Below are 57671 nucleotides of genomic sequence, written 5' to 3'. Positions count from 1 at the left end.
GCAGCCCTGGCTGGCCAAGCATGGGCTGGACCATTTGCAGGGCCTATGGACCCGCATCCATGTCGAACAGGGTTGGGAAAACGCGCTGGAAGGCGCACTGCGTGAACGCCTGGGCGCGCTGGAAGTGTCGCGGCTGGACATGCTGCGCGCCTTTGCGGTGGATGCACCGCCGGCCAAGCTTGCGTTCTACAGCCCGCCCTTGGCCGCCGCGCCTGAGCGCGCCAGTGTTTTGCCGCGTTTATCAGACTTGCTGCGCGTGAACGAGGCCGGCCAAAAAGCCGTGCTGACGGACTGGCTGCAAGGCTGCTACACCGCCAGCAACTTTGAAGACGCCCTGGCCCAGCGCGAGAAGCTCCAGGCCGGCGAGAGCATCTATGTGAAGTCCGGCCATGTCGTCACAGCCCACAGCGTGAGCTTTTATGCGCAGGACAGCGAGCAGGCCGGTTTGCTGGCCCGCGCGCAGGAAATTGAAAACCTGGAAAAGCAGCTGCGTGCCCAGCAGCTCATTGCCGACGAATCCCGCGTGGCACTGACCCGTGCCGAAAGTGCCTACGCCGAGAGCGCCCAGCGCCTGGTGGGCGTGCGCCGTGAGGCCGCAGAAACCCAAAGCCGCGCGCACGAGCTGCAGGTGGAGACACTGCGCCTCTCCCAATTGCTGGAGCAAACCCGGGCCCGCAGCGCGCAGATCGAGGCCGATATGGCCGAGGTCGAAGCCCAACTGGACGACCTGCAGGAACGCCGCGTGGAAGCCGAAGGCCGCTTCGAGTCGCTGGACATGCAGCTGGCCGACAGCCAGGAGCGTCACGCCCAGCTGGAAGAGCGCGTGATCGAAGGTCAGCGCAAGCTGGTGCAGTGCCGTGAGCAGCAGCGCACGCTGGAGCGCCAGGCCCAAGAGGCTGTTTTTGCCCAACGCAGCCTGCAAGCCCGCAATGCCGAACTCTCCCGTGCTATCGAAACTGCAGCACAGCAAACGCAAAACATTCTTTCGGAAGAGCAGCGCGCGCAGGAAGAGCTCACGCGCCTGACCGATGCGGCCGCCCAGGCAGGCTTGCAAAACGCCCTGGCCCTGAAGTTGGAGCGCGAGCAGGCCCTGGGCGCCAAGCGCAGCGAGTACGACGACCTGACCGCCAAGCTGCGCGCCAGCGACGAACGCCGCATGCAGCTGGAGCGCGAGCTGGAGCCGCTGCGCCAGCGCATCACCGAATTCCAGCTCAAGGAACAGGCCGCGCGTTTGGGCTTTGAGCAGTTTGAAGCCCAGTTGCTGGACGCCCAGGCCGACTTGGAAGCCATTGAGCAAAGTATCAAGGACGGCAATGTACGCCTGTTCGGCATGCAGGGCGACATTGACCGTCTGCACCGCGAGATTGCCGCACTGGGCGCTGTCAACTTGGCCGCGCTGGATGAGTTGGCAGCTGCACGCGAACGCAAACAGTTTCTGGACATGCAAAACGTGGACCTGACCCAGGCCATGAACACGCTGGAAGACGCCATTCGCAAGATTGACGCTGAAACGCGCGAGCTGCTGTCTGGCACCTTCGACCAGGTGAACTCGCACTTCGGCCGCATGTTCCCGGAGCTGTTCGGTGGCGGCAATGCGCGCCTCGTCATCACGGGCGACGAAATTCTGGATTCGGGCGTACAGGTGATTGCCCAGCCGCCCGGCAAGAAGAACCAGACCATCCACCTGCTGTCGGGTGGCGAAAAGGCGCTGACCGCGATTGCGCTGGTGTTTGCGATCTTCCAGCTAAATCCCGCGCCGTTCTGCTTGCTGGACGAAGTGGATGCCCCGCTGGACGACGCCAACACCGAGCGCTATGCCAAGCTGGTCTCGAGCATGAGCAAGGGTACGCAGTTCCTGTTCATCAGCCACAACAAGATTGCCATGGAGATGGCCGAGCAGCTGATTGGCGTGACCATGCAGGAGCAGGGCGTGTCCCGTATCGTGGCCGTGGACATGGAGTCCGCCGTTACCCTGGCTGAACTGGCTTGAGCGCCGGAAACCCACACTAGATCCCTACGATGAGCAATCTACAACTCGGACTGGCAATTGCAGGCGGCATTGTGCTGGCCGGCGTGGTGGCGCACAGCGCCTGGACCTCGCGCCGCAATGCGCCAAGACAAGCCCAACCTGAGCCTGCTGGTGACGATGCGCCGCCCGCGGCCAACCGCGAACCCACGCTGTCGGACAGCGCGCTGGAAACCCCTGCCTTCACCTTGCCCCAGGCGCCCCGTCGCCCGGCGATGGACTCGCTGATCGACGTCATTGCCACCGTGGCGCTGGACCCGTCCGTGACCGCGGTATCGGGCGAAGCCGCACTGGCAGCCCTGCCCAGCACGCGCCGTGCAGGCACCAAGCCGTTCTCAGTAGAGGGTTACAACCTGTTCTGCCTAGTTTGGGAGACACCCGCCCTGGGTCAGCGCTACGGTGGCTTTCAGGCCGGCGTGCAGTTGGCCAATCGGTCCGGTGCGCTCAACGAGATCGAGTACTCCGAATTTGTGGTCAAAACCCAGGCCTTTGCCGATGCCATCAATGCCACGCCCGAGTTTCCCGAGATGCTGGACGAAGTGGCCCGTGCGCGTGAGCTGGACCAGTTTGCCAGCGCACACGATGCCCAACTGGGTTTCACCATCCGCGCGCGCAACGCATCGTGGAGCCCTGGCTACATCCAGCAAAATGCTGCGCGCCTGGGCTTTGTGCCGGGCGTGATTCCCGGCCGCATGGTGTTGCCATCGTCGGTGGACGGTCTGCCTCCGTTGCTGGTGCTGGGCTTTGATTCGCAGGCCGCGCTGGCCGAAGACCCGGCCCAATCCGCCATCCGCGACATCAGCCTGCATCTGGACGTGGCCCAGGTGGACCGCGCCGAACAACCCTTTGAACGCATGCGCGAGGCGGCTTCGGCCTTGGCCCAGGCCATGGAAGGTGTGGTCACCGATGACAATGGCCAGCCTCTGGCCGCGCAGACCATGGACGTCATCGGTACCGAGCTGCAAACCCTCTACGACACGCTGGAGCAGCGGGACCTGGCGGCGGGTTCGCCACTGGCACGGCGTTTGTTCAGCTAATTTTTCTGGGTCAGGTATGGCGACGCTGGACTTGTTTTCTTCCGAGCCGGCCACGCCGGACTACGTGCAATTGCAGGCGCTGCGTGCGCAACTGCACCACCATGCACACCAGTACTACGTGCTGGACGAACCGGCCATCCCCGATGCAGAGTACGACCGCCTGTTCCAGGCGCTGCAGACCCTCGAGGCCGCGCACCCCGAATGGGTGACGCCCGACTCGCCCACACAACGCGTAGGTGGCAAGCCGCTGGACGCCTTTGCCACCGTGCGCCATGTGGTCCCCATGCTCAGCATCCGCACCGAGACCGACACCGAATCCACTGGTGCCCAGGCCTTCGACGCCCGTGTGCGCAAAGAGCTGGGCCTGTCCGAAGCCGATGCGCCTGTGGAATACGTAGCAGAACTCAAGTTCGACGGCCTGGCCATGAGCCTGCGCTACGAGCAGGGCGTGCTGGTGCAGGCTGCCACACGCGGGGACGGCGAATATGGCGAGGATGTGACACAGAACATCCGCACCATTGGCCAAATCCCGCTGCGCCTGCCTGAAGGCGTGCCCGCCGTGCTGGAAGTGCGGGGCGAGGTGTATATGCGCCGCGATGACTTCGAGGCCATGAACGAGAAACAGCGCGAGAAGGGTGAGAAAACCTTTGTGAACCCGCGCAACGCCGCCGCTGGCGCCGTGCGCCAACTGGACCCCAACATTGCGGCCAAGCGGCCTCTGAGTTTCTTTGCCTATGGCCTGGGGGACGTGACGCCCGCAGAGCAGGGTGGCCCTGCATTTACCACCCACTACGCCATGCTGCAAACCTTGAAATCTTGGGGATTTCCGGTTGCAGCCCTCGTAGATATTGCGCGAGGCGCTCCTGAATTGGTAGCGTATCACCAGCGTATCGGTGCCTCGCGCGACCAGTTGCCCTACGACATTGACGGCGTGGTCTACAAGGTCAACAGCCTGGCGCTGCAACGCCAGCTGGGCTTTGTGACGCGCGAGCCGCGCTGGGCCGTGGCCCACAAATACCCGGCCCAGGAGCAGGTGACCAAGGTGCTGGGCATTGATGTGCAGGTGGGCCGCACCGGCAAGCTCACGCCCGTTGCGCGGCTCGATCCCGTATTCGTGGGCGGAACCACGGTGTCCAACGCCACGCTGCACAACCTTTTTGAGCTGCGGCGCAAGAAGGTGCGCGTGGGCGACAGCGCCATCGTGCGTCGCGCGGGTGATGTGATCCCGGAAGTGGTGGGTGTCGTGAGCACAGGTCCGCGTGCCACCTATGTGCCCAACTTCCGCATGCCCCGCACATGCCCGATCTGCGGCAGCGATGTGGCGCGGGAAAAAACCGAAATGAACCACCGCTGCAGTGGCGGTCTGTTCTGCCCGGCCCAGCGCAAACAGGCCATCCTGCACTACGCCCAGCGCCGTGCCGTGGAGGTGGAGGGCCTGGGCGAAAAACTGGTGGACCAACTGGTGGAGTCCAACACCATCCGAACGCTGCCCGATCTCTACAAACTGGGTCTGAGCACCCTGGCCGCGCTGGACCGCATGGCCGAGAAATCGGCACAAAACATCGTCGATGCACTGGAAAAATCCAAGCAGACCACGCTACCGCGCTTCCTCTATGGCTTGGGCATTCGCCACATTGGCGAGGCCACGGCCAAGGACTTGGCGCGCCATTTCGGCACACTGGATGCGATCATGAACGCCTCTGAGGAGCAACTGCTGGCTGTCAACGACGTGGGGCCCATCGTCGCCAAGAGCCTGCACACGTTCTTTGCCCAAGCCCACAACCGTGAGGTCGTGGAGCAACTGCGTGCCTGTGGCGTGGCTTGGGAAGAGGGCGAAGCCGCAGCGCAAACACCCAAGCCGCTGGCAGGCAAAACCTTTGTGCTGACCGGTACCTTCCCCACGCTTAGCCGAGACCAGGCCAAGGATTTGCTGGAAGCCGCAGGTGCCAAGGTCGCCGGCTCTGTCAGCAAGAAAACCAGCTACGTCGTGGCTGGCACAGAAGCCGGCAGCAAACTGGACAAGGCCCAGGAGCTGGGGGTGCCGGTGTTGGACGAAGCCGCCATGCTGGAGATGCTGAAATGACCGTACGTGACATTTTGAAGATGGGCGACCCGCGCCTGCTGCGCGTGGCGCAGCCGGTCACCGAGTTCGACACAGACGCCCTGCATTTGCTGATCACCGACATGCTGGACACCATGCGCGCCGTGAATGGCGCCGGCCTGGCTGCGCCACAAATTGGTGTGGATCTGCAGCTGGTCATCTTCGGCAGCAACGACCGCAACCCGCGCTACCCGGACCGGCCCATCGTACCTCCCACGGTACTGATCAATCCCGTGATCACACCACTGGGCGATGCCGAGGAGAGCGACTGGGAAGGCTGCTTGTCCGTGCCGGGCCTGCGCGGCGTGGTGCCGCGCTGGGCGCATATCCGCTACACGGGGTTTGACCAATACGGTGACGCCATCGACCGCACCGTGGACGGTTTCCATGCGCGCGTGGTGCAGCACGAGTGTGATCACCTGATTGGCAAGCTCTACCCGATGCGGGTAAGGGATTTCGCCCAATTCGGCTACACCGAGGTGCTATTCCCTGGCATTGCGGCCACCGAGGACGACTAAGCCTTTAGCGCGTCCAGCAGCTCGGTCTCAATCTCGATCTGCGCGCGGTTGTGCTGCAACTGGGGGCCGTGGATCAGGAAGGTGTCTTCCACCCGCTCGCCCAGCGTGGCCACCTTGGCCAGCTGCACTTCAATCTGGTGGCGCGCCAGCACCCGCGCCACGCTGTAGAGCAGCCCCAGGCGGTCGCTGGCCGAGATATTGAGCAACCAGCGCTGTGCTTTTTCATCGGGCTTGAGCGACACGCGCGGTGCAATGGGGAAGCTCTTGACCCGGCGCGACACCCGTCCGCGGCTGGGGGCGGGCAGGGGGCCAGCCTCGGCAATGGCCTGGGCCAGGCCACTCTCCAGCAGGCTGGTCATCTCGCGGTAGTGTTCGTCCATGTCCGCCGTGGTCACGATCTGAAAGGTGTCCAGCGCATAGCCTTTGTTGGTGGTGTGGATGCGCGCGTCCAGAATGCTGAAACCGCCTTGGTCAAAATAGCCGCAGATGCGGGCAAACAGGTCGGTTTGGTCTTGCGTGTAGACCAACACCTGCAGGCCTTCGCCCACGGGAGAGCGGCGCGCCCGCACAATGGGCTGGTCCGTCGCCACATGGCGGGACAACTGTTTGGTGTGCCAGGCAATGTCGGCCGCATCGTGGCGCATGAAGTAGCTCACGTCCAATGTGTCCCACAGCGGCTTGTGCGCCTCAAAGGGCATGGCGTACAGCGCCACCATGACCAGCGCTTCGCGCTTGCGGGCTTCCACCTCGGCGTCGGGATCGGGCGCACGGCCCCCCAAAGCGCGGGCCGTGTACTTGTAGAGGTCTTCCAGAAGCTTGCCCTTCCAGGCATTCCAGACCTTGGGACTGGTGCCGCGGATGTCGGCCACCGTCAGCAAATACAGTGCAGTCAGGTAGCGCTCATTGCCCACACGCTTGGCAAATTCGGTGATCACGGCAGGGTCAGACAGGTCTGACTTTTGCGCAATGCGGCTCATGGTCAGGTGCTCGCCCACCAGGAACTCGATGAGTCTGGAGTCTTCCGCGGCAATGCCATGCTGCTTGCAGAAGCGGCGGGCTTCCACAATGCCCAGCTCGGAGTGGTCGCCGCCGCGGCCCTTGGCAATGTCGTGGAACAGCGCGGCCACGTACAGAATCCAGGGCTTGTCCCAGCCGGAGGCCAGTTGTGAGCAGAAGGGGTACTCGTGCGCATGCTCCACCATGAAAAAGCGGCGTGCATTGCGCAGCACCATCAGGATGTGCTGGTCCACGGTGTAAACGTGGAACAGGTCGTGCTGCATCTGCCCCACGATCTTGCGGAACACCCACAGGTAGCGGCCCAGCACCGAGGTCTGGTTCATGAGCCGCATCGCATGGGTGATGCCTTCGGGCTGTTGCAGGATGCTCAGGAACGCTGCGCGGTTGACGGGGTCGCTGCGGAACTTGGCGTCCATGAGGTCACGTGCGTTGTACAGCGCGCGCAGCGTGCGGGCCGACAGGCCTTTGACGCCCACCGTAGTCTGGTAGACCAAAAAGGTCTCCAGGATGGCGTGTGGGTTGCGGCGGTACAGGTCGTCGCTGACCACATCGATCATGCCGGCCTTGTCGTTGAAATGGTCATTGATGCGGCGTGGCGCATGGGTGGAAGGGTTGAGCCGCTCCTCAATGTTCATCAACAGGATCTGGTTCAGTTGGGTCACGGCCTTGGCGGCCCAGTAGTAGCGACGCATCAGCGCTTCGCTGGCGCGCACAAAGCTGCGCTTGTCCGTTTCGGGTGGCGGGGCCGTGTAGCCAAACGATTCGGCCACCGCGTTTTGCATGTCAAATATGAGGCGGTCTTCGCGGCGGTTGGCAATCAGGTGCAGGCGTGCGCGAATCAGCAACAGCAGGGTCTCGTTGCGCTGGATCTGCTTGACCTCGAAATCGGTGGCCAGGCCACGCGCGGCCAGGGCCTGCCAGTTGTCGCCATAGCCTGCAGCTTTGGCTACCCACAGAATGACCTGCAGGTCGCGCAAGCCGCCGGGTGACTCCTTGCAATTGGGCTCCAGCGAGTAGGGCGTGTCTTCAAACTTGGTGTGGCGCTGGCGCATTTCCAGCGTCTTGGCCACATAAAAGGCCTTGGGGTCCATGGCGGCGAAGAACGCCTGCTGGAACTGCGCCACCAAGCCAGCATTGCCGGTAATCAGGCGGCATTCCAGCAGCGCGGTTTGCACCGTCACGTCCTTGGCGGCTTCGGCCAGGCAGTCGCTCAGCGTGCGAACGCTGGAGCCAATTTCCAGGCCCACATCCCAGCAGCTTCCGATAAAGGCTTCAATCTTCTTTTGCAGGGCAGGATCGAACTCGGGCGCCTGGCCATCGGGTAGCAGCACCAGCACATCCACATCGGAGTGCGGGAACAATTCGCCCCGGCCAAAACCGCCTACGGCCAGCAGGGCATAGGGCTCGCCCAGCCCCGCGTGCTGCCACAGCCGCACCAGCACGCTGTCGGTGAGCAGTGACATGCGCTGCAACACCTTGCGCACCGCGCGCCCGGTGGACTGGGGCGTTGCAATGGTTTGTAACAACTGCGCTTTGTGCGCACGGTACTCGGCGCGCAGGGCCTGCAGCTCGATCATGGGTGCTGGAATGGGGGGAAGGAAAAACTCAGGCGGCCACAAAGGCCGGCGTGGCCGGGCTGCCCGCCGACAGCGTCATCACCTCATAGCCTGTGGGGGTGACCAGCACCGTGTGCTCCCATTGGGCGGAGAGCGAACGGTCCTTGGTCACGATGCTCCAGCCGTCTTTTTCAGGGCCGTCCTTGATGTCCTTGCCACCGGCATTGATCATGGGCTCGATGGTGAAGGTCATGCCTTCGACCAGTTTTTCGAGCGTGCCGGGGCGGCCGTAGTGCAGCACTTGGGGCTCTTCGTGGAAGATGCGGCCAATGCCGTGGCCACAGAACTCGCGCACCACGCTGAAACCATGGCCTTCGGCAAATTTCTGGATCGCGTGGCCGATGTCACCCAGATGGATGCCGGGCTTGACCATGCGGATACCGTGCCACATGGCGTCATAGGTGATGGCGCACAGGCGTTTGGCAGCAATGGAGACATCGCCGACCATGAACATGCGGCTGGTGTCGCCGTGCCAGCCGTCCTTGATGACGGTCACGTCAATGTTGACGATGTCGCCCTTCTTGAGCTGCTTGTCATTCGGGATGCCGTGGCAGACCTGGTGGTTGACCGAAGTGCAGATCGACTTGGGGTAGGGGATGTTGCCTCCGCCCGTGTAGTTCAGCGGGGCGGGAATGCCGCCTTGCACCTGGGTGATGTAGTCGTGCGCCAGCTTGTCGAGCGCGTTGGTGGTGACGCCGGGTTGGACAAAGGGAGTGAGGTAGTCCAGAACCTCGGAAGCCAACCGGCCGGCGACGCGCATGCCTGCGATGCCGTCAGCGTCTTTGTAGGTGATAGTCATGGGGCCAGATTATCCCAGACACCATGCGTTTGCGTGCTCCATTGCCGTTAGCATCGCAGTTTTCAGGGAGAAGAAGATGAAACGTATTCTTGTGGCATCGCTCATCGCGGCGTGTTCCATGGTCTCGCAGGCAGCGCCCCCGACGCCGGAGTCCATAGAGCAACTGCTGAGCCTCATTCAGGCGGACAAGATCATGGAGGGCGTAAAACCCCAGCTTATGGCAGGCATGAAAGCCAGCATGGACCAGGCGCTGAAAAACCACAAACCCAGTCCAGAAGAGCAGAAAGTGATCGATGCCTACGTGGCCCGGTCCGCAAACATCATCACTGAATCGGTAACTGGCCAGAGCCTGAGGCCGCTGTACGTGCAACTCTATACCCAGCACTTCACGCAGGAAGAGGTCGACGCAATTCTGACGTTCTACCAAAGCCCCGCCGGCAAATCGATGATGAACAAAATGCCACAAATCATGCAATCCATCATGGCCGCAATGCCCTCATTGATGGCACCCGTCATGGAGAAGCTGAAGGCCTCCACTGACCAAATGATCCAAGAACTGGGCGCACTGCCGAAGAAGACGCCGAAGGTTCCCTAGTCCGTCTCTCGAGCCGGACCACTGCGTGGCTCAGCTGCCCAGCGGCGCGGGCATGGTCAGCGGCGTTTTGCGGCGTGGCACCAGGCCGTCGTCCAGCAGGCGCTCTATGCGCTCGAACACTTCCATGCGGGAGAAGGGCTTCTTCATGAAGTCGTCAGCGCCAATGGCGCTGCCGAAAAACTGTTCTGTGGCCTGCTCGTTGCCACTGATCATGATGACCGGGATGTTGCGCGTCAGCGGATTGCGGCGCAGCACGCGCAGGGCGGAGAAGCCATTCATCTTGGGCAGCACGATGTCCAGAAAGATCAGGTCCGGCGGGTCGGCCAGCACCATGTCCAGGCCCGCTTCAGCACTGGCGGCCACGCGCACGTCCAGGCCAATGGACTGCAGGATCTTACGCAGGGCGGCGCACACGGTGGCCGAGTCGTCCACCACCACGATGCGCAGGTCCGGCCGGGCGTTCAGGCGTGGGCGCAGCCGGCGCTCGGGCAACTGCCCCGTGGGGTCCACGATGGGCAGTGGTTCAGCCGTGGCGCCGGGCGCCGTAAAAATGCTGCGGAATTTGGAAAAAATCGCCACCAACGAAACTCCACTGTGTTTGTCGGGCCCGCTGGCCCTCTGACAAATTGTCCACTTTTTGTCGTGGACCGCGTGCCCGGGAGCGACCGTGCAGCCAGTTAAAATCACCGCTCACCCATCCAGCCCTTCGGGCGACGCTTCATCTTTCCTAGGCCACCACCGTGACCCTGCATATCACCTCTTTCGAAGGCGGCAACGCCCTGAGTAACTTTCGCGTTCAACAACTTTTGCCGCAATTGCAGGGCATACACGACAAAATTTCGGGCATTTCGGCCCGTTTTGTCCATTTGGTGGCCACCGAAACCGCTTTGGACCAGCCCCTGGCCGACAAACTGGCCGCGCTGCTGACCTATGGGGACCCGTACGCCGGCACTTCTGAAGGCGTGGCGATTGTGGTCAGCCCCCGTTTCGGCACCGTGAGCCCCTGGGCCTCCAAAGCGACAGACATTGCCCACAACTGCGGATTTACCGTCAAGCGCATCGAACGTCTGGTGGAGTACCGCCTCACACTCAAAAGTGGTCTGCTGTCCAAGGGAGCACTGAGCACCGAGCAACTGCAACAGGTTGCCGCGCTCCTGCACGACCGCATGACCGAAAGCGCCATGCTGGACCGCGCCCAGGCGCAGGAGCTGTTCAACGCGCTGCAGCCCGCGCCCATGGACCATGTGGATGTCTTGGGTGGTGGCAAAGATGCGCTGGTCAAGGCGAATACGCAGTTCGGCCTGGCCCTGGCCGCGGATGAGATCGACTACCTGGTCAACGCCTTCACCACGCTGGGCCGCAACCCCACTGACGTGGAGCTGATGATGTTCGCCCAAGCCAACAGCGAACACTGCCGCCACAAGATTTTCAACGCCCAGTTCACCATCGACGGCGTGGCGCAGGACAAGAGCATGTTCGGCATGATCCGCAACACGCACCAGCTGCACCCCCAGTACATGCTGGTGGCGTACTCGGACAATGCCTCCGTCATGGAAGGCGTGCAGGTCGAGCGCTTTGTAGCCAAATCGGCTTCTGGCCCCCGTGATATCAGCGCGGCCAGCTATGAAAAGCGTAGCGAAACCAACCACATCCTGATGAAGGTGGAGACGCACAATCACCCGACGGCGATCTCTCCCTTCCCCGGTGCCTCCACCGGCGCAGGCGGTGAAATCCGTGACGAGGGCGCGACTGGCCGCGGCTCCAAGCCCAAGGCGGGCCTGACCGGTTTCACCGTCTCCAAGCTCTGGGGCAGCATCCTGGGCAAGCCCGAACACATCGCCAGCCCCTTGCAGATCATGGTCGAAGGCCCACTGGGCGGCGCGGCATTCAACAACGAATTCGGTCGTCCCAACCTGTTGGGCTACTTCCGTGAATACGAGCAGACCGTGGCCAGCGATGTGGACACCGTGGCACGCGGCTACCACAAGCCCATCATGATCGCGGGCGGCTTGGGCATCATCGACGCGGGCCAGACGCACAAGATCGAATTCCCCGCCGGCAGCCTGCTGATCCAGTTGGGCGGACCCGGAATGCGCATCGGCATGGGCGGCAGCGCGGCGAGCTCAATGGCCACGGGCGCGAACGCGGCCGAACTGGACTTTGACTCCGTACAACGCGGCAACCCAGAAATCGAACGTCGTGCACAGGAAGTCATCAACCAGTGCTGGATGCAGGGCGACCAAAACCCCATCCTGGCGATCCACGACGTGGGCGCCGGTGGTCTGTCCAACGCCTTTCCTGAGCTTACCAATGACGCGGGTCGCGGTGCGCGCTTTGACCTGCGCGCCGTCAAGCTCGAAGAGTCCGGCATGGCGCCCAAGGAAATCTGGTGCAACGAGAGCCAGGAGCGCTATGTGATGGCGATTGCGCCTGAGTCGCTGGAACAGTTCACGGCGCTATGCGAACGTGAACGCTGCCCGTTTGCGGTGATTGGTGTCGCTACCGAAGAACGCCAGCTGCAACTGGTGGACGAGGGTGCCGAGTCGCCCGTGGACATGCCCATGAACGTGCTGTTGGGCAAGCCGCCCAAGATGCACCGCGATGTGAAGACCGTGGCGCGCACCTTCAAGCCGCTGGACCTGACCGGCGTGGACATCCAGAAAGCAGTCATCGACGTGCTGGCGCACCCGACCGTGGCGTCCAAGCGCTTCCTGATCACCATTGGCGATCGCACCGTCGGCGGCCTGACGCACCGCGACCAGATGGTTGGCCCGTGGCAGGTGCCGGTGGCCGACTGCGCAGTCACGCTGGCCGACTTCAAAGGTTTTGCCGGTGAAGCCATGTCCATGGGCGAGCGCACGCCGCTGGCCGCGCTGGACGCGCCGGCCTCCGGCCGCATGGCGGTGGCCGAGGCCATCACCAACCTGCTGGCTGCGCCCATCGAGCTGCCGCGCGTCAAGCTGTCGGCCAACTGGATGGCCGCCTGTGGCGAGCCCGGTGAAGACGCCGCTCTGTACGCCACGGTGAAGGCCGTGGGCATGGAGCTGTGCCCGGCACTCGGTATCTCCATCCCCGTGGGCAAGGACAGCCTGTCCATGCGCACGCAGTGGAAGGACGAAGGCAAGGACAAGAAGGTCACGTCTCCCGTCTCCCTGATCGTGAGCGGCTTTGCCACGCTGGCCGACGTGCGCGGCACGCTGACCCCGCAACTCAACGCGACCGACGACACCACGCTGGTGCTGGTGGACCTGGGCAAGGGCCTGCACCGCATGGCTGCCAGCATTCTGGCGCAAACGCTGGACCAGGTGGGCGACAAGGTGCCCGATCTGGACGATGCAAAGGACCTGGTGAACCTGGTCAACGCCGTGAACGCGTTGCGCGCCAAGGGCCAGGTGCTGGCCTACCACGACCGCGGCGACGGAGGCCTGCTGGCCACGGTGGCCGAAATGGCGTTTGCCGGCCGTGTGGGCGTGGCGCTCAATGTGGACATGCTGGTCACCGAAGGCGATGGCATTTCCGACAGCCGCATGGATGTGGGCGACAGCAAAAACTGGGCAGGGCAGGTGGGTGCCCGCCGGGACGAACTCACGCTCAAGGCCTTGTTCAGCGAGGAGCTGGGCGTGGTGCTGCAGGTGCGCACCTCTGAGCGCTCGGAGGTAATGGCCACCCTGCGCGAGCATGGCCTCTCCAAATTCAGCCATTTCATTGGCAAAACGCGCCCCGCCGCTGACGCCATCGCCGCCGGCAAGGGCGAGCTGCAGATCTGGCGCGACGCCAAGAGCATCTTCAGCGCCAAGCTGGTTGACTTGCACCAGGTGTGGGACGCCGTGAGCTGGAAGATTGCCCAGCAGCGCGACAACCCCGTGTGTGCCGATGCCGAGCACGCCGCGGCAGGCGCAGAGAACGACCCGGGCCTGCACGTTTACTTGCCAAACAAGGCGCTAGCCCTCGTGGAATCTGCGCGAGCAGCTACGAAAAACGTAGCACCGGCGATCCTGAAAAACCGACCAAAGGTGGCGGTGCTGCGCGAGCAGGGCGTCAACTCGCATGTGGAAATGGCCTACGCCTTCACCGAAGCCGGCTTTGAGGCCTACGACGTGCACATGACCGACCTGCAAACCGGCCGCGCCAAGCTGGAGAACTTCCAGGGTGTGGTGGCCTGCGGTGGTTTCAGCTACGGCGACACCTTGGGCGCCGGCATTGGCTGGGCCCGCTCCATCACCTTCAACGACGGCCTGTCCGACCAGTTCAAGGCCTTCTTCGCGCGCCAGGACACGTTCGGCCTGGGCGTGTGCAATGGCTGCCAGATGTTTGCCGAGCTGGCCGACATCATCCCGGGCGCACAAGACTGGCCGCGCTTCACCACCAACCAGAGCGAGCGCTTTGAGGCGCGTCTCTCGCTGGTGGAGGTGCTGGAGTCGCCCAGCCTCTTCTTCAAGGACCTGGCCGGCATGCGCCTCCCGATCGCCGTGGCCCACGGCGAAGGCTTTGCCAACTTCAAGTACCGCGGCAACGCGGACAAGGCGATTGCCGCCATGCGTTACGTGGACAACAGCGGCGCGGCCACCGAGGCCTACCCGTTCAACCCCAACGGCAGCCCCGGCGGTTTGACCGCGGTGACCACGGCGGACGGACGCTTCACCGCGATGATGCCGCACCCCGAGCGTGTGTTCCGCAATGTGCAAATGAGCTGGACCAGCCTGGACACGAGCGAGCACAGCCCGTGGATGCAGCTGTGGCACAACGCGCGCCGCTGGGTGGATTGACGCGGCTAACACATTTCGTGCGCCTTGGCTTGGCGCCGACAGAATGAGGGGAGCGGGCTCGGTGAATTCGGGCCCGCTCCCTTGTTATTTGGCAAAGCCGCCCAAAATACTTGCCATAGCAACTAATTTTGAGGTTTCTCCTGTGTCCGACCTGATCAACAAACTGCAATGGCGCTACGCCACCAAGAAGTTCAACCCCGCCAAAGTGGTGCCCCAAGACAAGGTGGACCGCATTCTGGAAGCCGTGCGCCTGACCGCCACCTCCAGCGGCCTGCAGCCCTATGAAGTGTTTGTGGTGACCAGCAAGTCCGTGCGCGAACAGATCAAGCCCATCGCCTGGAACCAGGAACAAATCACCGACGCATCGCACCTGCTGGTGTTCGCAGCCTGGGACAACTACACCGCCGAGCGCATCAACGCCATGTTTGACCTGGTGAACGCCGAGCGCGGCTTCAAGAACGAAGGCTGGGAAAACTACCGCCAGATGCTGCTGGGCAGCTACCCCAAGCGCGAAGCCGAAGTGAACTACCAGCACGCTGCCCGCCAGGCTTACATTGGCCTGGGCACCGCGCTGATTGCCGCGGCCGAAGAGCAAGTGGATGCCACGCCCATGGAAGGTTTTGACCCCAAAGCGCTGGACGAAATTCTGGGCCTGCAAGCCCGCGGCCTGCGCAGCGTGGCCATTCTGCCGCTGGGCTACCGCGCCGATGAAGGCGACTGGCTGGTGAACCTGAAGAAGGTGCGCCGCCCCCGCGAACAGTTCATCACCGAAGTGGCCTGATCGCCGCGGAACGTCGATCCCCCAAAGAAAAGGGCTGGTATTCACCAGCCCTTTTTTCATGCGCTTCGCCTGGGCGCTCGCGGTGGCGCAGTCAACTTTTTCACCTTTTCAAGGAATAAATTCGAGGCAGAAACAGATTGTTGCAATTCACGCCCATGGCTTTCCCAGTCCCCACGAGGCAGGTCGATAAGCTTGCGCGCGGCATGGCACCTGCTCGGGGGGCTGCCGTTTTTTAATCCGAAGCGCAAGGGAGAGAACATGACAACAAAGACAGCGGGCCAATGGGCCCTGGTGTGGGCGATGGGTGCGAGTCTGATGGGCGTGGCCCATGCGGCAGAGCCCGATGTGGGTGGCATTCGCCTGGGAATGGATGCACAGGAAGCACTAAAGATTGCCAACAATGACCTGCAAAACCAGGTGTATGTGAGCGCCGCCAAAATGACCCTGCGGCTGACCATCGATGGCAAGACCGGCTCGTTTGACAACTACACCTTCAACCCCAAGTTCAACAACCAGGCCAAGAACCTGAATTTCAGCATCTCGCCCTTGACCAACAAGGTCTGGGCGATTACCAAGAATGAATACCCCGCGGGTGACCGCCCGGCGCTCAAGGCCATTGCCGATGCAGCGTCCAAGTACGGCAAGCACGACCCCGCCAGCCTCAAAGCCACCGGTTACAGCCAGCATTGGATGTACGACAAGGCCGGCAAGGAAATCGAATGGGTCAACGTCTACGACAAGCCGCGCAACGGCAATTGCTTTGAATCGCTGAAGGACTACTTCGTCAGTGGCAATGGTGGTTTGACCGGTTACCTGTACTACCCGGTGGGCCCCACAGCGGCCTGCACCACGATTTACAGCGTGTCCGCCAAGTCCAGCAGGCAGGACGGTTTGGCCGACCAGTTTGCGTCATTTGCCATGGATGTGAGCGCATTCATGGACTGGTACAAGGTGCTGGACACCCAACGCAACAAGGCGTTGGAGGATGAAAAAAGCCGCGCAGCCAAACCTGCACTCTGAGGATCCCCCACCATGTTCCTTTCAGCCACACTGCGTGTGCGTCGTCCCTTGTTGACCATATTGGGCATGATGGCAGTGCTGCTCATGGCATTGCCCGCCCAGGCGGACATCAAAAGCGTGAGCGCGGAAGTTGCCAAGCTCTACAACAATGGGCGGGTTAGCGAGACCATCTTTCAGGACTTGTACCGCATCGATTTCGGCCCCAACTCGGCGCCTTTTTACGTGAGCGAGTCGGTGAGCCTGATTCTGGAGACCGATGGCCGGCAGATCACCCAGTGGACACAGCCGGTCAACAAGCCGGCCCCCATCAGCGCCGAAGAGAAGAGCGGCGTGCTCAACGCCATCCTGCACAACATCCGGTTTGACAAACTCATCGCCCTCAAGCGGGGCAAGGGCACCAACCGCATCCTGCTGTTGTCGGCGTACGACTGCCCGTACTGCATTCAGCTGGAGCGCATGCTGGAGAGTGCCGGTGACAAGGTGGACGCCACCTTCTATATCGTGCCGGCCACCCTGCGTCCCGCCGAGAGGGCCCGCCAAGACAATGTGCGCAACATCTGGTGCGCCACTGACAATGCTGCGACCTGGCACAAGGGGTTGCTGACAGCTGCCCAGCAATACCCCTCCGAAGCCAACAGCGCAGCGTGTACCTTGAGCGACCTGGACCGGCGGGACATGGGCATCGTGCTGCGCAGCATGGGTGTCAAGGAGATGGGCTACCCCTTCATGGTGCCGGACAATGGGCAACCCATGGTGGCAGAGCTGGAATTGACACCATTTCTCAAGCAGATCAAGACCGGGGCCGAGAAACAGTTCTGGGATCCCAAGAACCGCGCGGTGTTTCCCGCAACAGAGTACGCGCAGTTCCGGGCTGACAAGGCCGGTCCACGCGGCTGGTACAAATAGCCAGGGGTTCAGGTCACGGACAGCCGCTTGTTGACATCCAGCAGGCGGCTGGCCAGCACCGCGCCCAAGGCCTGGCTCAACGCCAGGGCCACCGAGGGGTGTTCGTGGGCCAGGGCCGCAAACCGTGTTTGCTCCATTTCCCACACCTTGCAGTCGCTATAAGCGGCCACCGAGGCACTGCGCGGCAGGCCTGAGAAAAAACCGCCTTCGCCGACCACGGTGCCCGGGCCCAGGATGGCGAGGTGCACCAAACCGGCGTCGGTCTTCATATCCACCTTCAGGTCACCAGATTCCAGAAAGTACAGGGACCGTTCGCGTGCGCCCTGGGCAATCAGCAGCTGCCCGCGCTGGAGTGCGGCAGGCCGCACATACAGGGTCAGCACACTCCAGCGGTAACCCTCCAGAAACTTGCCCAGCGTGCCTTCGCTCGCATTGCGGGCAATTGCCGCCACCAAAGCGGTGACGTCGTGGGGACTGTGCGCAGAACTGGACGTTGCCATGGCAGTTTCTCCTTGCAGGCGACAGGCGTCGCCGCATGCATAGGGTACCCAGTTATGTCCCGCGCTGTCCAGCGCTTCCCGCCGGGCGCGGGCCGCTGAAGCTTTCAGTGGCCAAACTCCTGCTTGGGCCGGGTTTTGTGGAAAGTCATGGGAATGCCGGCCTGGGCTTCCAGCAGTTCCTTGCGACTCTGGTTGGCCACACCTGTCTTCATCTTGCCCACCACATGCATTTCGCAGGGTTTGCAGTCAAAGCGCAGCGTGAGTTTTTCCTTGCCGTTGATGAGCTGCAGCGGCTCAGCCTTCACCTGGCCCTGCACGCCGGTGACGCCCTTGGCCTGCTTGGGGCAAAGGCTCAGCGAAAAGCGCACACAGTGTTTGGTGATCATGAGGCTGACCTCGCCCAGCTCTTCAATCGCCTCGTAGGCCGGGGCAATCACCTTCACGCCGTGCTTGGCATAGAACGCGTGCGCGGCCTGGTTGAACACATTGGCCAGGTAGCTCAGGGTGTCCTCGGGGTAGGGGGCAGGCGGCTCTACCGGTGCGGCGGGCAGCAGGCGCTGGAAGCCGGCGGCGCGGGCACGCTCCAGGGCCTCCACCGCCTCACGGCGCAGCGGGTTGAGCACCGATGCAGGCACAAAGAGGCCACTAGCCCCCGTCATATCTACGGAGATTGCTTCAAAAATCGTAGCACCCAACTTGCTGATCTGGGTGCGATTGCTGGCGTCGGCGGTATCTGGGTCTTTGGCGCGCTCGGCTGGCAGGTCGGTCCGGGCCGTGCCCACAAAGCCGTCTTCGTCAGTCAGGGTCAACGCCAAGCCCTGTGCGGTCTGGTTCAGCGTGGCCCACACGCCGATGCGCCGGTCGCTGCTCTTCTTGTCCAGCACGCGCACCCAGTTCACATCGCGGTTGCGGTTGACTTCCACGCCCTTGCGCAGATCCTTTAGACCGGCCAGCGCGTCCTTGGGGAACACGCGCCACAGGCCCTTGGCGGCATTGATCGCCTCGGCGCGATTGATGGCCAGACCCACCAGTTCCTTTTGCAAATCGTAGTAGCACAGACCGTCGCCATTGCTCAGGGCCTTGCGGGGGTCGTTCAACTCCAGGTCCACGCTGTCGGCGTTCACCCTGGTCACATAGCCAATGGCTTGGCCGGGGTTCTTGGGCGTGTCGAATGCGCCAATGTCCTCCTTGCGGCCCTGCACAAAGTAATCGGTGAACTCGCGGTTGAAGTTCTGGTTGGGGTCGGGCTCGAAGGTAAAGGTGGTGCTGCCGCTGCTGGAGCGTGACAGCGGTTGGTCCGAATACTGGCGGTCTTCGATCAGGCGGTCCAAGAGTTTGCGGTAGTGGGCGGTGATGTTTTTCACGTAGCCCATGTCCTTGTAGCGGCCCTCGATCTTGAAGCTGCGGATGCCGGCATCCACCAGCGCGGCCAGGTTTTCGCTCTGGTTGTTGTCCTTCATGGACAGCACATGCTTGTCGTGCGCCACAAAGCGGCCCTTGCTGTCCACCACCTGGTAGGGCAGGCGGCAGGCCTGGCTGCATTCGCCGCGGTTGGCGCTGCGCCCGGTATGGGCCGCGCTCACATAGCACTGGCCACTGTAGGCCACGCAGAGCGCGCCGTGGATGAAAAACTCCAGCGTGCAGCGCTCGGGGTCGGTGGCGGCGCGCACGGCGGCGATCTGGGGCAGGGTGAGCTCGCGCGCCAAGACGATCTGGCTTAGGCCCGCATCCTGAAGAAAGCGCGCTTTTTCGGGCGTGCGGATGTCGGTCTGGGTGCTGGCGTGCAGCTGGATGGGCGGCATGTCGATCTGGAGCAGGCCCATGTCCTGCACGATGAGCGCGTCCACGCCCGCCTCGTACAGCTGCCAGGCCTGTTTGCGCGCGGGCTCCAGCTCGTCATCCCGCAGGATGGTGTTCATGGTGACAAAGATGCGGCTGTTGAAGCGGTGGGCATGCTGCACCAGCTTCGCAATATCGGCCAGGCTGTTGTCGGCACTAGAGCGTGCGCCAAAGCCAGGGCCACCGATGTAGACCGCATCGGCGCCGTGGTTCACGGCTTCGATGCCGATGTCAGCGGTACGGGCAGGGGCCAACAGTTCGAGTTGGAAATCTTGCAAGGACATGGGGCCGCATTATCCCAGCCTGTACACTGCGGCGCTTCCCATGCCCAAAGCTCCCTCCACCCATTGGCCCAGCGTGATCACGCTGTGGCTGTGCGGCATTGTTGCCGCCATGCAGTTCTCGAAGGTCTCGCTGGCCTTCATGGCACTGCAGACCCACTACGCGGTGTCGGCCGCCAGCATGGGCTGGATACTGTCCACCGTGGGCGTGGTGGGCCTGGTCTGTGGCGTGACCATGGGCCTGTTTGCCCCCTTCATTGGCTACCGGCGCCTGCTGCTCACCGGTCTGGGCCTGGGCACCGTGCTGGCCCTGGTGCAGTCGTTATTGCTGCCTTTTCCCTTGTTTTGGGCCACGCGTGCGCTGGAAGGTGCCTCGCACTTGGCGGTTGTGGTGGCAGCGCCCACGCTGATGGCGGCCAGCGCCGGGCCCGCCCATCGCTCGGTGGCCATGGGGCTGTGGAGCACGTTTGTGGGGGCCGCGTTTGCCATTTCGGCGGCGGTGTTGCCCCTGGTGCTAGCGCAACTGGGTCTGAGCGCGGTGTTTTATCTGCATGCCACGGTGCTGGCCCTGGCCAGTGTGGCGGTGTGGCTGCTGGTGCCAGCCGATGAGGAGCGTATAGGAACCCATCCGCGCCCGGCCGTATCTGCGCTGCTGGCGCAGCATGTGGCCATCTACACCCACTGGACCACGGCGCTGCCGGGTTTGTGCTTCCTCTGCTATACCTTCATGGCCGTTGCCTTGCTGACCTTTGTGCCGACGCTGGCGGGGGCTGACCGCCTGTGGATGGCCGCGGTGCTGCCGCTGATGAGCGTGGCCGGCACCTTTTGCGCGGGCTGGTTGGCGCAGTATTGGCTCTCACCCTTGGTCTTGGTGCGCACGGCTTTCATGGTCGTGGCGGCCGTGGCGCTGACAACCGGGGCATGGGTTCTGCTTGGCTGGTGGTTGCCGCCCGTGGCGCTGCTGCTGATGTTCAGTGCCGGGGTGGCGGGGGGCAGTGCGTTTGCGCTGATTCCCTATCTGAATGACCAAAGCGCCCTGCAGGCCCGTGCCAATGGTGCGGTAGCCCAGTTGGGTAACCTGGGCTCCACGCTGGGGCCACCCACGTTTGCCCTCGCTGTGTCCATCTGGGGTGGCCCGGGTCTGGCCGGTGTAACCGCCTTGTGCGCCTGCCTGGGTACGGGCCTGGCGCTGTGGGGCAAGCGCCACTACGCGCGCATGCAGCCATGACTCCGCAACGCCTGGATGGTCTGGACGCGCTGCGGGGCTTGGCCCTGCTGTGGATGACGGCCTTCCACTTCTGCTTTGACCTGAACCAGGCCGGCTACATCCACCAGAACTTCTACAACGACCCGCTGTGGACCTGGCAGCGCACCTGCATCCTGAGCCTGTTCCTGCTGTGCGCCGGGGCAGGGCAGGCCTTGTCCCTGCACCAGGGCCAGAGTTGGGCGCGGTTTGGGCGGCGTTGGTTACAGATTGCGCTGTGCGCGCTGCTGGTGACAGCCGGGTCAGCGCTGATGTTTCCCAAGAGCTTTATTTACTTCGGCGTGCTGCACGGCATGGCGGTGATGCTGGTTATTGTGCGCCTCACTGCATCATGGGGCCGGTGGCTGTGGCCGCTGGGCGCGGTCGCTATTGCTATGCAATCGATAGCTGCTCGCGCAATAGATACGGGGGCTATGGGCACTTTCTTCAATGAAAAGTGGCTCAACTGGCTGGGTCTGGTCAATGTAAAACCCATCACCGAAGACTATGTGCCCATCTTCCCCTGGCTGGGCGTGATGTGGTGGGGCATGGCAGCCATGCAATGGTGGCTGCGCCGCCCGCGCGCCTTTCCGCCGCCACGGACATGGCTTCATCACCTGTCACCTGTAGGCAGGCTCGGGCGATGGAGCCTGAGCTACTACATGCTGCACCAGCCGGTGTTGCTGTCGGGGTTGTGGTTGGTGGCCTTCCTAAGCCTCTGAGACAGGGCTTGCGCACGGCGCAGCGCTTAGAATCTGCGCCATCCCACAGGGCGACATTTCTCATGACCATACTGCGCAAACGCGTTTCCATTGTTGTCCCGTTTTACAACGAAGAAGCAGGCGTCCAAGTTTTTTACGACACCCTGAACACGGTCATGGACACGGTCGATGGCGTGGACTTTGAGGTTGTCTGCGTGGACGACGGCAGCAAGGACGCCACGCTGCCCGCCTTGGTGGGCCTGAGCCATCGCGATCCACGCTACATCGTCATTGAGTTGTCGCGCAATTTCGGCAAAGAGGCGGCACTGACTGCAGGGCTGGACACATCAACTGGTGATGCTGTCATTCCCATGGACGCAGATCTGCAAGACCCGCCTGAACTGATCCGCGACATGGTGCGGGAGTGGCAGAGTGGGCATGATGTGGTCTTGGCCCGCCGGGTGGACCGCAGCAGCGATTCCTATTTGAAACGCAAAACTGCCGAGCTGTTCTACCGTGTGCACAACCGGTTTTCGAGCGTGAAGATTCCAGAAAACGTGGGCGATTTCCGGTTGATGGACCGCGTAGTCGTGGACACCCTCAAACAATTGCCTGAGCAGCAGCGCTTTATGAAGGGCTTGTTTGCCTGGGTGGGGTTCAAGGCAGTGACCATTGATTACGCGAGGAGTACGCGCGCTGCGGGGGAGACCAAATTCTCAGGCTGGAAGCTGTGGAACTTTGCACTCGAAGGCATTACCAGCTTCAGCTCTGCGCCCCTGAAGTTCTGGTCTTATGCCGGTGGAGTAGGGGCCTTGGTCAGCCTCACCTATGCCCTGTTCATTGTGATTCGGACGCTGGTGATGGGCATTGACTTGCCGGGCTATGCCTCGTTAATGGTAGCCATCATCTTCTTTGGCAGCGTGCAATTGGTTAGCGTGGGGATGCTTGGCGAATACATAGGGCGCATCTACATGGAGGCCAAGCGTCGTCCTCTCTACGTGGTGCGCAAGCGATATGGCGGGCAGTGAAGCCCGCCGCTCAGCAGTTGCTTGGTTGACGCCCGCGCTGCTGCGCAGGATGGTGCGGTTTTCCGTCTCTGGCGTGCTGGTCACGCTGGTGCACATTGCATCCGCGACGGCCTGGTTGCACTGGATCAATACGTCTTCAGGCTTGGCCAATGGCTTCGCGTTTGCGGTGGCCACCGCGTTTTCGTACTGCATCCATACGTTATGGAGCTTCTCTGCCCAGATGGAGCAGCGCGTGCTTGCCAAATTCATCGTAGTGGCTTTGGGGGGCCTGGGATTGTCTGCTGGCGTTGGCCATCTGGTGCAATGGCTGGGGTTCTCCTACCAGTACAGCATTGCAGCCGTGGTGCTGGTGATGCCGCCCTACAATTTTCTGGCCCACCATTTCTGGACCTACGCTAAGCCTGCGTCGCGCCTATCTACACACGACCCACTTTAAAAAAGGATATTCCCCGTGAGTGCACAAGAAAATACCGGTACCAGTTTTGTCACCAAGGTGGTGGTGGTTGCCGTGGCCATAGCGGCGGTGATTTCCTATTTAACGCCGAATACGGACGGTCTCACGCGGTTTGACACGGCGATCAACCGCATCTTCATCCTGTCTTTTGTACAAAACCCTGAGGGTCTGTACATGGCCAGTGAAGTCTGGGAAAGCGAAAAGCGGTATGACTTCGCCATCCGTGAGATGCGGCTGGCCATTGGTCTGCTGGAAATGCACAACGCCGACGCGGCTGTGATCAAACGCTACCGCGACCGGCTCACCATGCTGAGTGCCCAGAAGTAAGTTCAGGGCTTGCGTGCAGCGCTGGCAAAGCGCCAGGTGTTGAAATCCATGTTCACGTCGCACTGCGCTGCGCCCAGCGATTTGGACGTATAGCTGATGCGACTGCGTAGCACCTCGCTCAGGTAGCTGGACCAGTAGCGGTCATCACCAGAGACCTTTTCCGGCGAATTCTTCGCGCATATGCTGGTTGTGGAATCGGCAGGGTAGGCACGCTCCTGCAGGTGAGCGATGGCCTGGAACCAGAGCTGGCTGTCCCGGCGGTTGATCTCCGCGAGGTTGCTCCACCGCACATAGTTGTCGCAGGCAGAGCTGAAAAACAGAAATAGCACCGCGGCAAACAGGACCTTTTCGCGTTTTGCGCGCAGGCCTCCCACCTGCGTCAGCACCATGAGCGTCACCACCATGGCCAGAGCGAAGGAGCTCAGGTAATTGCCGACGTAGTGAGGATCTTCCGCAGCCCACTGGCGGTAGGCGGCCACCATGCCAAGCAAAACATTGGGGCAGAACACAAAGAACAGCAGCACGGTGATCGACGTCTTGCTATAGAGCCGCTGCGGATACGCCTCACCCTGCACACGTGGCAAGACCAGGAGCATGGCGAAGGCGATGCTGATCCCATATGCCAGCGCAAGCGCCAGGTTGTGCGGCTCGGACAACGTGGGCAGGTAGTTGTTCAGCGGTTTGAACTGGATGTGGAAGCCATTGATGGAAAACTTGTACACCGTGATGGCGATGTCCCACAGACTGCCACCGCTGTCCAAACCGCGGCCCGCGGTGGGCTGGAAATGCCGGTACCCGAAATAGCAGAGCACATAGGCCAACAACACCAAGGCCAGCGGGTAGTTGCGAACGGTGAATTGTCGAATCAGCTGCGCCCAATGGGCCAGTGACTGAGGCGCCGCCTGCCGCTGCAGATGTCGGTAGAGGAACAGGGCTGGATACGCGGCAGAGTAGAAAAACATGGGCTCGTAAGCCAGCATGGCAAAGGCGTAGAGCAGGAAGGGCGCAACGATGGGACCGGTTTTGTCCGGGCTGTCGAGCTGGCCCAGATACAGCGCAAAACTGGCAAACAGCACGGCAAACTGCAGGTTGAACATCATCAGGAAGCCGTGGAAAGGGCTGTAGTAGCCTGGGCTGACATCGATCAGCGCCAACCACACCAGGCCCATGAGCAGCCCCACCCATCGGTTGGTCAGACGCATACAGAAGACAACAAAGGTGATTAGCACCAGGCCGTTGACCAACATCTTGAGGGCGTTGGCAGCGCCCCAGCTGCCCAGCTTGTACGGCAGGCCCGCCATGAGGTTAATGGGAATCAGCCAAAACCGTCCCTGCGCTGACGCAGTTTCAAACACCTGTTCCAGCGAGGAGCGCGTGATCCAGGGGTCGTCCGAATTGGAGAGCATCATTCCCCAGTGCTGGACCAGCAGAAGTGCAAGCGCCAAGGCTGTAGCAAGAACTGCCAAGAAAAAAGGGCGACGCATGTGCATAAAGACCGTAACTCGGAAAAAGGCAATCGCCGATGTTAGCAAGCACCCAGGGGACCACACGTGGCGTGTGGCAGGCGAATTCAGTCGCGCTGCGCGCGACGGGGCCGCAGTAGCCGCTGGGACTGCTCGGCGTCCAGCATGTGGGCACGCAGGCCGGCGATGGCGCTGGCGTGGAGCTGGGAAACGCGGGCTTCGCTCAGGCCCATCTGATCGCCAATTTCGCGCATCTTGTGCTCGTCCACGTAGTACAGGTTCAACAGCTCCTGCGCTTGGGTACTAAGCGTCAGCAGGCTGCGGGCCAGGGCCTTGCGAAAGGCTGCGCGTTCCAGCAATGCCAGCGGGTCGGTGTCGTTGCCCGCACATTGCTCCAAATAGCTGTGCAAGTCGGAATTCGCCTCCAGATCATCCAACGACACCAAGTGGTAGCCATGGGCCTGCTGTAGCAGTCGCCGGTAGTCCTCCAGCGACATTTGCATGGCCTCGGCCACCTCGCGTTCCAGCGGTGTACGGCCCAGTTGGTGACCCAGCAGCTGAATGGTGGCCTCCACCTGGCGCATGGCCCGGCGCATCTGGCGCGTGGCGGGGTCCAGGGCGCGCAGGCCGTCCAGCATGGCGCCGCGAGCGCGCTGGGCCAGGTAATGTTCAAACTCGGCGCCCGAGGTCTCACGCGTGGTGCGGATGATGGCGTCAATCAAGCCCAGAATGCCGTCTTGCACCAGGTCATCGGTCAGCACATGGGCTGGCAGGCCATGGGCCATGGTGCGGGCAATCTTGCCCACCAAAGGCACGTGCTGCTGCACCAGCCGCTGTTGTGCGGGGTGGCTGATGTCGTGCTTGGTGGTCATAGGCCGTAGCCTAAAACAAAAAAACGCGGCCAAAGCCGCGTTTTATGCTGAGAAATCCCGCCTATTCAGGCTAAAGATTCCGTCACTCGATTTTGGCCTTGGCGCGCAAGTCTTCCTGGAACTTGCCCATTTTTTGCTGGGCCAGTTGTTGTGCGATCTGTGGCTTCACATCCTCAAACTTGGGCAACTGCGCGTCGCGCACGTCGTCCAGGCGAATGATGTGGTAACCGAACTGCGTCTTCACCGGGGTCTCGGTGATCTTGCCCTTGGACAGTGCCGTCAACGCTTCGGAGAACTCTTTCACGTAGTTGCTGGGGGCAGCCCAATCCAGGTCACCACCGTTGGCGCCAGAGCCGGGGTCCTTGGACTGCTTCTTGGCGATGTCTTCAAACTTCGCACCCTTTTTCAACTGGGCAATGATGGCCTTGGCCTGGTCTTCCTTGGCTACCAGGATATGACGGGCGCGGTATTCCTTGCCCGCATTGGCAGCGGCAAACTTGTCGTACTCGGCCTTGACCTCTTCGTCCGACACCGGGTTCTTCTTTTGGAAGTCAGTGAACAGCTCGCGAATGAGGATGGACTGGCGGGTCAGTTCCAACTGGTTCTTGTAGTCGTCAGTCGCATCGAGGCCACGGGCTTGGGCTTCCTGCACGAAGATTTCGCGGGCGATGATTTCTTCCTTCAGCTGGCCTTCCATGTCGGGCGTCACTGGACGGCCGGAGCGCTTGACCTGCTCGGCCAGCGCATCCACACGCGACTTGGGAACGGCCTTGCCATTCACGATGGCAATGTTCTGGGCCAGGGCGACCGACGACGCTGCCAACAGGGTGGCTGCGGCCAGAGCGGTCAAAATGTGCTTCTTCATACCGGTTCCTTCAGGGATACTTTTATCAAGTGGGAGTGCTGCCAGAGGGCGAGTCTTCGGCCTCAATGGCCAGGGCATGCAGGCCCTGATCAATGAAATCTTGCAGCGCATCATACACAAGGCGATGCCGTGCAACGCGGCTCTTGCCTGTAAACAATTGTGAAGCGATGCGCACCCGGAAATGGGTGCCAAGGCCCGTGTCGTTGGCCCCTGCATGGCCCGCGTGCTGGTAGCTTTCGTCCAGGACTTCCAGACGGGTAGGGGCCAGCCGTTCACGCAGACGCTGCGTCAGGTTGGCTGCGGTCAAGGCCAAAGAAGTGGTGCTCATGGAGAGGGACTGTCCTCGGAGGGCTCGTCGCTCTTCAGGTGCGGCGCGATGTACAGGCCTTGGCCGATCAAAAAGGCCAGCGGGAAGACATAGCCCCAGAGTTTGAAGTTGGCCCAGGCGTCTTCGCTGTAGTACATGGCCACATATCCGTTGCTGATGGCCATGAATGCGGTGTACACGACCCAAGCCACGTTCAGCTTGTGCCACACCGCATCCGGCAACTCCAGCTGGCTGCCCAGCATGGATTTGAGGAAATTGTTCTTCATGCCCCATATAGCCACAGCCAGCGCAATCGCCATGCCTGCGTAGAGCACGGTGGGCTTCCACATGATGAAGCGTTTGTCATGCAGGGCCAGGGTGATGCCGCCAAAGACCAGAATCATGCCCAGCGTGATCTTCTGCAGGGCTGTGAGCTTACGGTCGATCCAATAAATGATGGCCATTTGCGCCACCGTGGCAGCCATAAGCACCGGGGTGGCGAAGTAAATGGCCTCGTCCTTGCCGACGCCAAACCAGGCGTGCAGCTTGTAGGCCGCGAAGAACAGGAGGATGGGAATGAAGTCGAGAAGGGTTTTCATGCAGGCGTGAAGTGTAGCGAGGCCGAATTCATGCAGTAGCGCAGACCGGTCTCGGTGGGACCGTCGTCAAATACATGGCCCAGGTGCGCGCCGCACTGGCTGCAAACAGTTTCCACGCGCACCATGCCGTGGCTGCGGTCGGTGATCTCGGTAATGGCTCCGGGAACGGCCAGAGAAAAGCTGGGCCAGCCGCAGTGCGCGTCGAATTTGGTGTCCGAGCTGAACAGTGTGTTACCGCAGCAGATGCAATGGTAGCTGCCGTCGGCCCACTGGCGTTCGTACTTGCCGCTGAAGGGGCGCTCGGTGGCGGCATGGCGCGTGACCTGGAAGGCCACGGGCTCGGCGCCTTTCTCGGCCAACAGGGTCTTCCATTCGTCATCGGTCTTGGTTACGGGATAGGTCATGGGGTGTCCTTAAAAAGGGTGAACAGGGCAGGGGGTCAGGAGCTGCAGCTGATGGCGATACTGCCCGCCCAGTCGGGCGGGAAGTCGGCCCAGGCCGCATGCTCCTCGTGTTCGTCGAACGGGCGCTCCAAAACTTTCAGTAACTCAGCCACCACGGTGAAATCCTTGCGCTTGGCGGCTTGGATGGCTTCTTCACCCAAATGGTTCCGCAGCACATACTTGGGGTTGATCTTGAGCATCAAATCGGCCGCTATCCCCCGTGGAATCTGCGCAAGCAGCTCCGAATACGATAGCAACCAGAAATCGAAACCGGCGCGGTCCAGAAACAGATCGCGCACAGATGTATCGTCGGCGCGTTGTTCGCGCGCCCAGTGGCTTAGACGGCGCCAGAAGATGCTGAAGTCCACCTTGTCGGCCGCCAGCAGCTTCAAGATGCCCTCGATCAGCAGGCGGTGCGCTTCCTGTAGCTCGGCAAAGCCCAGCTTGGCCGCCATGCGCTGGGCAAATGCCAGCGGATAGATGGCCTTGAAGGTCTCCAGCGCTGCAATAGCCTGTTCCTGCTCGGCAATCAGCGGCATCAAGGCTTGGCCCAGGCAAAACAGGTTCCAGTACGCGACGTTGGGCTGCTTGTAGAACGCGTAGCGCCCCTGGTGGTCCGAATGGTTGCAGATGTGGCCCGGATCGTAGGCGTCCATGAACTGGAAGGGGCCGTAATCGATGGTCAGCCCCAAGATGCTCATGTTGTCGGTGTTCATCACGCCGTGGCAAAAGCCGACCGATTGCCACTGCGCCACCATCTGTGCGGTGCGTTCAGTCACCGCGGCCAGCAGCGCTACATAGGGGTTGCCGCCCCAACGGGCATCGTCACGACAGGCCGGGTAATGGTGGTCAATCACAAAATCTGCCAGTACCTTGAGCTGGTCATGGTGCCCATGGTGGCAAAAGTGCTCGAAATGGCCAAAACGGATAAAGCTGGGTGCCAGCCGCGTGACCACGGCCGCTGTTTCCACTTCCTCTCGCCGAACCGGGGCGTCCGAGCCTGTCACGCACAGAGCGCGGGAGGTGGGGATGCCCAGGCCGTGCATGGCTTCGCTGCCCAGAAATTCCCGGATGCTGCTGCGCAAGACCGCGCGCCCATCCCCCATACGGGAAAACGGGGTGAGCCCCGCGCCCTTGAGCTGCACCTCCCAGCCCGACGTTTCGCCCAGCAGGATGGCACGTCCATCGCCCAGTTGGCCCGCCCATTGGCCAAACTGGTGGCCGCTGTAAACGCTGGCCAGCGGCAGGCCGCCCGCCAGCGGCCGGTTGCCCGTAAAGGCCTGTAGCGCGTCGTCGGACTGCAGCCACTGCGAATCCAGACCCCAGACCTGCGCGGCGCTGGTGCTGCGGCCTACCCAATAGGGCGCTGGCAGCGGGGTGGGGGACAGTGCGGCGTAGAAGTCATCGCCCAGCGTGGCAAAGCGATTGACCCAGGACAGACCCACATCCAGCGGGTCGTCCAGATGTGACGAAATAGGCATGACTGAATTGTCCCGCATATGACTAATGCAGACATTTTTCGGGGGCTTGGCGGGATTACCATGCGTTCACGCGCGCACGAGCACCGGTCTTCCAAGGGGCAATGCCGCGATGTACTGTTTTTATACAAAGAGGTGACACATGTTGGGTTTGATGCAAAGTCAGCAGCTGCTGATTTCTTCGCTGATCGATTTCGCGGAACGCCACCATGGAGAGGGAGAAATCGTGTCCCGCCGGGTCGAAGGCGATATCCACCGCTACACCTACAAAGACGTCGCGGTACGTGCCCGCAAGGTCGCCAACGCGCTGGACCAAATGGACCTGGCCTTCAGCGACCGGGTGGCCACCCTGGCCTGGAACGGCTATCGCCATCTGGAACTGTACTTTGGAGTGAGCGGTTCCGGCCGCGTGCTGCATACCCTGAACCCGCGCCTGCACCCGGACCAGATCGTCTGGATTGCCAACCATGCTGAAGACCAGGTGCTGTGCTTTGACATGACCTTCCTGCCCATCGTCAAGGCCGTGCACAGCCGCTGCACCACCATCAAACATTTCATTGCCCTTTGCGACGCGGACAAGCTGCCTGCAGACACCGGCATCCCGGGACTGCAAAGCTACGAGGCGTGGATGGGCGGCCAGCCCGAGCAATACACCTGGCCCGAGTTTGACGAAAACTCGGCATCCAGCATGTGCTACACCAGCGGCACCACGGGCAACCCCAAGGCCGCGCTCTACAGCCACCGCTCCACCATCCTGCATGCGTTCTCGGGCGCGCTGCCCGACGCGCTGAACATGAGTGCACGTGACTCGGTGCTGCCCGTGGTACCCATGTTCCACGTCAATGCCTGGGGCCTGCCGTATTCGGCCGCGATGACTGGTGCCAAACTGGTGTTCCCCGGCCCGGCCATGGATGGCAAGTCGATTTTTGAACTCATCGAATCCGAGCGCGTGAGCTTCGCCGCTGGCGTGCCCACAGTGTGGCAAATGATGCTTGCGCACATGCAAGCCGGCAACCTGAAGTTCTCCACCCTGAAGCGCACGGTCATTGGAGGGTCGGCCTGCCCCCCCGCCATGATCACCGCCTTCAACGATGTGTATGGAGTTGAGGTGCTGCATGCCTGGGGCATGACCGAGATGTCGCCACTGGGCACCGTCTGCACGCTCAAAAACAAGCACCTGACGATGGACTCGGCCGAGAAGATGAAAGTGCGCCTGAAGCAGGGCCGCGGCATCTACGGTGTGGACATGAAGATTGTGGGGGACGATGGCAAGGAATTGCCCTGGGATGGCAAGGCCTATGGAGACCTGCTGGTCAAGGGCCCCTGGATCATCAGCGAGTACTTCAAAGGCGAGGGCGGCGCGCCACTGATCGATGGCTGGTTCCCCACCGGCGACGTGGCCACCATTGACTCCGACGGCTACATGCAGATCACCGACCGCAGCAAGGACGTGATCAAGTCCGGTGGTGAGTGGATCAGTTCCATTGACGTCGAAAACATCGCCATGGCGCACCCCGCGGTAGCCATGGCAGCCTGCATTGGCATGAAACATCCAAAGTGGGACGAACGCCCCATCATCGCGGTGGTCAAGAAGCCGGGCGCCGAGGTCACGCGCGATGAACTGATCGCGTTCTACGACGGCAAAACTGCCAAGTGGCAAGTGCCGGACGACGTGGTGTTTGTAGATGCCATTCCACTGGGCGGCACCGGAAAAATGCAGAAGACCAAGTTGCGCGAAATGCTCAAGGATTACCGCCTGCCTACGCTCTAAAACAGTGCGCGCAGTCGCATGGGTGATAGCTGTTGGTGGAAACCCTTGCGCTGCGCCGCACAAAAAAATGTACGCTGCAAAACTTAAGAATTACAGGAGACAAACGATGAAATTTGCTTTGAAAATCGCCGCTGCCGCCACCCTGGTGGCATGCGCCAGCGCTGCAATGGCCCAGAAGGGTGAAGTCGTCAAAATGGTTCGCATTGATGCCTTGACCGGCTTGATGGGACCCGTCGGAACGAACCAGTTGAAAAGCTATCAGTTTTTCGCTGAAAAATTCAGCGGTGCCGGCAACCCTGCGGGTGTGAAATTCGAAGTCACCGGCATTGACAACAAGCTCAGCCCTACCGAAAGCCTGAACGCACTCAAAGCCGCCATCGACCAGGGTGTGCGCTACATCGTCCAGGGCAACGGATCATCGGTGGCGTTGGCCCTGTCCGACGCAGTGACCAAGTACAACGAGCGCAACCCTGGCAAGGAAGTCATTTACCTGAACGACTCCGCCGTAGACCCCGACCTCACCAACAACAAGTGCAGCTACTGGCACTTCCGTTTTGATGCGGACACCTCCATGAAGATGGAAGCCATGTCCAGCTTCATGGAAAGCCAGAAGGACATCAAGAAGGTCTACATCTTGGGCCAGAACTACTCGCACGGCATCCAGGTTGCCAAGTACACCAAGGAAACCCTGGCCCGCAAGCGGCCCGATATCCAGATCGTGGGCGAAGACCTCCACCCCATCGCCCAAGTGCGCGACTTTGCCCCCTACATCGCCAAGATCAAGGCCTCCGGCGCCGACACGGTGGTGACCGGCAATTGGGGTTCTGACCTGTCCCTGCTCATCAAGGCGGCCAACGAAGGTGGCTATACCGGCAAGTTCTACACCTACTACGCTGGGGTGACTGGAACACCCACCGCCTTGGGTACGGGCGGCGCAGGCCGTGTGTACCAAGTCGCTTATTCCCACTACAACATGGGCGCGCCCATGGACAAGTGGATGACAGAGTTCAAGACCAAGTACGACGACGACTTCTACACCGGCTCCATCGTGCGCATCTATGAAATGCTGGGCGCAGCCATGGCGCAGGCCAAGTCGACCGACCCGGTCAAGGTCGCCGCTGCACTGGAGGGGCTCAAAGTCAAGAGCTTCAACGGCGAAGTGGAGATGCGCAAGACCGATCACCAGTTGCAGCAACCGCTGTACATCACGGTCTGGCAAAAAGCGGACAAGAAGTACCCCTACAGCCCTGAAAACACCGGCATGACACTGGTACCCGTGAAGGAGTACCCGAACTATGTGTCCAGCACCCCCACCAGCTGCCAGATGAAGCGTCCAGGCTAACCTGAAGTTTCAAAACCCAAGAGCCCCTTCGGGTAACCCGTTGCGGGCTCTTTTAATTGCTGCGAGATTTACCGCACTAGGGAAGGTCAGTCGGAATGGAGTTTTTCATCATCTCTATGCTCAACGGCTTGAGCTACGGCTTGCTGTTGTTCATGTTGAGTTCGGGGCTCACGCTGATTTTCAGCATGATGGGCGTTTTGAATTTTGCCCACGCCAGCTTTTACATGCTGGGCGCCTACGTGGGCTACTCGCTGTCCCGCGTCGTGGGCTTCTGGCCCGCACTCATCCTCGCGCCCATCGTGGTGGGGGCCATGGGCGCACTGTTTGAGCGGCTGTGCCTGCGCAAGGTGCACAAGTTCGGGCATGTGGCCGAACTGCTGATCACCTTTGGCCTCTCCTACGTGATTCTGGAACTGGTGCAGCTGGTCTGGGGGCGCATCGCGCTGGAGTTCCGTCCACCGGACGTACTGCAGGGCCCTGCCTTTACCCTGATCAACCATTCGATCAATGGTCTGCAAATTCTCTGGGGTGCGGCGCCCGCCGAGATGTGCAGTGCGGCGGACGCTGCGGTGCGCGTGGTCTGCTCTCCCTTCCCGGCCACCCGCGCTTTCATGATGTTGGTGGCGCTGATCATGTTGGGGTCGGTCTGGCTGCTGCTCACCCGCACCCGCGTCGGACTGGTGATTCAGGCGTCGCTGACGCATCCCGAGGCCGTGGAGTCCCTCGGCCACAACGTACCGCGTGTCTTCATGATGGTCTTTGGCTTTGGCGCCGCACTGGCGGGCCTGGCCGGCGTCATCGGTGGCAGCACCTACCTGACCGAGCCCGCCATGGCGGCAACGGTGGGGTCCATCATTTTTGTGGTGGTCGTGGTAGGAGGTCTGGGCTCCCTCTCGGGCGCCTTTCTGGCGTCCTTGCTCATAGGTGTCATCCAGACCTTTGCCGTGGCGTTTGACTACTCGGTTGCCAGCGTGCTGGAGCTTACCGGCCTGCACTTCAGCGATGGCGTGCGCGGCAACACGCTGATGCACCTGACCATCTCGCAAGTCGCTCCCATTCTTCCGTACCTGTTTCTGGTGCTGATCCTGATTTTCCGGCCCAAGGGTCTTCTGGGTAATCGGGAAGGCTGATTGACTATGCAAGCTACCAATCGTTATTACGCCTTCAAACCTCTCAACATTGGGCGCATCCTCATCTGGGGGCTGTTTGCGCTGGTCATGGTGATGGCTCCGCTCGTGTTTACCAGCGGCCTGTCCATCACCATGCTGTCGCAGATGGGCATTGCCATCATTGCATGCCTCTCCTTCAACATGCTGCTGGGGCAGGGCGGCATGCTGAGCTTCGGGCATGCGGTGTACAGTGGCTTGGGCGCCTTTGTCTCCATTCACGCCCTCAACAGCGTCTCCGCCGGCGCATTGCCGCTGCCTGTTTCACTGATCCCCCTGGTCGGCGGACTGGGCGGCATGGCCTTTGCGGCCTTGTTCGGCTACGTGACCACCCGAAAGGCCGGCAACACCTTTGCCATGATCACGCTGGGCCTTAGCGAACTGGTGTTTGCCATGTCGCTGATGGTCCCCGAGTTCTTTGGCGGGGAGGGCGGTGTCTCCGGCAATCGCGTGGTGGGCAAGGCCTTCATGGGTATTACCTATGGGCCGGCCATCCAGGTCTATTACCTGATCGCGGTTTACACCTTTGTCTCGGTCGTGCTGATGTTTGCGTTTACCCAAACGCCCCTGGGCCGCATGCTCAATGCCGTGCGCGACAACCCCGAGCGCGTGGAGTTTGTGGGCTACAACACCCAGCGCGTGCGCTACACGGCCTTCATCATTGCCGGTTTCTTCGCGGGTATTGCGGGCGGCCTGGGCGCGCTGAACTTTGAAATCGTGAATGCCGAAGTGGTCGGGGCCGCGCGCTCTGGCGCCTACCTGCTGTTCACCTTTTTGGGCGGCGCCACCTTCTTCTTCGGTCCCATCATTGGCGCCATCCTCATGGTGCTGGCCTTTGTTTTGTTCAGCGAGTTCACCAAGGCCTGGCTGCTCTACCTCGGGCTCATCTTCCTGTTCATGGTGATGTACGCCCCCGGCGGCATGGCCAGCCTGCTCATGATGAACCTGCGCGTTGCCGCCTTTGGCAAGCTGCGCCGGTTATGGGTGGGCTACTTCGGCCTGGCGGGCACGGCGCTGGTGGGCCTGGCTGGCGTGGCTACGCTGGTGGAAATGATCTACCACCTGCAGCTCAACGGCGCCATGGGCTCCGAATTGCACTTTTTGGGCACTACCCTGAACGCCAACAACCTCAACAGCTGGTTTGGCGCCGGGTTTGTGGCCTTGACCGGAGCGGGACTCTTTGAGCTGTGCCGCCGGCAATTTGTGCGGGAGTGGGGACACATCCAGGAAGACATACAAAAAGAAATCAAGAGAAGGGAGGCCCTATGAGTCTGGCCACACCCCCAACCGCCACGCCAGCACTGGAGTTGCGCGATGTCCGCAAGGCATTCGGCAAAACCGAGATCATCCGTGGCGTCAATATTGCGGTGCAAGCCGGAGAACGCGTGGCCATCATTGGCCCCAACGGCGCCGGCAAGTCCACGTTGTTCAACCTCATTAGCGGGCGCTTTGAGCCCAGCAGCGGCGACGTATTGCTGCATGGCCACCGCATCAACGGCAAGAAACCGTTTGAGATCAACCGCATGGGGCTGTCCCGCAGTTTCCAGATCACCAACATATTCCCCAATCTCAGCGTGTTCGAGAACCTGCGCTGCAGCGTGCTGTGGAGCCTGGGCTACAAGTACACCTTCCTGAAGTTCCTGTCGGGCCTGACCGATGCCAACGACAAGGCCGAAGAGCTGATGGAGATGATCAACCTGGGCAAAAAGCGTGATGTGCTCGCCGTCAACCTGACCTACGCCGAGCAGCGCGCCCTGGAGATCGGCATCACCATTGGCGGCGGCGCTAGCGTAATCTTGCTGGACGAACCCACTGCCGGTATGAGCAAGAGTGAAACCTCGCGCTTCATTGCGTTGATCAAAAAGGTCACCGAGGGCAAGACCCTGCTGACCGTGGAGCATGACATGGGTGTGGTGTTTGGCCTGGCCGACAAGATTGCGGTGGTGGTGTATGGCGAGGTGATTGCCTTCGACACGCCCGACGCCGTGCGGGCCAATGCCCGGGTACAAGAGGCCTATCTAGGCTCTTCAGTGGCCGATGCACAGGCGGGAGGACACTGACATGCTCCAGATCTCCAATCTGCACGCCTACTACGGCAAAAGCCATGTGCTGCATGGCGTGGACATGACCGTCAATGCCGGTGAAATCGTGGCGCTGTTGGGACGCAACGGCTCCGGCCGCTCCACCACGGCGAAGGCCATCATGGGCCTGGTGGACTGCCAGGGCTCCGTGCTCTGGAAAGGCAAGGAAGCACTGGGCCGCAAGGCCTATGAGATTGCCCACCTGGGCATTGGCTATGTGCCAGAAAACCGCGACATCTTCCCCAAGCTGACCGTGTACCAAAACCTGCTGCTGGGCCAGAAGAGTGGCAAGAAGAAGGCCCGCTGGACCTTTGAAGACATGTACACCATGTTCCCGCGGCTGAAGGAGCGCGAGCACACGGAAGCCGGCGTGCTGTCTGGCGGTGAACAGCAAATGCTGACGCTGTGTCGCACGCTGATGGGCGACCCGGACCTCATCATCATTGATGAGCCCACAGAAGGCCTGGCGCCCAAGATCGTCGAGCTGGTCGCCCAGTACCTCACCACCCTGCGGGAGCGCGGCGTGTCGGTGCTGCTGATTGAGCAGAAACTCACGATTGCCATGGCCATTTCCGACCGCTGCCTGGTCATGGGCCACGGCAGCATCGTGTTTGAGGGCACGCCCCAGGCCCTGCGCGAAGACAGCTACACCCGCAAGGAATGGCTGGAAGTCTGATCTTCCGGCCACTCCTTTTGTCCCACCTGTGACAAAGCCGGTTGGCAACCGGCTCAAACCTTCTACAATCATAAAAAAGAACGATCGTTCTATTTTCCCTGGTTCCACCTTTTTCAAGGAATGAAAGCATGACCGCCCAGTACCAAGTCCATGGCGATATCGCCGTCATCACGCTGAACAATCCTCCCGTCAACGGGCTGGGTCTGTCTACCCGCCAAGGCATTGCCGACGGCATGGCCCAGGCCAACGCTAACGCAGCGGTCAAAGCCATCGTGATCACAGGCGCCGGCAAAGCCTTCTCGGGCGGCGCGGACATCAACGAATTCGGCAAACCCACCGCCTTGCAAGAGCCCAACCTGATCAGCGTGATCGGTGTTCTGGAAGCCTCTGCCAAACCCGTCATCGCCGCCATCCATACCGTGGCCATGGGCGGAGGTTTGGAGCTGGCCTTGGGCTGCCACTACCGCATTGCCGCCCCCGGCACCAGCGTGGCCTTGCCCGAGGTGAAGCTGGGCTTGTTGCCCGGCGCCGGTGGCACCCAACGCCTGCCCCGCGTGCTGGGTGTGGAACCAGCGCTGAACATGATCGTTAGCGGTGAGCCTATCAAGAGCGAAATGCTGGCCATGCTGCCCGGCCAAAAACTGTTCGACAAGATGGCTGCCTCTGCAGAATCGCTGGCAGAAGAGGCGCTCGCGTATGCCCGTTCAGTAGCCGATGTGCGCCCCTTGCCGCTGGTGCGTGACCTCAAATGCAAGCATCCCCAGGGCGATGCCTACTTCCAGTTTGCCCGCAACATGGTCAAGGGCATGTCCAAAAACTTCCCGGCGCCTGCCAAGTGCGTGGACGCCGTGGAAGCCGCCACTAAGAAGAAGTTTGACGAAGGCATGGCGGTCGAACGCGAGATCTTCATCAACCTCATGTGGACGGCCGAAAGCAAATCCCTGCGCCACCTGTTCCTGGCTGAGCGTGCGGCATCCAAAATCCCTGATGTCCCCGCGGACACTGCACAGCGCGCTATCAACTCCATAGCAGTCATTGGTGCCGGCACCATGGGTGGCGGCATTGCCATGAACTTCCTGAACGCCGGCATTCCCGTCAAGATGCTCGAAATGAAGCAGGAAGCACTGGACCGTGGCATTGCTACCATCCGCAAGAACTACGAAGCCCAAGTGGCCAAGAAAAAACTCAAGCAAGACAAGTACGAGCAGCGCATGAGCCTGCTGACCACCACGCTGAGCTATGACGACCTGAAGGATGCCGATCTGGTCATCGAAGCTGTGTTTGAAGAAATCGGTGTCAAGGAAGCCGTGTTCAAGGAACTGGACCGCGTGATGAAGCCCGGCGCCATCCTGGCCTCCAACACCTCCACGCTGGACGTGGACAAAATTGCGTCGTTCACCAAGCGCCCCGAAGACGTGGTGGGTCTGCACTTCTTCAGTCCCGCCAACGTGATGAAGCTGCTGGAAGTGGTGCGCGGTGCCAAGACCGCCAAGGATGTGATGGCCACCGTGATGACGGTCGCCAAGAAGATCAAGAAGACCGCGGTAGTGTCCGGCGTGTGCGATGGCTTTATCGGCAACCGCATGATCGAGCAGTACGGCCGCCAGGGCGGTTTCCTGCTGGACGAAGGCTGCACCCCCGCGCAGGTGGACAAGGCCATGGAGAAATTCGGTATGGCCATGGGCCCGTTCCGCATGGGCGACCTGGCTGGCAACGACATTGGCTGGGCCATCCGCAAGCGCCGCTACTCGGAAAAGCCTGACATGAAGTACAGCAAGACGGCTGACCTGCTGTGCGAGAAGGGCCGCTTTGGCCAGAAAGTGGGCAAGGGCTGGTACGACTATGTCGAGGGCAAGCGCGATGCCATCCCGAATGCCGAAGTGGTGACCATGATCGAAGAGCACCGCAAGGCGCTGGGCATTACCCCGCGCAAGATTTCGGACGAAGAAATTGTGCAACGCCTGGTGTTCAGTCTGGTGAACGAGGCCGCCCACATTCTGGAAGAGGGCATTGCCAACAAGGCCAGCGACATCGATATCGTCTACATCTTTGGCTATGGCTTCCCCGCACACCGCGGCGGCCCGATGAACTACGCCGACCAGGTGGGCTTGTTCAACGTGGTGCAGGCCATGAACCGCTTTGCCCAAAACCCGCTGGACGACGCCAAGTTCTGGCAGCCCGCGCCGCTGCTGGCCAAGCTGGCTGCTGAAGGCAAGACTTTCAACTAATTCGAGGAATTCACCATGACTTCAGCAGTAATCGTTTCCACCGCACGCACCCCTCTGGCCAAGAGCTGGAAGGGTTCCTTCAACATGACCCACGGCGCCACCCTGGGCGGCCACGCCGTGGAGCACGCTATTTCCCGCGCAGGCATTGAAGCCGGTGAGGTGGACGACGTCATCATGGGCTGCGCCACGCCTGAGGGCGCTACCGGCGCCAACATCGCACGCCAGATTGCCCTGCGCGCCGGTTGCCCCGTCACCGTATCGGGCATGACCATCAACCGCTTTTGCTCGTCCGGCCTGCAAACCATTGCGACCGCCGCCCAACGCATCATCGCCAACGAAGGCGATATCTATGTGGCCGGCGGCGTGGAAGCCATTTCTTGCGTACAGCAAGAAATGAACACCCACATGATGACCGACCCCTGGCTGGTAAAGAACAAGCCAGAGATCTACTGGAACATGCTCCAGACCGCCGAGAACGTGGCCAAGCGCTACAACATCAGCCGCGAGGCCATGGACGAATACGGCGCCGCCAGCCAGCAAAAGGCCAGTGCTGCGCTGGAAGCCGGCCTGTTCAAAGCCGAAATCGCCCCCATCACCGTCACCATGGGCGTGGCCGATAAAGTCATGGGCCTGATGACCAAACAAGTCACCGTCAGCGATGACGAAGGCATCCGCGCCGGCACCACGTACGACGGCATCAAGGGCCTGCGCTCTGCTGTGCCTGGCGGCTTGGTCACTGCCGGCAATGCCAGCCAATTCTCCGACGGCGGTGGCGCCGTGGTCGTGATGCATGAAAAGCTGGCTGAGCAAAAGGGCCTGAAACCCCTGGGCCGCTTCCTGGGCTTTGCCGTGGCGGGTTGTGAACCGGATGAGATGGGCATTGGCCCCGTGTACGCCATCCCCAAGGTGCTCAAGCGCCTGGGTCTGGGCATCAACGACATCGACCTGTGGGAGCTGAACGAAGCCTTTGCCGTGCAGGTGATCTACTGCCGCGACAAGCTGGGCATCCCTGCCGACAAGCTCAACGTCAACGGCGGCGCCATCGCCGTGGGCCACCCCTACGGTGTGTCCGGCCAGCGCCTGACTGGCCACGCCCTCATCGAAGGCAAACGCCGCGGTGCCAAGCGCGTCTGCGTGACGATGTGTATTGGCGGTGGTATGGGTGCGGCTGGGGTGTTTGAAGTGCTGTAAGGCGCTGAGACTTCAAATGTTTCCCCAATAAGAAAAGGCCACCATTCAGGTGGCCTTTTTTGTTGGTCCGGGCTACTCAACCCAAGAATGTCTGCACACAAAAGCCAAGCAACACCAGCCCAGCGATGAGGTCTGAAACCATAGCCACGTTTTCCAGGCGATTGCGGTGCGCTTGCCGTGCGTGGTTGATACCCGCCAACGCATAGAAGATGCCGGCAGTCAGGGCAACTGCGCCTCGCCATTCCGGCTTCCACAGACTGATCAGCCCGGCCAGACCCAGCGCCACATTGGAAAACCCAAGTTCCCGCACCAGCAGCAAGGACTCCTCACTCTTGAGACCAAGAATGACCTCTGCGGTATAGCGCGGCTGGATGATTTGCCGAAGCCCGGCCAATCCCAAGCGGGCGCCCACCGCCCAGAGGACATACCACTTGCCGATCAACAGTACCAGTGGCAGCGGTGAGGACTGGGCAATTTCAATGGCCACCGACAGCGCCGGCAGCAGGAACATCAACAGGGCAACGATGGCGTAGTACATGGTGGTGATTTATAGCCGAACTCTCGGTGTCGCAGCCACAAACCACGCGATACGCGCGTTCAGTCACGCTCAAATCCCGGTGCCCTCTAGAACACGTTCATAGGTTGCATGATCCTCTGCGGAGAAGCTCTGCCTCGGCATTCTCGCCACCGCGCCACACCGGGCCTACCGTGTGGACGATAAATTTTGCGGGCAATCGATAGCCCTTGGTGATCTTTGCCTCACCGGTCTTGCAACCACCAAGCAAGCGACATTCGTGGACCAGATCTGGGCCTGCAGCCCGGTGGATCGCACCATCCACTCCGCCGCCACCGAGCAAGGATGAGTTTGCTGCGTTGACGATGGCGTCTACCTGGAGCTTTGTTATATCGCCGCGAACGGCGCGCAGTATGGTTGGCATATACGTGTATTCAGCACAGACTCAATGCCGAGGCAACAACCTTGCGGTGGCTTCGTTCAACCCATCGTAACAGCGCCCCGTCACCAAGCGGACACACACCGCTGTGCAAGGCACAGCATTGCAGGAAAATGCACCCATGACTCTACGCACCACCCTCGACTTCCTGCTCAACGACTGGCTCGACACCACGGCGCTCACCGCGCGCGAGCGCTTTGTGGACCACAACCGCGAAACCTTTGATGCGGTGCTTGACACCTGTGAGCGCATTGCGCGCGAGAAGTACGCGCCGTTTAACCGCCTGGCCGATGTGGAAGAGCCGCGCACGGTAACCGAGCCGGATGGCAGCTTGCGGGTGGTGTTGCCGCAGGCCACGCACGAAGCGCAGAAAGCCTACGCGGAGTCCGGTATGTTGTCGGCCGCGCAGGACTACGAGATGGGTGGCATGCAGCTGCCCTACAGCGTGGAGGCTGCGGCCAATGCATTCTTTGCTTGTGCGTCGATAGGCATTGGCACCGGCATGCTGACCACGGGCAATGCGAATTTGCTGATGGTGCATGGCACGGACATGCAAAAGGAAGTGTTTGCCAAGAACGAGTTTTCCGGACGCTGGTCGGGCACGATGTGCCTGTCCGAGCCACAAGCCGGTTCGTCCCTGAGCGACGTGGTTACGCGCGCTGTGCCCGATGGCGCAGATTTTGGGAGCGACCCGCTGGGACCGCGCTATCGCCTCAAAGGCAACAAGATGTGGATCTCTTCGGGCGAGCACGAGATCAACGAGAACATCATCCACCTCGTGCTGGCCAAGATTCCCGATGAAAACGGCAAGCTGGTGCCGGGCACGCGCGGCATTTCGCTGTTCATCGTGCCCAAGAAGATGGTGAACACGCAGGGCGAGCTGACGGGCGTGCGCAACGACGTGGCGCTGGCCGGCCTGAACCACAAGCTGGGTTGGCGCGGCACCACCAACACGCTGCTGAACTTTGGCGAAGGCAAGTTCCCGGTGGACGGTCAAGCCGGTGCCGTGGGCTACCTCGTCGGCAAGCCGGGCAAAGGCCTGGCCTGCATGTTCCACATGATGAACGAGGCACGTATCAGCGTGGGAATCGCGGCCACCATGTTGGGCATGGCGGGCTACTACGCCTCGCTGGACTACGCCAAAAACCGCCCCCAGGGCCGTCCGATCACCGGTGCCGGCAAGGATGCCGCCGCACCGCAAAGCCGCATCATTGAACACGCCGATGTGAAGCGCATGCTGCTGGCGCAAAAGTCTTACGCCGAAGGCGCGCTGGCGCTGGCGCTGTACTGCGCTAGGCTGGTGGACGAACACCACACCGCGGGTGGTCCGCAGGCCGAAGAGGCGCGACTGCTGCTGGAGGTGCTGACCCCCATTGTCAAGAGCTGGCCCAGCGAATGGTGCCTGGAGGCCAACAGCCTGGCCATCCAGGTGCATGGTGGCTACGGCTACACGCGCGACTTTCCGGTGGAGCAATACTGGCGGGACAACCGCCTGAACATGATCCACGAAGGCACGCACGGCATCCAAGGCATGGACTTGCTGGGCCGCAAGGTGCTGATGGAGGAGGGCAAGGGCCTGCAGCTGCTGGCCCACCGCATGCAAGCCACCATCCACCGCACCAGCGGCGTTCCGGCGCTGGCGCCGCACGCCAAGGCGCTGGGCCGCGCGCTGCAGGACGTCAGCACGGCGACACAACAAGCGTGGTCCACCGGCGTGCCGACCGAGGCGCTGGCCAATGCCGTGCCTTATATGCAGGCCTTTGGCCACACGGTGCTGGCCTGGATCTGGCTGGACGTGGCCGCCTGCGCGCTGGACAGCGACCCGCAGCAGGCAGAACTCAGCACGCAGGGCAGGGTGGGCTGCGCGCGTTTCTTCTTCCATTACGAGTTGCCAAAAATCAGTGCCTGGCTGGGTGTGGTGCAATCGCGGGATCTAACCTGTGCATCATTCCCCGAAGGAGCTTTCTGATGGCCTTTTTCAAAAAGTACAACGGCACCACCAACACCAAGCTGCTGCGCATCGAGCGCGCGATCTGGGTGCTGATCTACGGTGGGTTGTTGGCGATCGTGCTGGGGGTTTTCATCGACCAGCAAGAAGCGCAAGATGCAAGCCTGTTCTACCAGTTGGGCGGCTTGGCCGTGGTGGCGGGCGTGGCGCTGATCTACCTGCGTTCGCGCCTGCGCGAAGAAGACTAGGCGGCCCACATATCTCGCGGGGGACATGCGTTTCTCCGCGGCAAACGCACAATCTTCGGCATGGGCTCCACCCTCGTGTTGGGGCCCCGATTTTTACCAACCATTTGAACAAGGCAGACAAGCATGACACGCACCGTCCAACAACTTTTTGACCTGACCGGCAAGACCGCCCTGATCACCGGCGGCTCGCGCGGCCTGGGTCTGCAAATGGCCCACGCGCTGGGCGAGGCCGGTGCCAAGATCATGCTCAGCTCGCGCAAGGCCGCCGACCTGGAAGAAGCTGCCGCCGAACTGCAGGCTGCCGGCATTGACGCACGCTGGATTGCCGCGGACTGCGCCAAGGAAAGCGAAATCCACCGCCTGGCGGACGAAACCTTGCAACGCATGGGCGATGTGGACATTCTGATCAACAACGCCGGCGCCTCCTGGGGCGCACCTGCCGAGGACCACCCGGTAGAAGCCTGGGACAAGGTGATGAACCTGAACGTGCGCGGCTATTTTTTGCTGAGCCAGGCCATTGCCAAAAAAAGCATGATTGCGCGCAAGACTGGCCGCATCATCAACGTCGCGTCCATCGCCGGCCTAGGCGGCAACCCTACGGCTATGAAGACCATTGCCTACAACACCTCCAAGGGCGCCGTCATCAACTTCACGCGCGCGCTGGCGGCAGAGTGGGGCGCCTACGGCATCAACGTGAACGCCATTTGCCCCGGCTTCTTCAAGACCAAGATGGCCGCCGTCCTGATCGAAACCTTGGGCGAAGACAAAATGGCCGCTCACGCGCCGCTCAAGCGCATTGGCGATGACGAAGACCTGAAAGGCCTGACGCTGCTGTACGCGTCCGACGCGGGCAAGCACATTACCGGCCAGTGGCTGGCGGTGGACGGCGGCGTGTCCGTCGTCACAGGCGGCTGACCATGTGGGAGCAGGCCGTGGGCTTTGGTGTCGAGATTCCCTTTGTCACCCACCTGGGGTTTGATCTGACGCTGTTTGCCGATGGCCGCTCCGAGATTCGGTACGCGCCCCAGGCCGAGCACCTGAATTCCTTCAACGTGACCCACGGCGGCGCGCTGATGACGCTGCTGGATGTGACCATGGCCACGGCAGCGCGCAGTGTCTCGCCCGAGATGGGCGTGGTCACCATCGAGATGAAAACCAGCTTTATGCAACCCGCCGTGCCCAGTGCCGACGGGCCGCTGGTGGCCAAGGGCGAACTGATGCACCGCACCGCCACCATGGCCTTTACCCAGGCCACCGTGTATGACGCGGCGGGCAAGCCCTGCGCCCATGCCACGGGCACCTTCAAGTACGTGAAGCGCCTGGCCACGGGTGCGCGCAGCGTGAATGCGCTGAACACCCCGGCCAATGGCGCCGGTGGCATTTCCACGGACTAGCTGCAAGCCAAACAGGCCTCCAGCCCCCGTAATACCTGCGCGAGCAGCTAGCAAAACCATAGCATTCCAGGAGACCACCATGCCCAGCAATCGCCAAATTCACCTTGCCAACCGCCCTGTGGGCGAGGCCGTAGCCAGCAACTTCGCGCTGGTGACCAGCGAAACCCCGGCGTTACAAGACGGCCAGGTACTGGTACGCCACCATTACCTGAGCCTGGACCCCTACATGCGCGGCCGCATGAACGATGCCAAGAGCTATGCACAACCACAACCACTGGGCCAAACCATGGGTGGCGGCACGGTGGGTGAGGTGGTCGAATCGCTCAGCCCCAAGTTCCAGGTGGGCGACAAGGTCGTCGGCATGGGCGGCTGGCAGGAATACAGCGTGGTGGATGCGGGCCAGCCCGGCGCCCTGCGCAAGGTAGACACCACCCATGTGCCACTGAGCCACTACCTGGGTGCGGTAGGCATGCCCGGTGTCACCGCCTGGTACGGCCTGGTGAAGATCATTGCGCCGCAGGTCGGGCAGACCATGGTCGTCAGCGCCGCCACGGGTGCGGTGGGCAGCGCGTTTGCCGCGCTGTCCAAGGCACGCGGCTGCCGCACGGTCGGCATTGCCGGCGGCCCCGACAAATGCCAATACGCGGTGGACGAGCTGGGTTTTGACGCCTGCATCGACTACAAGCTGCACAAGGACGCGGCCTCGCTGTCCCAGGCCCTGAAAGACGCGTGCCCGGGCGGCATTGACGGTTATTTTGAAAACGTGGGCGGCATGGTGCTGGACGCCGTGCTGCCGCGCATGAACGCCTTTGGCCGCATTGCCGTGTGCGGCATGATCGCCGGCTATGACGGCCAGCCGCTGCCACTGGCTCACCCCGCGCTCATCCTGACGCAGCGCCTGAAGGTGGAGGGCTTTATCGTCAGCGAACACATGGAAGTCTGGCCCGAAGCGCTCAAAGAACTGGGGGGCTTGGTGGCCACCGGCAAGCTCAAGCCCCGCGAGAGCATTGCCCAAGGCTTGTCGGCCGCGCCTGAAGCATTTTTGGGGCTGCTCAAGGGCAAAAACTTTGGCAAGCAGCTGGTCAAGCTGGTTTAACGGACCGCCAACCCTTGTGATTCCGGAGGCCGCATGACCGTCCACGAACTCCAGTACCCCGCCACCCACACGGTGTTCAACCAGGCCGAGCCCTTGGTGGGCACCAACCTGTTTGCCCGCAACCAGGCCCTGCAAAGCGCGCTGAAGTTCAACGCCCCCACGCTGGACACCGCCAGCCTGAGTGCGCTGGGCGCACAGATGGGCAGCGCCGGTATGCAAACCCACGCGCGCCTCGCCAATGTGCACACGCCTGCGCTGCACAGCCACGACCGCACAGGCCGCCGCGTGGACCAGGTGGAGTTCCACCCCAGCTACCACGCACTGATGAGCGCCGCCGCGCACGCCGGCCTGCACGGCAGTCCGTGGGCCGAAGAAGCCCACGGCCACACCCGTCGTGCTGCGGCTTTCATGCTGTTCACCGAGGCTGAGCCGTCCATCCTGTGCCCCATCTCCATGACCTACGCCGTCATGGCCGCGCTGCCGGGCAACGCCGCCATCTTCAAGGACTGGGCGCCAGGGCTGACAGCGCGGGCCTACGACCCCGCATTCAAACTGTTCAGCCAGAAAACCGGTCTGACCATGGGCATGGGCATGACGGAGAAGCAAGGCGGCTCCGACGTGCGGGCCAACACCACCCAGGCCTTCCCGGACGGGCAAGACGACTGGGGCCAGCGCTACACACTGGTGGGCCACAAGTGGTTTTTCTCCGCCCCGATGTGCGACGCCTTTTTGGTGCTGGCACAAACGCCAGCCGGTTTGAGCTGCTTTTTCATCCCGCGCGTGCTGCCCGATGGCACCACCAACGCCATCCGCATCCAGCGCCTTAAAGACAAGCTGGGCAACAAGGCCAATGCCAGCTCTGAGGTGGAGTTTCAAAACGCCACCGCCTGGCTGGTGGGCGACGAGGGCCGCGGCGTGCCGCAAATTCTGGAAATGGGCACCATGACCCGGCTGGACTGCGCCCTGGGCACCAGCGGCCTGATGCGCCAGGCGCTCAGCATTGCGCTGCACCACACGGCGCAGCGCCAGGCCTTTGGCAAACGCCTGATCGAGCAGCCGTTGATGCGTAACGTGCTGGCCGACCTTGCTATCGAAAGCGAAGCTGCTTGCGCACTGTCCATGCGGCTTGCACGCTCGTTTGACCACAAGGATGACGCGCACGAGGCCCTGATGGGCCGCCTGCTCACGCCTATTGCCAAGTTCTGGATCTGCAAACGCGGTGCCGCCTTTGCCCAAGAAGCCATGGAATGCCTGGGCGGCAACGGCTATGTGGAGGAGGGCGGCGAGGGCGCCATGGCCCGCATCTACCGCGAGATGCCGCTGAACTCTATCTGGGAAGGTGCGGGCAACATCATGGCGCTGGACCTGCTGCGCGCGCTGCGCAAGGGCGATGTGGCCGCCGCGCTGGTGCGCGAGCTGGCACCCGCCCAGGGCGCCCACCCCGCACTGGACCGCCTGGCCACGGCCTTGCCCAGCCGCGTGGAGCACATGGCGACCGAGATGGAAGCGCGTCGCCTGGCGCAAGACGTGGCGCTGGCCGTGCAGGCGGCGCTACTGCAGCAAAGCGCACCGGCCGCCGTGTTCCACGCATTTTGTGATTCCCGCCTCGCGGGCAACTGGGGCCACACCTTTGGCACCCTGGGCGCCGCGGTGGACTTTGACAGCATTATTGAAAGGGCCATGCCATGAGCGCCACGTCGACAGACCTCATCCTCCACCACTACCCCACGTCCCCGTTCTCGGAGAAAGTGCGCCTGGTGCTGGGCTACAAACAGCTGGCCTGGAAGTCGGTCATCATTCCCGCCATCCTGCCCAAGCCCGATGTGGTGGCGCTCACCGGTGGCTACCGCAAAACGCCGTTCCTGCAGATCGGCAACGACATCTACTGCGACAGCGCGCTGATCTGCGACGTGCTGGAGCACATCCAGCCCACCCCCACGCTGTACCCCGAAAGCCACAAGGGCGTGGCGCGCGTGCTGGCACAGTGGGCGGACACCACGCTGTTCTGGGCCGCCATGGCCTACAACCTGCAGCCAAAAGGCGCGGCCGCCATGTTCGAGGGCGCACCACCCGAGGCGGCCAAGGCCTTTGGTGCCGACCGCGCCGCCATGTCTGGCGGCATGACGCGCCTGCGGCCGGCCGACGCCACCGCCGCCTACAAGAGCTACCTGCGCCGCCTGGCCAATATGCTCGAAGGGCAGGACTTTTTGCTGGGCAGCACGCCCTGCGTGGCCGACTTTGCGGCCTACCACCCGCTGTGGTTTACCGCCAAGCGCGTGCCGGTGATGGCCGACATCCTGAACGCCACGCCCGCTGTGCTGGCCTGGATGGACCGCATGGCGGCGCTGGGCCATGGCAAATTCGAAAAACTGTCCGCTACAGATGCAATAGCAGTCAGCGCAGCATCTACGGGGGCTAGCGCCCCATTTGCCCACGATGCCGACACCACCTTTCAGGACGAGCATGGCATTGCGCTGGGTAGCGAGGTAACGATTGCGGCTGAACTCTTTGGCCAGGAACCCACGGCCGGCACGCTGGTGGCCGCCACCCGCACGCGCTTCACGCTACAGCGCACCGACGAGCGTGCCGGCACCGTGCGCGTGCACTTCCCACGCATTGGTTATGTGTTGAAAGCGGCCCAACCCGCATGAGTGACACGCTGACCTGGCAGTGGCTGCCGTTTGACGCGCTAAGCCGCGAGCAGCTGTACGAACTGCTGCGCCTGCGCAGCGAAGTGTTTGTGGTGGAGCAGAACTGTGTCTTCCAGGACATGGACGGCCTGGATGCCCAAGCCATGCATCTGCTGGGAGTTCGGGCGGCGGTGGGCTCTGCGCAGGTCAAGGAGGAGCCCGCAAAGCGGGCGGGGGACACGGAGCAGAGTCCGCTGACGCCCGCACTCCCAGCCACCGAGCTGGTGGCTTACGTGCGCTGCTTCCCCAAGGGCATCACATTTGACGAAGCCAGCATCGGCCGCGTGGTCACGCGCGAAAGCGCGCGCGGCGGTGGCCTGGGCCACGTGCTGATGGCCGAAGCCATCCGCGCGCTGCAGCAGCAGTGGGGAGCGCAAGCCATCCGCATTGGCGCGCAAGCCCACCTGAAAAATTTTTACGAGCGGCACGGCTTTGCCGATGTGGGCAAGCCCTATGTGGAAGACGGCATTGACCACATGGAGATGGTCCGCCAGCCCGGCTGACCGACCAGGAATCTATTGGAAATATTGAGGAGACAACCCCGTGATTACAGACTTCAAAGGCAAAACTGCCGTTCTCACTGGTGCAGGCTCGGGCTTTGGCCTGGAATGCGCGCGCATTGGCGCCAAGCTGGGCATGAACCTGGTGTTGGCCGATGTGCAGCAGGACGCGCTGGACCGTGCCCAAACCGAAATGCAGGCCTCCGGCGCCCCCGTGCTGGCCATGAAAGTGGATGTGTCCAAGGCCGAGCAGGTGGAGGCGCTGGGCGCCGCCACGCTGGCACGCTTTGGCGCGCCGCACTTTGTGTTCAACAACGCCGGTGTGGGCGCGGGCGGCCTGGTGTGGGAAAACTCGGTCAAGGACTGGGAATGGGTGCTGGGCGTGAACGTCATGGGCGTGGCCCACGGCGTGCGCGTGTTCACCCCCATGATGCTCGAGGCGGCCGCTAAAGACCCGGCTTGGACCGGCCATATCGTCAACACCGCCAGCATGGCCGGCCTGCTCAACGCGCCGAACATGGGCATTTACAACGTGAGCAAGCACGCCGTGGTGGCCCTGAGCGAAACCCTGTACCAGGACCTGGCACTGGTGACTGACCAGATCAGCGCCAGCGTGCTGTGCCCGTTTTTTGTGCCCACCGGTATCAGCCAGAGCCACCGCAACCGCCCGGATGCCGACGAGGCCCCCGCCAAGCCCACGCGCAGCCAGCTCATTGGCCAGGCCATGAGCGACAAGGCCGTGGGCAGCGGCAAGGTAACGGCAGCCGAAGTGGCGCAGAAGGTGTTTGATGCCATCGCCGCCAACCAGTTCTACATCTACAGCCACCCCAAGGCCATTGGCTCGGTGCAGACGCGGCTGGAAGACGTGCTGATGGGGCGCAACCCCACCGACCCGTTTGCCCACAAGCCCGAACTGGGCGTGGAGCTGAAAAAGGCGCTGCGCGGCTGAACATGACCGTACAAGCGACGCCACCCATTCCCAGGGGATGGGTGGATGATGCACACCACCACTGGCTGTCTGGACGCAAACAGGAGGCTGTGCAAGCAGTTCTCAAAGCGATCAACACCAAGCCGGTTCCCTTGCCGCATCAAGCCGCCATACAGTTCACTTTCTACTTGTGCATGTTGGGCGATTGGGCCACCGCTGCAGAGGTCCTCAAGATAATCTGTGCGACATATCCTGAAGACATTGAGTCGCTGAAAAACCTGGGAACTTGCTTGTCACGAAGTGGGGATCTCTCCGCGGCATACCGCACCCAGCAGAAGGTTTTGTCCTTGCAGCCCGGCAACTATGGCGCATGGGACTCGATGGCAATGATTTGCCATGGGCTGGGCCTGCAAGAGGAGGCTACCAACGCAGGCAGGCAGTCCCTCATTCTGAAGGATGCACTGAGTCCGAGCACAATCGGTTCTTGGACTTTGCCCGACTGCAGCCCATCCGATCTTGCACGCCAGTCAGGGAAAACTTCCATCGTCAGTTTTTCCCTGTGGGGAAGCAAGCATCGCTACTTGCGTGGCGCTCTGCGCAATGCATTGCTGGTGCCGGACTTGTACCCAGGTTGGAATTGCCGTTTCTACATAGACGCCTCTGTGCCTGCAGAATTTGCAGACGCCTTGGATCTGTTGAACGCCGAGGTTATTGTCTGCCCCGCTGACGAGATGGGTCCGTCCAACCGGCAGCGACTGATGCGGCGATTCAAGGTGGCAAACGATCCTGCTGTGGGCTATTTCTTGGTCCGGGATTGCGATTCAGTCGTGAACATGCGCGAGGCACTGGCCGTTCAAGAGTGGCTGGCATCAGGCAAATGGTTTCATGTCATGCGGGATTGGTGGAGTCACACCGAACTGATGCTTGCGGGCATGTGGGGCGGCGTAGCGGGCGTCCTTCCCGATTTGCAGCAGATGGCCGACAGTTACGTTTCCCCGACCATGGAAACGCCCCTCATTGACCAGCTGTTTTTGCGGGACTGCGTCTGGAAATATGTGCGCCAGTCCTGCCTGAGTCACGACGACTATTTCAAGAACTTTGACGCGCACCCCATGCCCTCCGTACCGGGAGACAGCCGCCAGGTAGGGATCGACGAATTTGCAGTGGACAAAGACAAGCAGGCAAGGCTCCTGGGCCCTTGGATCGGCAAACTGTCGTGCCTACGTGAACCACACTCCTAAATAATCTGTATCTTTCAGATGCGCTCCCTTAGGGGATAGATAAGACGTTCACAGGTATTTCAGCGGCCTGTTAGAGTGGATCCATGCGTTTCATCAAAAAAATGGACTTGCTTGTTGCCGTCGTTGGCGCAATCACTCTGGCAGGCCCTGCGTGGGCCGGCTCCTTGCAAGTGCAGGTACAGGACAAGACCGGCAAACCGCTGCCCAATGCCGTCGTCTTCCTGGAGTCTGCAGAGGCCAAGGCCGCGGCCAAGCCCCTCAAAGGGGTGGAAGTGGCCCAGGTAGCCAAGCAGTTCACCCCCGCGGTCACGGTCGTCACGCCGGGCACCGCGGTGCTGTTCCCCAACCAGGACACGGTGCGCCACCATGTCTATTCGTTTTCGCCCATCAAAACGTTTGAGCTGAAGCTCTATGCCGGCGTGCCTGCCAACCCCGTGGTGTTTGACAAGGTCGGCGTGGCGGTGCTGGGCTGCAATATCCACGACAACATGGTGGCCTGGGTGCTGGTGGTGGACACCCCTTACTTTGGCCAGACCGATGCCCAGGGCAAGCTGAACCTGGACAACGTGCCCAACGGCAACTACAAACTGCGCACTTGGCATGCCAGCCTGCCCACCGGCGCGGCAGCGGCCGAACAATCCCAGGCAGTGGGTACGGGCGGCGCGCCCGTGGTGGTGAAACTGGCGGGGAGCAGCGTTTGAACCTGTCGAAAACCGTAGCCAGCTGGGGCTTGGGCACCAAGTTTGTGGTGTTCTCGCTGGCGCTGCTGCTGCTGGTCCAAATCGCCGTGTACAGCGTGGTGCGCACGAGCATCAACAGCAATGTGCGGGCCCAGGTCACGCAGGAACTGGTGATTGGCGACAAGGTATGGTGGCGCCTGCTGGACCAGAATGCCCAAAAGCTGCGCCAGGGTGCTGCAGTGCTGGCGGCTGACTTTGGCTTCCGCTCGGCCCTGAGCAGCGGGGATACCGAGACCCTGCGCTCTGCGCTGGAAAACAGCGGCGCACGCATTGGGGCGCCTGTCACCGCCTTGCTGAACCCCGAATTTGCCCTGCAGGCCACCGGCCTCGAGCGTGCCAGCGAGGCACAGTTCGCGCCCATCCTGCAGCGCGTTGCCTCCGACATTGGCAAGAGCGACCAGAACCACCAGTTGGAGCTGATCGACGGCAAGCTCTACCAGTTCGTCATGGTGCCCCTGAAGGCACCGCTGACAATCGGCTGGGTGGTGATGGGTTTCCCGATTGAACAATCGCTGGCCAACGACATGTTCGGTCTCTCTGGCATCCACGTGGTGCTGCTGGCACGGCAGGGCGCGTTGCTGGTCAGCAGCCTGCCGTCGCTGGACCAGACCGCGCTGAGCGCCTTGGGGCAGGGCGGTGAAATACGGCTCGGGGGCGGGACCCTGGTGGTGCGCCACAGCACGACGCGCAGTGACATTGCCGATGTGCAGACCTATTTGCTGCGCTCGCTGGATGAGGTGGTGGCACCTTACCAGCAGGTGCAGTTGGCGTTGCTGGCCATCACCGCGCTGGGCCTGGCGCTGTTTGGGGCGGGCAGCATGTTTCTGGCGCGCCGCATCACCACGCCGCTGCATGCCCTGGTGGGTGCGGCCGAACAGCTCAGCCGTGGCGAATACGACAAAAAACTGCCCGCCCTGCGCCACAAGGACGAAATTGGCGACCTGTCGCGCGCGTTTGACCATATGCGCAGCAGCATCCGCACCCAGCAGGGCGAGATCCTGCAGCTGGCCTATTGGGACCGCCTGACCGGCCTGCCCAACCGCACCCAGTTCCGCGACCTGCTGCAGCAGTCCATCAAGGCCAGCATTGCGCTGCAAACCCAGGGCCCGCCGGTCACAGTGATCATGCTCAACCTGGACCGCTTCAAGCACGTGAACGACGTGCTGGGCTATGCCTTTGGCGACCGGTTGCTGGTGGCCGTGGCCCAGCGCCTGAGCGGCCTGATCACTGCCGACATTGGCGAGGTCGCGCGCCTGGGCGGCGATGAATTTGCGGTGCTGATAGAAAACACCGATGCCGTGGGCGCCTTGCCGGTGGCCCAAAAAATCGCCGCCTCGTTCGAGGAACCCCTGACGCTGGAAGACCAGACTGTGGACCTGAGTGCGGGTATCGGCATTGCCTCGTGGCCCATGCATGCGCAAGACGTGGACATGCTGCTGAGCCGCTCCGAGATCGCCATGTACGTGGCCAAGCGCAAGACCACGGGTATTCAGGTCTACGACCCGGCGCTGGACTCGTCGAGCACGCAAACGCTGTCCCTGCTGACCGAGCTGCGCCATGCAGTGGACCATGGCCAGCTGCGCCTCTACCTGCAGCCCAAGCTCACGCTGGCCGACAACACCGTGGTGGCGGCCGAAGCCCTGGTGCGCTGGCAGCACCCCACGCGCGGCCTGGTGCCGCCCATGCAGTTCATCCCGTTTGCGGAGCAAACCGGTTTTGTGCGCCAGCTTACGCTGTGGATGTTCGAGGAGGTGGCGCGTGCGCTGCCTGCGCTGCGTGCCGATGGCCGGCCGCTGCGCGTGGCCATCAACCTCTCCACACGCGATCTGCTGGACCAGGACTTCCCCGCCAAGCTGGACGCCATGATGGCCAAGCACAACGCCCCCACCGACGCGTTTTGCCTGGAAATCACCGAGAGCGCCATCATGGACGACCCGCAGCGCGCCGAGGCGACCCTGAACCGCCTGTCCGAGCGAGGTTTCAAGCTCTCGATTGACGATTTCGGCACCGGCTACTCGTCGCTGGCTTATCTCAAGCGCCTGCCGGTGAACGAGCTGAAGATTGACAAGTCCTTTGTGATGGGCATGGAAACCGACGAGAGCGACGCCAAGATCGTGCGCTCCACCATTGACCTGGCACACAACCTGGGCCTGTCCGTGGTGGCCGAGGGCGTGGAGAACCAGCTGATCCTGGACAAACTCATCGCGCTGGACTGCGACGAAGCGCAGGGCTACTACATGAGCAAACCTATTCCGCTGCCCGACTTCATCGCCTGGCGCGTCAAGCACCAGGCCGCCGGCAGCACCATGGTTTAAACCTGCTGTAGCGTTTGCCAGCGCTTCCAGTAGGCCAGCGCCACCTGGTAGGTGGTGCGCTGCACCCCTACGGTGTCCTCGATCTTCACCCCGTAGCCGCCCGCCATGGTGAACACCAGCGGGACACGGCGCTCCCAGCACCAGTCCATCACGCGGCGGTCGCGCGCTTCCAGGCCATCGGCCGTGATCTTGAGGCGGCCCAGACGGTCGCCCTCATGCGGGTCAGCCCCGGCCAGGTAGAACACCACGCCGGGCTGGCATTGCCCGTCCAGCGTGTGCAGTGCCTGCTCCAGCGCTGCGAGGTAGTCCGCATCGCCACAGCCATCGGCCAGGGGCACATCCAGATCGCCGGCCTCCTTGCGAAACGGAAAGTTCTTGTCACCGTGCAGGGACAGCGTGAACACCGTGCCGTCGTTCTGAAAAATATGCGCCGTGCCATTGCCCTGGTGCACGTCCAGGTCAATCACCGCGACCTGCAGGGCAGGGCGGCGCCCCCCATCGGCCAGGCGGGTGCGACCCCATTCAGCCTGCAGCACACGGGCCGCCACGGCCACGTCATTGAAGACACAAAAGCCGCCGCCCTTGTCGGCATAGGCGTGGTGGGTACCGCCGGCCAGGTTGGCAGCCAAACCCTCGGTCAGCGCCACACGGGCGGCGGCCACGGTGGCGCCCACACTGCGGCGCGCGCGCTCGGCCATGGCCGGGCTCCAGGGGAAACCAATCTCGCGCAGCACCGCGGGCGCTGCCGTACCGTCCAGAATCGCATCGATGTAGGCCTGCGTGTGCACCAGTGCCAGCTCGCCCCGCGTGGCCGCTGGAGCCTCCGTCAACCGGACCTCGGGCAAGTGGTCCGCCAGCTGATCGCGCAGCATGCGGTACTTGGCCATGGGGAATCGGTGGCCCTCGGGCAAGGGAAGCACAAACTGGTCGGAATAGAAGGCCTGCATGCCTGGATTGTGGCAAACGCTGGGGGCCTTCAAAAAAGTGAGAAAATACGGGTTTTCACACCAACCAACAGGATAGTTCCATGGGCAACAAAATCGTTACCGAAGCCGACCGCAAAGCCACTCCCGCTCCCAAGCCCCTGCCTGGCTACACCCTGCCCACCGGCGGCCGCGGCCAACGCATCAGCCTGGAACGCGGTGTTGCAACCCGCAGCAAGAAGAACCCCGGCAAGCGTCACAGCTAAGCCCTGGCACCTCCACGGTGCCTCACTGCAAAAGGCCCTCCACCGAGGGCCTTTTGTTTTGTGGCATTTTTTGCCCGGCCTACGGCCTTCTCTGTGAACGGAGCCCCCGTGAAGTTGTTTGATAACCGCCGTACCGCCATCGGTGCGGCCAGCATGGCACTGGTTCACGCACTGGTGTGTGGACCCGCCTGGGCCCAAGAGGCCGCCTCCATCCGTCCCATTCAGGTCGAAATTTCGTCGGTGTACCCGGACGACAGCCGTTTGAAAGAGCGCCCCACCGAGGTCCGCATCGTCAAGGTGGAGCAGATGCAGAAAAACGTGGCCGGCCAGGTCGCATTGGGCGTGCTCATGTTTGCGTTGGGCGGAGGCACCGCCTTCGCCGGTAGCAGCAAGGACAACATGAAAGGCGCGACGATCGAGCCGCTGGAAGACCGCAGCAACCTGCAGATTGAGGATGCCAAGATTTTCGCGTCGCGCCTGCAAGCTCTGGTGGGTCAAGCCATCCTGGACAACGCGGAACTCTCTGGCAAGGTCTTCAAACGGCCATTGGTACTGGCCGGCGGCGTGAGCAACCTGGTCTATGAAGGACTGACGGGCGACGAGGCGGGTCTGTACCGGCTGAAGTCTGACTGGGTGGTGTACAAGCGCAAAGAGGGTTTCACGCTATTCGGTAACCCGAATGTCGTAGTGGACTGTGCGTACACCTCGCCCGCGGCGCAATCGCAAGCGGCATGGGCGGACAACAACTACGCCCAGGTGAAGGCCGAGATGGACGCCAACACCGCTGCATGCGAACGCAAGGTGCTGGCTGCGGTGCCCGAATTGCTCAAAGATTAGTAAACATTACACCAAAGCAACGGGGGCTAGAAGCTATATATGCTTCTAGCCCCCGTTCTTTATGGGTTGACAGCTATTAAATCAATAGCAAATCAATTGGCGCCCATGTAATCTTTCTTGCCCACTTCCACGCCGTTGTGGCGCAGCAATGCGTAGGCCGTGGTCACATGGAAGAAGAACTGGGGAATGGCGTAGTGCAGCAGGTAGGTGGCGGCGTCAAAGCGGCGCTCACGGGGCGTACCGGCCTGAATAACGATCTCGCGGCTGTGGGGCTGGTCAAACAGCTTGGCATCCAGGCTGCTGAGGAAGCTCACCACGGTGGCAATGCGGGTTTGCAGCTCGGCAAAGGTCAGCTCGGTGTCGGGCATCACGGGCACCTCCACACCGGCCAGGCGCGCACCTGCGCCCTTGGCGAAATCGCTGGCAATCATGACTTGGCGCAGCAGGGGAAACATGTCGGGGTACAGGCGCGCCTGCAGCAAGGCGTTGGGGTCGATCTTTTTGGCCGTGGCGTGGTCTTCGGCTTTGCGCAGCACGCCGCTGAGGGCTTGCAGCATCTGCTTAAAAACGGGGATGGAGGCGGTGTAGAGGGCGTCAGACATGGGGCAGGTTCCTTCAAAAGAGGCCGAAGCGTAACAGCTTGGGCGGCGCGTGCCGCCACAGGGGTATTTTGACGATCAATGCAGCGGGCCCAGGCGCCACAGCGAGGTAATTTCGGCGGCGCGCGCCGCATGCAGGGCGTCGGTACCGTCCGTTGCCTTGGGGTGCAGGGGCTTGGCATCGTGCCGACCCAGCACCTGCAGTCCCGCCGTGGCAAAGGCGGCCAGCAGTTCCTCGCGGCTGCGCAGGCCCAAGTGCTCGGCCAGGTCGGACAGGATGAGCCAGCCCTCGCCGCCAGGCGCCAGGTGGGCCACCAGGCCATTCAGAAAGCCCAGCAGCATCTGGCTGTTTTCGTCGTACACCGCGTATTCAATGGGCGAGCTGGGCCGCGCCGGCAGCCAGGGCGGGTTGCACACCACCAGCGAGGCTTGACCTTCGGGAAACAGGTTGGCCTTTAGCAGCGTGACCTGGGCGGTGACGCCTAACTGCTCCAGGTTGGCGGCAGCGCAGACCAGGGCACGCGGGTCCTGGTCGGTAGCGACGACGGTGGCCACATCGCGCCGCGCCAGCACCGCCGACAGCACGCCGGTGCCCGTGCCAATGTCAAACGCCACCAGGGTGTCGCCCAATGCCAACGCAGCGGGCAGCAGCACTGGCAGCGGGGTGGTGGCCACCAGGTCTACATACTCGCCACGCACCGGGGAAAACACACCGTAGTGGGGGTGGATGCGGTTGTTGGGTGCGGCGCCCAGCGCGGGAATCTCCACACCTTTTTTGCGCCACTCGTGCGCGCTGGTCATGCCCAACAGGTCGCGCAGCGTGGCCACGCTGGCACCGTCAGCCACCACCACCGGGCCCCAGGCCTCGGCGCAGGCCTGGCGGGCATCGGGCGCACGGCGCAGGGGGATGCTGTAGTCGGCATTGAAGGGCAGCAGCACCATGGCCAGCACGCGGG

The 57671-nt window shown here is 62.0% G+C and carries 52 protein-coding genes and 1 pseudogene (2 of these 53 only partly in view); 36 read left to right on the top strand and 17 right to left on the bottom strand.

The genetic code is table 11. The annotated features are described in order from the left end of the window. The 4 genes in view from smc to def are tightly spaced (at most 29 nt apart) and all read left to right on the top strand, a layout consistent with a single transcriptional unit that may run on beyond the window. A protein-coding gene (gene smc, locus AC07OE_RS03740; protein ID WP_495069232.1) for a chromosome segregation protein SMC crosses the window boundary here: on the top strand, positions 1-1990 show its 3' portion. The gene continues 1526 nt to the left of window position 1, outside the view; only the last 1990 of its 3516 coding nucleotides appear in the window; the start codon falls outside the window, past its left edge; it ends in the stop codon at positions 1988-1990. Between the two features lie 29 nt (positions 1991-2019). Then, entirely contained in the window at positions 2020-3063 is a 1044-nt protein-coding gene (locus AC07OE_RS03735; RefSeq protein ID WP_495069231.1) for a cell division protein ZipA C-terminal FtsZ-binding domain-containing protein, read from the top strand. Between the two features lie 16 nt (positions 3064-3079). Beyond that, positions 3080-5146: an NAD-dependent DNA ligase LigA gene (ligA, locus tag AC07OE_RS03730; protein WP_495069230.1), complete on the top strand. Its 2067-nt coding sequence runs from the start codon at positions 3080-3082 to the stop codon at positions 5144-5146. Then, positions 5143-5682 (top strand): peptide deformylase, encoded by a 540-nt coding sequence (def, locus tag AC07OE_RS03725; RefSeq protein WP_495069229.1) that lies wholly within the window; start codon positions 5143-5145, stop codon positions 5680-5682. The genes ligA and def overlap by 4 nt, the downstream gene beginning before the upstream one ends. On the opposite strand, the gene AC07OE_RS03720 is transcribed toward def, so the two are convergent. After that, the gene (locus AC07OE_RS03720) at positions 5679-8276 is read right to left on the bottom strand and encodes a [protein-PII] uridylyltransferase (protein ID WP_495069228.1); all 2598 of its coding nucleotides are present in this window, start codon (positions 8274-8276) and stop codon (positions 5679-5681) included. The two genes, def and AC07OE_RS03720, sit on opposite strands and share 4 nt — an antisense overlap. 28 nt (positions 8277-8304) lie before the next feature. Next, positions 8305-9114, bottom strand: coding sequence for a type I methionyl aminopeptidase (gene map, locus AC07OE_RS03715; protein ID WP_495069227.1), 810 nt, complete (start codon positions 9112-9114; stop codon positions 8305-8307). 76 nt (positions 9115-9190) lie between these two features. On the opposite strand from map, the gene AC07OE_RS03710 reads away from it, so the two are divergent. Then, complete coding sequence (locus AC07OE_RS03710) at positions 9191-9709, top strand: DUF2059 domain-containing protein (RefSeq protein WP_495069226.1); 519 nt, start codon at positions 9191-9193, stop codon at positions 9707-9709. A 30-nt stretch (positions 9710-9739) separates the two neighbouring features. Here AC07OE_RS03710 and AC07OE_RS03705 read toward each other — a convergent pair whose 3' ends face one another. After that, on the bottom strand, positions 9740-10288 hold the full coding sequence (locus AC07OE_RS03705; protein ID WP_495069225.1) for a response regulator: 549 nt from the start codon (positions 10286-10288) through the stop codon (positions 9740-9742). 161 nt (positions 10289-10449) lie between these two features. On the opposite strand from AC07OE_RS03705, the gene purL reads away from it, so the two are divergent. The 4 genes from purL (at position 10450) to AC07OE_RS03685 (ending at position 17182) form a co-directional block, all read left to right on the top strand. After that, on the top strand, positions 10450-14475 hold the full coding sequence (gene purL, locus AC07OE_RS03700; protein ID WP_495069224.1) for a phosphoribosylformylglycinamidine synthase: 4026 nt from the start codon (positions 10450-10452) through the stop codon (positions 14473-14475). Positions 14476-14617: 142 nt separating this feature from the next. After that, positions 14618-15256: an NAD(P)H-dependent oxidoreductase gene (locus tag AC07OE_RS03695; protein WP_495069223.1), complete on the top strand. Its 639-nt coding sequence runs from the start codon at positions 14618-14620 to the stop codon at positions 15254-15256. A gap of 258 nt (positions 15257-15514) precedes the next feature. Then, positions 15515-16276, top strand: coding sequence for a hypothetical protein (locus tag AC07OE_RS03690; RefSeq protein ID WP_495069222.1), 762 nt, complete (start codon positions 15515-15517; stop codon positions 16274-16276). Between the two features lie 12 nt (positions 16277-16288). Beyond that, complete coding sequence (locus tag AC07OE_RS03685; protein WP_495069221.1) at positions 16289-17182, top strand: thioredoxin domain-containing protein; 894 nt, start codon at positions 16289-16291, stop codon at positions 17180-17182. Positions 17183-17190: 8 nt separating this feature from the next. On the opposite strand, the gene AC07OE_RS03680 is transcribed toward AC07OE_RS03685, so the two are convergent. Together AC07OE_RS03680 and AC07OE_RS03675 are read right to left on the bottom strand one after the other, a co-directional pair. Then, positions 17191-17682: a cyclic nucleotide-binding domain-containing protein gene (locus tag AC07OE_RS03680; RefSeq protein ID WP_495069220.1), complete on the bottom strand. Its 492-nt coding sequence runs from the start codon at positions 17680-17682 to the stop codon at positions 17191-17193. A gap of 104 nt (positions 17683-17786) precedes the next feature. Continuing rightward, entirely contained in the window at positions 17787-19805 is a 2019-nt protein-coding gene (locus AC07OE_RS03675) for a peptidase U32 family protein (protein WP_495069219.1), read from the bottom strand. Positions 19806-19845: 40 nt separating this feature from the next. Between AC07OE_RS03675 and AC07OE_RS03670 the strand changes: the two genes are divergently transcribed. From AC07OE_RS03670 to AC07OE_RS03650, 5 genes are all read left to right on the top strand, one after another. Continuing rightward, positions 19846-21030, top strand: coding sequence for an MFS transporter (locus AC07OE_RS03670; protein WP_495069218.1), 1185 nt, complete (start codon positions 19846-19848; stop codon positions 21028-21030). Then, positions 21027-21767: a heparan-alpha-glucosaminide N-acetyltransferase gene (locus tag AC07OE_RS03665; RefSeq protein WP_495069217.1), complete on the top strand. Its 741-nt coding sequence runs from the start codon at positions 21027-21029 to the stop codon at positions 21765-21767. Before AC07OE_RS03670 ends, AC07OE_RS03665 begins: the two co-directional genes overlap by 4 nt. A 62-nt stretch (positions 21768-21829) precedes the next feature. Beyond that, positions 21830-22774, top strand: a complete 945-nt coding sequence (locus tag AC07OE_RS03660; protein WP_495069216.1) for a glycosyltransferase family 2 protein — start codon at positions 21830-21832, stop codon at positions 22772-22774. Then, entirely contained in the window at positions 22761-23210 is a 450-nt protein-coding gene (locus AC07OE_RS03655; protein ID WP_495069215.1) for a GtrA family protein, read from the top strand. The genes AC07OE_RS03660 and AC07OE_RS03655 overlap by 14 nt, the downstream gene beginning before the upstream one ends. Positions 23211-23225: 15 nt before the next feature. Then, positions 23226-23555, top strand: coding sequence for a hypothetical protein (locus AC07OE_RS03650; RefSeq protein ID WP_495069214.1), 330 nt, complete (start codon positions 23226-23228; stop codon positions 23553-23555). Between the two features lie 2 nt (positions 23556-23557). Here AC07OE_RS03650 and AC07OE_RS03645 read toward each other — a convergent pair whose 3' ends face one another. The 7 genes from AC07OE_RS03645 to AC07OE_RS03615 all read right to left on the bottom strand — a co-directional run bounded on the left by AC07OE_RS03645 (position 23558) and on the right by AC07OE_RS03615 (position 29585). After that, positions 23558-24964: a hypothetical protein gene (locus AC07OE_RS03645; RefSeq protein WP_495069213.1), complete on the bottom strand. Its 1407-nt coding sequence runs from the start codon at positions 24962-24964 to the stop codon at positions 23558-23560. Between the two features lie 161 nt (positions 24965-25125). Further along, entirely contained in the window at positions 25126-25890 is a 765-nt protein-coding gene (locus AC07OE_RS03640; protein WP_495069212.1) for a FliA/WhiG family RNA polymerase sigma factor, read from the bottom strand. A gap of 82 nt (positions 25891-25972) precedes the next feature. Continuing rightward, positions 25973-26755 (bottom strand): peptidylprolyl isomerase, encoded by a 783-nt coding sequence (locus AC07OE_RS03635; protein ID WP_495069211.1) that lies wholly within the window; start codon positions 26753-26755, stop codon positions 25973-25975. A 25-nt stretch (positions 26756-26780) separates the two neighbouring features. Continuing rightward, complete coding sequence (locus AC07OE_RS03630) at positions 26781-27083, bottom strand: BolA family protein (protein ID WP_495069210.1); 303 nt, start codon at positions 27081-27083, stop codon at positions 26781-26783. Beyond that, complete coding sequence (locus AC07OE_RS03625; protein WP_495069209.1) at positions 27080-27661, bottom strand: septation protein A; 582 nt, start codon at positions 27659-27661, stop codon at positions 27080-27082. The genes AC07OE_RS03630 and AC07OE_RS03625 overlap by 4 nt, the downstream gene beginning before the upstream one ends. Further along, positions 27658-28065 (bottom strand): peptide-methionine (R)-S-oxide reductase MsrB, encoded by a 408-nt coding sequence (msrB, locus tag AC07OE_RS03620; protein WP_495069208.1) that lies wholly within the window; start codon positions 28063-28065, stop codon positions 27658-27660. Before msrB ends, AC07OE_RS03625 begins: the two co-directional genes overlap by 4 nt. 35 nt (positions 28066-28100) lie before the next feature. Next, a complete protein-coding gene (locus AC07OE_RS03615) occupies positions 28101-29585 on the bottom strand; it encodes a protein adenylyltransferase SelO (protein WP_495069207.1) in 1485 nt (494 codons plus the stop codon). A 139-nt stretch (positions 29586-29724) separates the two neighbouring features. Between AC07OE_RS03615 and AC07OE_RS03610 the strand changes: the two genes are divergently transcribed. The 8 genes from AC07OE_RS03610 (at position 29725) to AC07OE_RS03575 (ending at position 40037) form a co-directional block, all read left to right on the top strand. Then, positions 29725-31353 carry a 3-(methylthio)propionyl-CoA ligase gene (locus AC07OE_RS03610; protein WP_495069206.1) on the top strand — a complete coding sequence of 543 codons (1629 nt, stop codon included), beginning with the start codon at positions 29725-29727 and terminating at the stop codon, positions 31351-31353. 106 nt (positions 31354-31459) lie between these two features. Next, entirely contained in the window at positions 31460-32695 is a 1236-nt protein-coding gene (locus tag AC07OE_RS03605) for a branched-chain amino acid ABC transporter substrate-binding protein (RefSeq protein WP_495069205.1), read from the top strand. A gap of 95 nt (positions 32696-32790) precedes the next feature. After that, on the top strand, positions 32791-33825 hold the full coding sequence (locus tag AC07OE_RS03600) for a branched-chain amino acid ABC transporter permease (protein WP_495069204.1): 1035 nt from the start codon (positions 32791-32793) through the stop codon (positions 33823-33825). 6 nt (positions 33826-33831) lie between these two features. Further along, positions 33832-35130: a branched-chain amino acid ABC transporter permease gene (locus AC07OE_RS03595; RefSeq protein WP_495069203.1), complete on the top strand. Its 1299-nt coding sequence runs from the start codon at positions 33832-33834 to the stop codon at positions 35128-35130. After that, the gene (locus AC07OE_RS03590; protein WP_495069202.1) at positions 35127-35921 is read left to right on the top strand and encodes an ABC transporter ATP-binding protein; all 795 of its coding nucleotides are present in this window, start codon (positions 35127-35129) and stop codon (positions 35919-35921) included. Before AC07OE_RS03595 ends, AC07OE_RS03590 begins: the two co-directional genes overlap by 4 nt. A 1-nt stretch (position 35922) precedes the next feature. Then, a complete protein-coding gene (locus AC07OE_RS03585) occupies positions 35923-36618 on the top strand; it encodes an ABC transporter ATP-binding protein (protein WP_495069201.1) in 696 nt (231 codons plus the stop codon). A gap of 128 nt (positions 36619-36746) precedes the next feature. After that, positions 36747-38846 carry a 3-hydroxyacyl-CoA dehydrogenase NAD-binding domain-containing protein gene (locus AC07OE_RS03580; protein WP_495069200.1) on the top strand — a complete coding sequence of 700 codons (2100 nt, stop codon included), beginning with the start codon at positions 36747-36749 and terminating at the stop codon, positions 38844-38846. Positions 38847-38861: 15 nt separating this feature from the next. After that, complete coding sequence (locus tag AC07OE_RS03575; RefSeq protein ID WP_495069199.1) at positions 38862-40037, top strand: acetyl-CoA C-acyltransferase; 1176 nt, start codon at positions 38862-38864, stop codon at positions 40035-40037. Between the two features lie 76 nt (positions 40038-40113). On the opposite strand, the gene AC07OE_RS03570 is transcribed toward AC07OE_RS03575, so the two are convergent. Together AC07OE_RS03570 and AC07OE_RS03565 are read right to left on the bottom strand one after the other, a co-directional pair. Beyond that, positions 40114-40575: a DUF6790 family protein gene (locus tag AC07OE_RS03570; RefSeq protein WP_495069198.1), complete on the bottom strand. Its 462-nt coding sequence runs from the start codon at positions 40573-40575 to the stop codon at positions 40114-40116. 121 nt (positions 40576-40696) lie between these two features. Then, a pseudogene (locus tag AC07OE_RS03565) lies at positions 40697-40975 on the bottom strand (macro domain-containing protein); the annotation flags it as partial. 136 nt (positions 40976-41111) lie between these two features. On the opposite strand from AC07OE_RS03565, the gene AC07OE_RS03560 reads away from it, so the two are divergent. The 12 genes from AC07OE_RS03560 to AC07OE_RS03505 all read left to right on the top strand — a co-directional run bounded on the left by AC07OE_RS03560 (position 41112) and on the right by AC07OE_RS03505 (position 54090). Beyond that, positions 41112-42959: an acyl-CoA dehydrogenase gene (locus tag AC07OE_RS03560; RefSeq protein WP_495069197.1), complete on the top strand. Its 1848-nt coding sequence runs from the start codon at positions 41112-41114 to the stop codon at positions 42957-42959. Further along, complete coding sequence (locus tag AC07OE_RS03555) at positions 42959-43186, top strand: hypothetical protein (protein ID WP_495069196.1); 228 nt, start codon at positions 42959-42961, stop codon at positions 43184-43186. Before AC07OE_RS03560 ends, AC07OE_RS03555 begins: the two co-directional genes overlap by 1 nt. Before the next feature lie 123 nt (positions 43187-43309). Then, positions 43310-44101, top strand: a complete 792-nt coding sequence (locus AC07OE_RS03550) for an SDR family oxidoreductase (RefSeq protein WP_495069195.1) — start codon at positions 43310-43312, stop codon at positions 44099-44101. A 2-nt stretch (positions 44102-44103) separates the two neighbouring features. Beyond that, a complete protein-coding gene (locus AC07OE_RS03545; protein WP_495069194.1) occupies positions 44104-44580 on the top strand; it encodes a PaaI family thioesterase in 477 nt (158 codons plus the stop codon). Between the two features lie 79 nt (positions 44581-44659). Next, entirely contained in the window at positions 44660-45676 is a 1017-nt protein-coding gene (locus AC07OE_RS03540; RefSeq protein ID WP_495069193.1) for an NADP-dependent oxidoreductase, read from the top strand. Positions 45677-45709: 33 nt separating this feature from the next. Further along, positions 45710-47365 carry an isovaleryl-CoA dehydrogenase gene (locus AC07OE_RS03535; RefSeq protein ID WP_495069192.1) on the top strand — a complete coding sequence of 552 codons (1656 nt, stop codon included), beginning with the start codon at positions 45710-45712 and terminating at the stop codon, positions 47363-47365. Beyond that, positions 47362-48327, top strand: a complete 966-nt coding sequence (locus AC07OE_RS03530; RefSeq protein ID WP_495069191.1) for a glutathione S-transferase family protein — start codon at positions 47362-47364, stop codon at positions 48325-48327. The genes AC07OE_RS03535 and AC07OE_RS03530 overlap by 4 nt, the downstream gene beginning before the upstream one ends. Continuing rightward, positions 48324-48869, top strand: a complete 546-nt coding sequence (locus AC07OE_RS03525) for a GNAT family N-acetyltransferase (RefSeq protein ID WP_495069190.1) — start codon at positions 48324-48326, stop codon at positions 48867-48869. The genes AC07OE_RS03530 and AC07OE_RS03525 overlap by 4 nt, the downstream gene beginning before the upstream one ends. Positions 48870-48909: 40 nt before the next feature. After that, entirely contained in the window at positions 48910-49815 is a 906-nt protein-coding gene (locus tag AC07OE_RS03520; protein ID WP_495069189.1) for an SDR family oxidoreductase, read from the top strand. 2 nt (positions 49816-49817) lie between these two features. Next, positions 49818-51035 carry a tetratricopeptide repeat protein gene (locus tag AC07OE_RS03515; protein WP_495069188.1) on the top strand — a complete coding sequence of 406 codons (1218 nt, stop codon included), beginning with the start codon at positions 49818-49820 and terminating at the stop codon, positions 51033-51035. An 83-nt stretch (positions 51036-51118) separates the two neighbouring features. Next, positions 51119-51736, top strand: coding sequence for a methylamine utilization protein (locus AC07OE_RS03510; RefSeq protein ID WP_495069187.1), 618 nt, complete (start codon positions 51119-51121; stop codon positions 51734-51736). After that, on the top strand, positions 51733-54090 hold the full coding sequence (locus AC07OE_RS03505) for a putative bifunctional diguanylate cyclase/phosphodiesterase (protein WP_495069186.1): 2358 nt from the start codon (positions 51733-51735) through the stop codon (positions 54088-54090). Before AC07OE_RS03510 ends, AC07OE_RS03505 begins: the two co-directional genes overlap by 4 nt. Here AC07OE_RS03505 and AC07OE_RS03500 read toward each other — a convergent pair. Next, positions 54087-55037: a histone deacetylase family protein gene (locus tag AC07OE_RS03500; RefSeq protein ID WP_495069185.1), complete on the bottom strand. Its 951-nt coding sequence runs from the start codon at positions 55035-55037 to the stop codon at positions 54087-54089. The genes AC07OE_RS03505 and AC07OE_RS03500 overlap by 4 nt on opposite strands. Positions 55038-55117: 80 nt before the next feature. On the opposite strand from AC07OE_RS03500, the gene AC07OE_RS03495 reads away from it, so the two are divergent. Then, the gene (locus AC07OE_RS03495; RefSeq protein ID WP_296466206.1) at positions 55118-55279 is read left to right on the top strand and encodes a hypothetical protein; all 162 of its coding nucleotides are present in this window, start codon (positions 55118-55120) and stop codon (positions 55277-55279) included. 108 nt (positions 55280-55387) lie between these two features. Then, a complete protein-coding gene (locus AC07OE_RS03490) occupies positions 55388-56116 on the top strand; it encodes a hypothetical protein (protein ID WP_495069184.1) in 729 nt (242 codons plus the stop codon). 92 nt (positions 56117-56208) lie between these two features. Here the strand turns inward: AC07OE_RS03490 and AC07OE_RS03485 are convergent, their stop codons facing one another. Both AC07OE_RS03485 and AC07OE_RS03480 read right to left on the bottom strand, forming a co-directional pair. After that, entirely contained in the window at positions 56209-56718 is a 510-nt protein-coding gene (locus tag AC07OE_RS03485; RefSeq protein WP_495069183.1) for a DUF1993 domain-containing protein, read from the bottom strand. Between the two features lie 75 nt (positions 56719-56793). Further along, a protein-coding gene (locus AC07OE_RS03480; RefSeq protein ID WP_495069182.1) for a methyltransferase crosses the window boundary here: on the bottom strand, positions 56794-57671 show its 3' portion. 331 nt of this gene lie beyond the right edge of the window; 878 of the gene's 1209 nt are visible here — the last part of the coding sequence; its start codon lies off the right edge, out of view; it ends in the stop codon at positions 56794-56796.

Source organism: Rhodoferax sp. GW821-FHT09E07 (genome assembly GCF_059416145.1).
This window is presented reverse-complemented; position numbering and strand designations above follow the sequence as displayed.

Bases quoted from the DNA above. Each gene is read 5' to 3' on its own strand.
- AC07OE_RS03525 (WP_495069190.1), top strand. From the start codon at position 48,324: ATGAGTGACACGCTGACCTGGCAGTGGCTGCCGTTTGACGCGCTAAGC.
- AC07OE_RS03710 (WP_495069226.1), top strand. From the start codon at position 9,191: ATGAAACGTATTCTTGTGGCATCGCTCATCGCGGCGTGTTCCATGGTC.
- AC07OE_RS03690 (WP_495069222.1), top strand. From the start codon at position 15,515: ATGACAACAAAGACAGCGGGCCAATGGGCCCTGGTGTGGGCGATGGGT.
- AC07OE_RS03625 (WP_495069209.1), bottom strand. From the start codon at position 27,661: ATGAAAACCCTTCTCGACTTCATTCCCATCCTCCTGTTCTTCGCGGCC.
- AC07OE_RS03595 (WP_495069203.1), top strand. From the start codon at position 33,832: ATGCAAGCTACCAATCGTTATTACGCCTTCAAACCTCTCAACATTGGG.
- AC07OE_RS03535 (WP_495069192.1), top strand. From the start codon at position 45,710: ATGACCGTCCACGAACTCCAGTACCCCGCCACCCACACGGTGTTCAAC.
- AC07OE_RS03720 (WP_495069228.1), bottom strand. From the start codon at position 8,276: ATGATCGAGCTGCAGGCCCTGCGCGCCGAGTACCGTGCGCACAAAGCG.
- AC07OE_RS03485 (WP_495069183.1), bottom strand. From the start codon at position 56,718: ATGTCTGACGCCCTCTACACCGCCTCCATCCCCGTTTTTAAGCAGATG.
- AC07OE_RS03495 (WP_296466206.1), top strand. From the start codon at position 55,118: ATGGGCAACAAAATCGTTACCGAAGCCGACCGCAAAGCCACTCCCGCT.
- AC07OE_RS03665 (WP_495069217.1), top strand. From the start codon at position 21,027: ATGACTCCGCAACGCCTGGATGGTCTGGACGCGCTGCGGGGCTTGGCC.
- AC07OE_RS03680 (WP_495069220.1), bottom strand. From the start codon at position 17,682: ATGGCAACGTCCAGTTCTGCGCACAGTCCCCACGACGTCACCGCTTTG.
- AC07OE_RS03530 (WP_495069191.1), top strand. From the start codon at position 47,362: ATGAGCGCCACGTCGACAGACCTCATCCTCCACCACTACCCCACGTCC.
- AC07OE_RS03605 (WP_495069205.1), top strand. From the start codon at position 31,460: ATGAAATTTGCTTTGAAAATCGCCGCTGCCGCCACCCTGGTGGCATGC.
- AC07OE_RS03560 (WP_495069197.1), top strand. From the start codon at position 41,112: ATGACTCTACGCACCACCCTCGACTTCCTGCTCAACGACTGGCTCGAC.
- AC07OE_RS03575 (WP_495069199.1), top strand. From the start codon at position 38,862: ATGACTTCAGCAGTAATCGTTTCCACCGCACGCACCCCTCTGGCCAAG.
- msrB (WP_495069208.1), bottom strand. From the start codon at position 28,065: ATGACCTATCCCGTAACCAAGACCGATGACGAATGGAAGACCCTGTTG.
- AC07OE_RS03590 (WP_495069202.1), top strand. From the start codon at position 35,127: ATGAGTCTGGCCACACCCCCAACCGCCACGCCAGCACTGGAGTTGCGC.
- AC07OE_RS03655 (WP_495069215.1), top strand. From the start codon at position 22,761: ATGGCGGGCAGTGAAGCCCGCCGCTCAGCAGTTGCTTGGTTGACGCCC.
- AC07OE_RS03540 (WP_495069193.1), top strand. From the start codon at position 44,660: ATGCCCAGCAATCGCCAAATTCACCTTGCCAACCGCCCTGTGGGCGAG.
- AC07OE_RS03555 (WP_495069196.1), top strand. From the start codon at position 42,959: ATGGCCTTTTTCAAAAAGTACAACGGCACCACCAACACCAAGCTGCTG.
- map (WP_495069227.1), bottom strand. From the start codon at position 9,114: ATGACTATCACCTACAAAGACGCTGACGGCATCGCAGGCATGCGCGTC.
- AC07OE_RS03500 (WP_495069185.1), bottom strand. From the start codon at position 55,037: ATGCAGGCCTTCTATTCCGACCAGTTTGTGCTTCCCTTGCCCGAGGGC.
- AC07OE_RS03630 (WP_495069210.1), bottom strand. From the start codon at position 27,083: ATGAGCACCACTTCTTTGGCCTTGACCGCAGCCAACCTGACGCAGCGT.
- AC07OE_RS03660 (WP_495069216.1), top strand. From the start codon at position 21,830: ATGACCATACTGCGCAAACGCGTTTCCATTGTTGTCCCGTTTTACAAC.
- AC07OE_RS03640 (WP_495069212.1), bottom strand. From the start codon at position 25,890: ATGACCACCAAGCACGACATCAGCCACCCCGCACAACAGCGGCTGGTG.
- AC07OE_RS03735 (WP_495069231.1), top strand. From the start codon at position 2,020: ATGAGCAATCTACAACTCGGACTGGCAATTGCAGGCGGCATTGTGCTG.
- AC07OE_RS03670 (WP_495069218.1), top strand. From the start codon at position 19,846: ATGCCCAAAGCTCCCTCCACCCATTGGCCCAGCGTGATCACGCTGTGG.
- AC07OE_RS03550 (WP_495069195.1), top strand. From the start codon at position 43,310: ATGACACGCACCGTCCAACAACTTTTTGACCTGACCGGCAAGACCGCC.
- AC07OE_RS03600 (WP_495069204.1), top strand. From the start codon at position 32,791: ATGGAGTTTTTCATCATCTCTATGCTCAACGGCTTGAGCTACGGCTTG.
- AC07OE_RS03675 (WP_495069219.1), bottom strand. From the start codon at position 19,805: ATGTCCTTGCAAGATTTCCAACTCGAACTGTTGGCCCCTGCCCGTACC.
- AC07OE_RS03570 (WP_495069198.1), bottom strand. From the start codon at position 40,575: ATGTACTACGCCATCGTTGCCCTGTTGATGTTCCTGCTGCCGGCGCTG.
- AC07OE_RS03615 (WP_495069207.1), bottom strand. From the start codon at position 29,585: ATGCCTATTTCGTCACATCTGGACGACCCGCTGGATGTGGGTCTGTCC.
- AC07OE_RS03515 (WP_495069188.1), top strand. From the start codon at position 49,818: ATGACCGTACAAGCGACGCCACCCATTCCCAGGGGATGGGTGGATGAT.
- AC07OE_RS03635 (WP_495069211.1), bottom strand. From the start codon at position 26,755: ATGAAGAAGCACATTTTGACCGCTCTGGCCGCAGCCACCCTGTTGGCA.
- ligA (WP_495069230.1), top strand. From the start codon at position 3,080: ATGGCGACGCTGGACTTGTTTTCTTCCGAGCCGGCCACGCCGGACTAC.
- AC07OE_RS03510 (WP_495069187.1), top strand. From the start codon at position 51,119: ATGCGTTTCATCAAAAAAATGGACTTGCTTGTTGCCGTCGTTGGCGCA.
- AC07OE_RS03610 (WP_495069206.1), top strand. From the start codon at position 29,725: ATGTTGGGTTTGATGCAAAGTCAGCAGCTGCTGATTTCTTCGCTGATC.
- AC07OE_RS03645 (WP_495069213.1), bottom strand. From the start codon at position 24,964: ATGATGCTCTCCAATTCGGACGACCCCTGGATCACGCGCTCCTCGCTG.
- def (WP_495069229.1), top strand. From the start codon at position 5,143: ATGACCGTACGTGACATTTTGAAGATGGGCGACCCGCGCCTGCTGCGC.
- AC07OE_RS03580 (WP_495069200.1), top strand. From the start codon at position 36,747: ATGACCGCCCAGTACCAAGTCCATGGCGATATCGCCGTCATCACGCTG.
- AC07OE_RS03685 (WP_495069221.1), top strand. From the start codon at position 16,289: ATGTTCCTTTCAGCCACACTGCGTGTGCGTCGTCCCTTGTTGACCATA.
- AC07OE_RS03545 (WP_495069194.1), top strand. From the start codon at position 44,104: ATGTGGGAGCAGGCCGTGGGCTTTGGTGTCGAGATTCCCTTTGTCACC.
- AC07OE_RS03585 (WP_495069201.1), top strand. From the start codon at position 35,923: ATGCTCCAGATCTCCAATCTGCACGCCTACTACGGCAAAAGCCATGTG.